This window comes from Nocardia sp. NPDC055029 (assembly GCF_053608525.1).
The window spans coordinates 111710-166551 of sequence record NZ_JBSGVQ010000008.1; the positions used below are offsets into that span (position 1 = coordinate 111710).

Consider the following 54842-nt stretch of genomic DNA (forward strand, 5'->3'; position numbering starts at 1 on the left):
CGAACGCCAGCATCAGCATTCCAGTGCCTGCGATCGCCCAGGCGATGATCGCGCCGAATCCGCCGGTGGCCTGCCCGAAGTTGCGCGGTAGCGAGAAGACGCCCGCACCGACCATGGAGCCGACCACCATCGCCGACAAGGTCAGCAACGGCATCTTCTTCGTCGCTGTCTGTTCCGAGGCTGTCATCGCGCTACTCCTCCGGATCGGTGCCGGCGAGGGAACGCGCGCGGACGATGACGGGCGTGGCAATCATCGCGCATACCGGCATCGGTGCGGCCTGGACCTGCCGCTGATTCCCGGCGTCCACGCGACCTCCCGCCACGATGTCGATGTCCGGCAAATTCTAGGCGACCGGCCACCGTCGGCAGCGGCTTCGAGCGCGTGTCGTGGCCGCGAGACCCGGACGACATCGGCCCGAAAAGAGCACCGGACCCGATGCGCACCTCGTGAGTGCGGCACCGGGTCCGGTGTTCGATCGCCCCATGGGACCGACGGTTGGCTCTGGGCCGTCGATCGGGGCGAGCTTGTGGAGGGAGCCGGGTGTGGCTCCGGTCAGTGGGCCTCGGAGGCGGGTTCGATGGTCAGCGCCGAGATCGCCTCGATCCGGGCGACGGCGTCGGTGACGATCCCGTCGATCAGCTCGGCCACGGTCGGCAGGCTGTCGATGATGCCGGTGACCTGGCCCGCGGGCAGCACGCCCGCGTCGGTGCGGCCCTCGACGAGACCGGCCTTGGTCAGCATCGCCGAGTTGGCCGCCATCACGACCTGGGACCAGCTGAGGTCCTTGGTCTTGCGCATCGCCAGGCCGTCACGCATCAGCGTCGACCACTTCATGCCGGTCATGGACTTGAACTTGGCCGCATTGCCGACCGCCGCGGACAGGCCGCGCCAGCCGCCGGAGTGCTCCAGCTTCTCGACCAGTTCGGTGTTCAGCATCCGGTGCGGCATGCCGTCGACCTTCACCGAGACCACCGTGTCCTGCAGACCGCGCGCCAGGTACTCCTGCTTCACGGCCTCCGGGACGGTGCTCTCCTGGGTGAGCAGGAATCGGGTGCCCATGGCGACGCCCGCCGCGCCGTAGGACAGCGCGGCGGCCAGGCCGCGACCGTCGAAGAAGCCGCCCGCCGCGATCACCGGGATGTCGACGGCGTCGAGCACCGACGGCAGCAGCAGGGTGGTGGCGACCGGGCCGGTGTGCCCACCGCCCTCGCCGCCCTGCACGATCACCGCGTCGGCGCCCCAGGAGGCCACCTTCACCGCGTGCTTGGCGGCGCCGATCGACGGAACCACCACCACGCCGGCGTCTTTGAGCTTGGCGATGAGGTCCTTCTTGGGCGCGAGCGCGAAGGACGCGACCTTGACCCGCTCACGGATGAGCAGGTCGATGCGCTCGGTGGCATCGGTGGCGTCGGCGCGGATGTTCACGCCGAACGGCTTGCCGGTCAGCGACTTGGTCTTGGCGATCGCCGCCTCGAGCTCCTCGAAGGTCATCGTGGCCGAGGCCAGGATGCCGAGGCCGCCCGCGTTGGCGGTGGCCGCGACCAGGCGCGGACCGGCGACCCAGCCCATCCCGGTCTGCACGACCGGATGCTCGATCCCGACCAGCTCGGTCAGCGGAGTCCGCAAGCGCGCGCTCACGCCGCCACTTCCTTCTCCCGGAAACCCTTGGGGTCGAGCACGGTTCGGATGATCCGCAGCTCTTCCTCGGTGGGCAGCCTGGTCTCGCCCGCGGTGCCGAGCTCGGCCACCTCGAAGGAGGTGTTCTCGGCGACCTCGTCGGCGCTCACACCCGGATGCAGCGACAGCGCGCGCAGGGTGTGGTCGGGACCGTTGAAATCGAAAACGCCCAGGTTGGTCACCACCCGGTGCAGGTGGTGGAAGCGGTAGGCCGGGTTCTCGGGATCGATACGGTCGTAACCGATTCCGGAGATGATGTCGACCTGATCGACGAACACCCGCTTGTTGTGCCGGGGCACAAAGTAGCTGGTGGCGTGGTTGATGGTGTTGCCCGGCGCGCCGCGCACACCGAACATCTGCCGGGTCGGCTGCTGCAGCGGACCGAAGGCCGACAGGTTCTGGTTGCCGAACCGGTCGATCTGGTTGGCGCCCATCACCACGTGCCGACGGCCGGAAGCGACCACATCGAACACCTTGGAGAACGGAATCCAGCCCTCCACAGGGGCTTTCGCGCCGATCGCCGGGACCTCGGCGAAGAACAGCGCCTCGCCGTCGGACAGCAGCAGATCGGGCTCGAAGGTGAGCCGGGCCAGCCGGGCGCCGATGGTGGTGACCGTCGACATCGGGCTCGCCATGATCTCACCGGCCCCACGGAAGATCTCCGCGGCGGCGACGACGCAGACCTCAGCACGAGTAATGCTCATAGCTTCTGCTCCTCGGCGAAAGCGTGGACAGCGGACTGGTATTCGTCCTCGGAGACATCCAGATAGCGGGCCTTGAACTCGGCCCACGACTCGGGCGTCGCCGCGGCGGCCACATAGTGCTTCTGGAACTTCTCGTCGCGGCCGTAACTGCCGGAGAAGGTGAAGTGCGCGCCACCGGGCGATTCGACGACCCCGTCGACCAGCATCCGGTTGAGGATGATCGACTGCTGCGGAACGGCTTTCACCAGCTCCTCGGTCTCGACCAGGCGATCCACCGAGACGTAGCGCCGCTCGGCGGCCAGGCAGTACAGGTCGTCGAAGTACGGGTCGACGCCGGTGTAGGCGGCATTGCCGTGCTTGTCGGCCAGGTCCAGGTGCACGAAGGAGGCGTCGAGGTTCAGCGCAGGCATGGCGACCAGCGTCTCGGTCCTGCCGTCGGCGGCCGGGTAGGGCGACTGGACCGTCTTCAGCTCGCCTTCCCAGAAGTCGATCACCGACGAACCGAGGCCCGCCCGGATCGGCAGGAACGGCAGCCGGGCCGCGGCGGCCTGCAGACCGCACTTGACCATGCCCTCGTCCATCTCGCGCACGGTGATCGCGCCCTCGGTGCGCGCCTTGGCGAACCACGGATCGTAGAAGGGCGCCGAATCCAGCGAGACGAACCCGTAGTACGCCTTGCGCACCTTGCCCGCCGAGCACAGCAGGCCCAGATCGGGACCGCCGTAGGTGACCACGGTCAGGTCGGTGACATCCGAGCGCAGCAGCGCGCGTACCAGCGCCATCGGCTTGCGCCGGGAACCCCAGCCGCCGATGCCGATGGTCATGCCGCTGCGCAGCTCGCCGACGACCTCGTCGAGCGTCATTCTCTTGTCGCGCATGGCGCCTACTTCTCCTTCTTCTGCGCGGCGAGATCGTCGTCGAAACGCGCCCTGATCTCGTCGGCGACACCGGCGAGGTTGAGCTCCATGGTGAAGCCCTGCTCGTAGCGGTAGGAGCGGTGCACGTCCTGCACGTCGATGCCGTTGAGCGCGCGCTTGGCGGCCCGGATCACGCGGCCGTCCTTGTTCGCGATGTTCTTGGCGACCTCCATGGCCGCGGCGTCGAGTTCGGCGCGCGGCACCACCTGGTACACCGAGCCGTAGTGGTGCAGCTGCTGGGCGGTGAGCTTGCCCGCGGTGTAGAACATGGTCCGCATCAGATGCTGGGGGACCAGCCGGGCCAGGTGCGTGGCCGCGCCGAGCGCGCCACGGTCCACCTCGGGCAGGCCGAAGGTGGCGTCGTCGGAGGCGATGATGACATCGGAGTTGCCGACCAGCCCGATGCCGCCGCCCAGGCAGAACCCGTTGACGGCGGTGACCACGGGCACCTGGCAGTCGTAGACGGCCGCGAAGGCCTCGAAGCAACCATGGTTCGCGCGGATCAGCGCGGTGTGCCCGGTATCGGCGTTCATCTCCTTGATGTCGACGCCGGCGTTGAACCCACGGCCCTCGGACCGCAGCACGACCACCCGGGTCTCCGGATTACGGCCCGCCTCCCGGATGGCGTCGGCCAGGGCGAACCAACCGTCGGACGGTAGTGCGTTGACCGGCGGGTAGTCGACTGTGACGACTTCGACGCCCTCGGTTTCGGTGTGACGGTTTATCCCCATCGCAAGTCCCATCGTGCGCGACTCGGGCGAACCCCGAGACAAAGCAAGCAATTGCTTGGTAGGTTAGCACGGTGGCTGTAGAAATCGACCTTTCCGAGCAGATCGTTCTGGTGACGGGCGGCGTGCGCGGCGTCGGCGCCGGCATCAGCCGGGCCTTCCTCGCCGCTGGCGCGACCGTGCTGACCTGCGCGCGCAGGCCCGCCGACGAACCGATCACGGTGGGTGAGCGCAGCACCGAACACCTCACCTGCGATGTCCGCGACGTCGACGCGGTGGCGGCGATGTTCGCCGAGATCCTGGCCAGATACGGCCGGATCGACCACGTGGTGAACAACGCGGGCGGCGCGCCGTTCGCGATGGCCGATGCGGCGAGCCCGAAGTTCCACGCCAAGATCGTGGAGCTGAATCTGCTCGCACCCCTGCTGATCTCGCAGCAGGCCAACGCGGTGATGCAGAAGCAGGACGCGGGCGGCTCGATCGTGATGATCACCAGCGTCAGCGGGCACCGGCCCTCGCCGGGCACCGCCGCCTACGGCGCGGCCAAGGCGGGCCTGGACAACCTGGCCTCTTCGCTGGCCGTCGAATGGGCGCCCAAGGTCCGCCTGAACTCCGTCGTCGTCGGCCCGGTCGAGACCGAGCTCAGCCACCTGCACTACGGCGACGCCGACGGTGTGGCCGCGGTCGCCAAGACCGTGCCGATGGGCAGGCTGGCCAGCCCCGCCGACGTCGGCAGCGCCGCGCTCTTCCTCGCCTCAGCCCTGGCCGCGCACGTCAGCGGCGCCACCCTGCTCGTCCACGGCGGCGGCGAACGCCCGGCCTTCCTGGACGCCGCCACCGCCAACCACTAGACCCCGATAAGACACAGGAGCTCATATGGACGACCAGCAGTTGATCTGCGCGGGCCGCACCGTCATCGTCACCGGCGCGGGCCGGGGGATCGGCCGCGCGCACGCGCTCGCCTTCGCCGCCGCGGGCGCGCGCGTGGTGGTCAACGACGTCGGCACCGCGCTCGACGGCGCCGAGACCACCGAGACCCCGGCCCAGCAGGTCGTCGACGAGATCGTCGCCGCCGGTGGCGAGGCCGTCGCCAACTACGACGACATCGCCGACTGGGAGGGCGCCCGTCGCCTGATCCGCCAGGCCGTCGACACCTTCGGTGGCCTCGACGTGCTGGTGAACAACGCCGGCTTCGTGCGCGACCGGATGCTGGTCAACCTGGGCGAGGACGAGTGGGACGCGGTGGTTCGCGTGCACCTCAAGGGTCACTTCGCCACCATGCGGCACGCGGCCGAGTACTGGCGGGGCGAGTCCAAGGCGGGTCGTCCGGTCGACGCCCGCGTCATCAACACCAGCTCCGGCGCCGGTCTGCAGGGCAGCGTCGGCCAGGGCAACTACGGCGCGGCCAAGGCAGGCATCGCCGGTCTCACCCTCACCGCGTCGGCCGAGTTCGGCCGCTACGGCGTCACGGTGAACGCGATCGCGCCCGCCGCCCGCACCCGGATGACCGAGACGGTCTTCGCCGACACCATGGCCGCCCCCGATTCCGGCTTCGACGCGATGGCGCCGGAGAACATCTCCCCGCTCGTCGTGTGGCTCGGCAGCGCCGAGTCGGCCGGGGTGACCGGCCGGATGTTCGAGGTGGAGGGCGGAAAGGTGGCGGTCGCGCAGGGCTGGCGCCACGGTGCTCCGGTCGACCGCGGCGCCCGCTGGAATCCGGCGGAGCTGGGCCCGGTCGTGGCCGAACTGATCGAGAAGAGCGTCGCACCGGAACCGGTGTACGGCGCATAGCAAACATGTGGAGCGCAGGCCGGGGAAACCTCCCCGGCCTGCGCTTTTGGCATGTCACGCCCGTTTAGGGGACTGGACGGCTCTTGCTCTCTCCTGCGTGGAAGCAACGGTGGGTTTACCATGGGCTACTGTTCGTCGATCCCGGAATGTGTCGCGACCGGGGGTAATGCTGCGCTGAACGGATGAGGGGATGACAAGCGCATGGCCGTTGGTCGCATCGTGCGCGTGCTTGCCGCTGCGAGCGTGCTGGCCGGATCTGCTCTGCTCTGGCCTGCTCTCGCCGCCGCCGCACCGGAAAAACCACCGACTCCCGCCGCCCAGGCGCCCGGGAGTGGAAGCAGTGGACAGGGGAATGACAACGGTCAGGGGAACGGCGGTCAGAACGGCAAGCTCGGCGAGCTGAGGCTGCCCAGCGGCTCCGGTGACGGCGGCCAGGGCAACCAGGGGCAGGCCCCCACTGATCCCGCCGGTGCGCCCGTCGCCGGTGACAGCGAGTGGCAGCCGCTGAACATCCCCGGCCAGTCCACGTATGACATTCCGAAGAAGGAAGTCAACGGCTCCGGTTCCGCCGCGGGCTCCGCAGCCGCCGGTTCGGCCGCAGCCGGCGCTGTCCTCGGTACCGGCTCCGCGGGTCTCGGCCTGCTGCTCGGCACCGGTTCGGCCGGCGTCGGCGCCATCCTCGGTACCGGTTCAGCCGGTATCGCGGCAGTCCTCGGCACGGGTTCGGCAGGCGCCGCCGGCGTCCTCGCGACCGGTTCGGCTGGTGCGGCCGCGGTGCTCGGCACCGGTTCGGCTGGTGCGGCGGCAGTACTCGGTACCGGCTCGGCAGCGGTCGGTTCGGCCGCCGCAGGCACCGGTTCCGCTGCCCTCGGCCTTGGCTCCGCTGTCCTCGGCACCGGTTCCGCCGCAGTGGGTTCAGCGGGTATCGGCTCCGCTGCCGTCGGTTCCGCAGGCGCGGGTTCGGCCGCGGTCGGCTCGGCTGCCGTCGGTTCCGCCGCGGTGGGCTCGGCCTCGCCGCTGCTCTTGCTGCTGATCCCGATCCCCTCCGCCCCGGCAGCGCCCGCATTGCCCTCGATCGCGATTCCGCCCGCGCCCGCCGCGCCGTCCGTGCCGAATATCGCTGTGGCAGCGCCGGTTCCGGCCGCGGCACCGCCCGCCGTCGAGGCGCCCGCAGCACCGCCCGCGGCGGCCGCGCCTGCCCCGGCGGCAGCACCGAATCACGCGTTCAAGCCGACCAGCGACAACAGTGGCCTGCCCGAACCGAAACTGCTGTCGGTGATCGGCGGCCTGATCGCGTTGGCCCTGGCCGGTACCGGCTCGGGCGCAGTGAGTTTCCAAGGTGCCGCGGCAGCCCAAGCACGGGTGAACGCGGCGCGTGCCGAGTTCTTCGGACCGAGGTCGTGAGGGGATCTTCGATGAGCAAGAGCAAGACCCAGAGCACCTCCAGGTCCTACCGCCGCGTCGCCGCCGCGGTGGACGCGGTCTGCGCGGTCGCCGCCGACTCCGACGCGACCACCCTCGATGAGGTCGTCGCGGCGATCTCGCGCGAGCGGAAGCGCGAAATCGAGATCACCAGTGCGCAATTGGGCCCCGGCGTCTGTGGTCAGCGCCGGTTCTATCCGGAACGCGACATCATCGTCCTGGCCGACGCGCTACCCAGTCGCGACCACACCCTCGCGCACGAACTGGGCCACATCGTCTTCGACCACGAGGGCGCGCACGCGGTGGAGACCACGCTCGAGGTCAGTGACGACCTGATCGCCTACATGCTCAGCCAGCGCGCCCACGCGCAGATCGTCGACGACGGCGCCGACGACCTCGCCGAGTGGGAGGCCGAGACCTTCGCGGCCATGCTCATGACCCGGCTGCGCGTGTTCAACAACCGGGGCGCAGGCGTCTCGGTCCTTCGATTCGATGAGGCACTCGGATGACACTCTGGTTGACAGCCCTGCTGGTCTGGGTTGCCGCGGGTGCGCGAGTGGGTCGCGTGCTGGTCAAGCCGGCGACGACCGCCCGCGTGGCCATCGTCGTCGCGGTCGCCGCCGTCGCACTCGCGGCGACCGTCGCCATTCCCGATATCGCGGTGGCCGTGGACAATCTGCTACCCGGCGGCCTCCGCAGCGGCTGGTTGTCCACCGGCATCGTCGATTCGGCGTGGATCCTGTTCACCACGGCCACCTCGGTGGTCGCCTCGGCCGCGTGGCCGGTGGTCTCGCGCCGCAATCTGCGCCAGATCGCGCTGATGGTCTACGGCCTCGGTGCCCTCGCGATCGCGATCACCCTGGCGTGGTCGTTCACCTTCGGCTGGCTCGTGGTCGCGCTCGGCGCGGTCTTCATCGTGACCACCGGTCTGCGCAACCTGGACTGGACGACACTGGGTCGCGGCATCGCGATCTACACCGCTGGAACGGCTTTGGTCGCGGTGCTCGCGGTCGCCAACGCGGGCCGCGGTTTCCAGAACGCCGAACCGGCCCCGCCCGGCGAGCCCACCTGGGGTTGGCAGGCCTGGGAGATCGCGAGTCTGCTGATCGCGTTCGGCGCGGTGTCGATCGTGGTCGAGTTGTGGGGGCGTGCGCGGATGACACTGCGCCGCATCCGTCCGCTGCACAAGCTGATGATCGGGCGCTTCCCCGATGTGGTCGCTCCCGAACAGAACGCCACCTCGACCCAGCTGAAGGCCTCCGACCACGTGGCCCAGGTGATGGACGCGCTGTATCTGCTCTCCGGCAGCGGCATCGTCATCCCGGCGGCGGGCGAACCGCCTGCCTCGGTGCCGGAGCGGGCCACGGTCGTCGCCGAATGGGCGCGAGATCCGTTGGGGGACTTGTTCGTCGACGCGCGCTGGATCGCGCCGCCGCCGGGTGTGAGCCCGCGCGGCTGGGTACTGGCGATCGCGACCAAGTACGACGCGGCCGTCGCCGCGGCGGGCGCGACGCCGAAGAGCGCGGCCGCCGCCAGCTGAGTATCAACACAGAGAACGGGCCTGAGCTGGTGGATTTCACCGTCTCAGGCCCGTTCGCTGTGCACGTATCCAATGTTTCTCGGCCGTACCCAGGACACCAGCAGGTGCGTCAGGCCGACCGTCGCGTGGATCCTATTCCGTTCCGTCCGGAGGAATTTCGGGCAAGCCCTCGCTGGCCCTCAACTTCTCCGCCATGGAGGTGAGCAAATTCTGTGATTCTTCCGAGAGGTCGAATGCCCTGCTGGACAGTCGACGCAGCCCGTAGCCCTGCAGCTGCGCGAGCAGTTCCAGGTCGTGATCGATCTTGGCCGCGTAGATGTCGTTGAAGAAGTAGTCAGGCTTGACCTTGAAGAACTTCGCCAGGGCGGCCACCGTCTCGTCGGACGGGTTGGTTCGTTGTCCCGACCGCAGCTGCGAGAGATACGGCTTCGAGATCGGATGCCCGGAGGCAGTCAGCGCAGCCGCAACCTCTGCGTTGGTGTGCGGCTTGCGCCCCGGGGGATGCACGGTTTCGAACAGCTTGTTCAGCCGCGCCGCGAAATCAGCCATTGTGAGCCGCCCAATTCCCTTCACTGTACTAACAGTCGTTATCTCGGATACGTATCATTGATATTAGCGGCTCAGTAACTGAAAACCTACGCCTGATTCCGGATTTCTCTACGGTTTCCGACGCTCACCTGCGTGCAGGGGCGGCGGCGGTCGCGTTTGCGGGTCACGCCAACGACTCTTGTCGAGCCCGAGGGTGCCGGGGTTCGTGCCCGTCGCGGGGTTCTTCGACCATAGGCCGATGGTAGCGTGAAGTTAGCTGATGTCTCATGTTCCCCCGGGCCCCCTGGATTGTGTGGCGTACGACACGTTCCGGGCGCCCTGGGATGAATGTTCAACCTGGGCGCCCGGTTTCGGTGAGGTCCAGTCTACAGGCGTTCGATGATCGTTCCGGTCGCGAGCGCGCCGCCTGCGCACATCAGCACCATGGCCGTGCCCTTGCCCGTTCGTTCGAGCTCGTGCAAAGCGGTGGTGATGAGCCGGGAACCGGTGGAGCCGACCGGATGCCCGATTGCGATCGCACCGCCGTTGACATTTACCCGGTCCATGTCCGGCTGATGTACAGAAGCCCATGAAAGTGCGACCGACGCGAATGCTTCATTGATCTCGAAAAGGTCGATATCCGCAATCGTCATTCCGGAGCGCTCGAGCAGCCGGGTGCACGCCTGTACCGGACCGTCGAGGTGGAACTCCGGCTCGGCGCCGACGAGCACCTGGGTGTGGATGCGCGCCCGCGGCCGCAAACCCTTGTTGCGCGCGACGGTTTCGTCCATCAGCAGCACCGCGGCCGCGCCGTCGGAGATCTGCGACGAGGTGCCCGCGGTGTGGATGCCGTCGGCGACGACGGGCTTCAGTGCCGCGAGACCCTCGAGCGTGGTGGCGCGCAGACCCTGGTCGCGGGTCACCTCCAGCTTCTCGCCGGTGGCATTGCCCTCGCCGTCGAGCACCGGCGCCGACACCGGGAGCACCTCGCGATCGAAGCGGCCCTCGGCCCAGGCCTGAGCCGCCAATTGCTGTGAGCGCAGGCCGAATTCGTCGATATCGGAGCGGGTGATGCCGCGCCTGCGGGCAATTCGCTCGGCCGCGCCGAACTGATCGGGCAGATCGATCGACCACGACGCGGGCCGCCGCGGGCCCGCCTCGGTGCCGACGTTCGCGCCGAGCGGGACGCGGCTCATGGCCTCGACGCCGCAGGCGATGCCGGTGTCGATCGCGCCGGTGGCGATCAGGCCGGCGACGAGGTGGTTGGCCTGCTGCGCCGAGCCGCACTGGGCGTCGATGGTGGTGGCGCCGGTCTGCCAGGGCAGGCCCGCGTGCAGCCAGGCGACCCGGGTGACGTTGTTGGACTGCTCGCCCGCCTGGGTGACGCAGCCGCCGATCACCTGCTCGACCTCGGCCGGGTCGATGCCTGCCCGATCGAGCAGGCCGCGCTGGGCCAGGCCGAGCAGCTCGGCGGCGTGCAGTCCCGAAAGCTGTCCGCGGCGCTTGCCGATCGGGGTACGCACGGCCTCGACGATCACGGGTGTGCCCATGTGATTCTCCCTCGTAACTGCAACAAGTTCTGTTTCTACATCCAGGGTAAAACCGCGTGGTTCTTCCGTCACGGCAACCCCTATGCTTGAATGATTGTAGAACGTGTTTCAGTTTGTCGAAGGAGACATCTGGTGGTAGATCCGCGCACCGAACACGCCGGCCCCGGTCAAGCGACGGGCACCCGGCCGAACCTGCCGGACGGGTTCGACGTCACCGACCCTGCTATCTACGCCGAGCGTGTCCCGACAGAGGAATTCGCGGAGCTGCGGCGCGCGGCTCCCATCTGGTGGAATCCGAAGTCGCCCGACGTCGGCGGGTTCCACGACGACGGCTTCTGGGTGGTGAGCAAGCACGCCGACGTGAAGGAGGTGTCGCGTCGCAGCGACGTGTTCTCCACCTACGAGAACACCGCGATCCCGCGCTTCAACGACGACATCACGCGCGAGCAGATCGAACTGCAGCGTTTCGTCATCCTCAACAAGGACGCGCCGGAGCACACCAAGCTCCGCAAGCTGATCGCCAAGGGCTTCACCCCGCGCGCGGTCAACGGCCTGCGGGCCGAGTTGTCGGCGCGCGCGGAGAAGATCGTGAAGGCCGCGGCCGAGTCGGGCGGCGGCGACTTCGTCACGCAGGTGGCCTGTGAGTTGCCGCTGCAGGCGATCGCCGAGCTCATCGGCGTGCCGCAGGAAGACCGGATGAAGGTCTTCGAGTGGTCCAACGACATGACCGGCTACGACGATCCCGACAATGTCGACGTCGACCCGGTCGCCGCGTCGATGGAGCTGCTCGGCTACTCGTACCAGATGGCCGAGGCCAGGAAGGCCTGCCCGGCCGACGACCTGGTCACCACGCTGATCGAGGCCGACGTCGACGGTGAGGCGCTCACGCCGGAGGAGTTCGGCTTCTTCGTCATCGTGCTGGCCGTCGCAGGCAACGAGACCACCCGCAACGCCATCAGCCACGGCATGATCGCCTTCATGGAGAACCCCGACCAGTGGGAGTTGTTCAAGAAGGAGCGCCCGTCCAGCGCGGTCGACGAGATCATCCGCTGGGCCACGCCGGTGACCTCCTTCCAGCGCACCGCGCTCGAGGACACCGAACTGGGTGGCGTGCAGATCAAGAAGGGGCAGCGTCTGGTCATGCTGTACCGCTCGGCCAACTTCGACGAGGACGTCTTCGAGAACCCGGAGAAGTTCGACATCATGCGCCAGGACAACCAGCACCTGTCCTTCGGCGGCACCGGCGCGCACTTCTGTGTCGGCGCGAACCTGGCCCGCCTGGAGATCGACCTGATCTTCAACGCGATCGCCGATCACCTGCCCGATATCACCAAGGTGGGTAACCCGCGACGCCTGCACTCGGGCTGGCTCAACGGCATCAAGGAACTGCCGGTCGACTACAAGACCTCGGGTTGCCCGGTAGCGCACTGAGATCCGAGTAGGACATAAGAAATCAGCCCCGGTACCGAGAGGTACCGGGGCTGATTCGTTCTTCGTCGTCAGGACACGCGACGAGAGGTGGCCATGGCGCGGTCGACCTCCCAGAAGGCGCGCAGCGCGGCGATCTTGCCCTCGGCGTCGACCTTGTAGGTGAACACGCCCTCGGCATCGATCACGTGGCCAGCCATGGTGGTGCGGATCTTTCCGGTGAAGGCGATCTCGTTGCCGCAGGCGAAGGAGTCCTCGAAGAGGAATTCGATCGACTCGGTCAGCGCGATCGCCTTGTCCCAGAAGCCGCCGATCGCCTCGTGGCCGCGGTGGCCGACGCCCTCGGGGTCGAAACCCGAAGGGCCGACGGGATCTTCGACGATCCCGTCCTCGGCGAACAGGGCGACCCAGGCCGCCCGGTCCTTGGCGCGTACCGCGGCCTGGGAGGCCAGGCCCGCCGCGCGCGCCGAACGGTCTACCGCTGTCTCCGTCATGGCTTTTCCTTCGCGACGATCGGGTCGGCGATGTATTTCTCGGCGAACTTGCGCAGCGAATCCTGCTTGGCGGCCAGCTCGCCGTCGAAGCCGATGCCGTCGGACAGCCACGGCACCACGATGGTGTCGGTGACGCCGGCGTCGGCCAGATCCTGGTAGCCGCCGCGACCGAACTTGTCGATGCACACGGCCTGGATCTCGAAGGGCACCTCGGACCGGTCGTACTCGGCCCGCAGCTCGCGCAGGGTGTCGATGGTGGTGACCAGGTCGTCGAACTTCATCATCGCCGAGGTCCAGCCGTCACCGATGCGGGCGGCCCGGCGCAGGGCCGGACCGGTGTGCCCACCGATGTAGAACGGCACCCGCTCGCTCGGCGCCGGGCTGATCTGCAGCTCGCCGAAATCGAAGAACTCGCCGTGGTACTCGACCATGCCGCCGTCGAGCACGAGCCGGATGATCTCGATCATCTCGTCGACCCGCGCGCCGCGGCGGGCGTAGGGCACCCCGCACCACTCGAATTCCTCAGGGGCCCAGCCGATGCCGATGCCGAAGCCGAAGCGGTTGCCCGACATGTTCGCGATCGAGCCGACCTGCCGGGCCAGCAGCAGCGGATTGCGCGAGCCGAGCTTGAGGACGTTGGTGTAGAACCGCAGGTTCGTGGTCACCGCGGCCATGGAGGCCGCGGCGATCAGCGGGTCGACCCACGGTGTCTCCGGCCCCCAGAACCGGCTGCCGTCCGGGGTGTACGGGTAGTCGGCGGCCTGCGACTTCATGTAGAACAGCGAGTCGGGCAGGCCGATCGAGGTGAACCCGCATTCTTCGGCCGTCTTGGCCAGCTCGGTCAGCTGGTCGAGCGGGCTCAGCGCGATTCCGAGGGTGAATTTCATTCCGGGCGCTCGCTTCCCACGACCCACATCGAGAAGTACTGGGAGCCACCGCCGTACGCGTGACCCATGGCCTTGCGGGCATTCTCGACCTGGTACGCACCGGCCCGGCCCATGACCTGCTTGGCCGCCTCGGCGAAGCGGATCAGGCCGGAGGCGCCGATCGGGTTGGAGGAGAGCACGCCGCCGGACGGGTTGACCGGGATGCGGCCGCCGATCTCGGTCTCGCCCTTGTCGGTGAGTTTCCAGCCCTCGCCTTCGGCGGCGAAGCCCAGGTTCTCCAGCCACATCGGCTCGAACCAGGAGAACGGCACATAGATCTCGGCGACGTCGATCTCCTCGAGCGGGTCGGTGATCCCGGCCGAGGCCCACAGCGCGGCGGCCGCGTCGCGACCCGCCTGCGGGTTGACCTGGTCACGACCGGAGAAGGTGGTCGGCTCGGTGCGCATCGCGGTCCCGTGCACCCAGGCGACCTTCTTGCCCTCGGCCTCGACCGCCGCCGCGGCCTCGGCATTGCCGATCACGATGGCGCAGGCGCCGTCGGAGGACGGGCAGGTCTCGTCGAAACGGATGGGGTCCCACAGCATCTGGGAGGCCAGCACCGAGTCGAGGGTGATGTCGGGCTGGTGCAGATGCGCGAGCGGATTCTTCGCGCCGTTGCGCCGGTCCTTCACCGCCACCATGGCGCCGATGTGCATCGGGGCATTGGAGCGGCGGATGTAGGAGCGCACGTGCGGGGCGAAGTAGCCGCCTGCGCCCGCGCCGACCGGCATGGTGAACGGCACCGGAATCGACAACGCCCACATGGCATTCGATTCCGACTGCTTCTCCCACGCGATCGCGAGAACCTTGCCGTGCACGCCGGCCTGCACCAGATTGGCGGCGACGACGCCGGTCGAACCGCCGACCGAGCCCGCGGTGTGCACGCGCAGCAGCGGCTTGCCGATGGCGCCGAGCGCTTCGGCGAGATACAGCTCGGGCATCATGACGCCCTCGAAGAAGTCGGGCGCCTTGCCGACGACGACGGCGTCGATGTCGTCGATGGTCAGGCCCGCGTCATCGAGCGCTCGATCGATCGCTTCACGGCACATGCCCGCCATGGACACGTCCGCGCGCTTCGTCACGTGATGAGTTTGGCCGGTGCCGAGCACCGCCGCGGGGAAGCTCATCGTGCCTCCGATTCCAGAACGGCGACCAGGTTCTGCTGCAGCGCGGGGCCGCTGGTCGCATGAGCGAGGGTCCGGTCGGCGGTGCCGGAGATGATGGCCGTCGCGGCGTTGCCGATCCGCTCCAGGCCTGCCGCGAACATCGGGTTGGCCGCGAGCGCACCGCCGGACCGGTTGACCGGGGTCTCGGGAGACAGGCCGATCGCCTCGGCCAGGATCAGCTGCTGATGGCTGAACGGCGCGTGCAGTTCGGCCAGGTCGAAGGAGGTGTTGCCGCGGGTAGCCGCCGCGGCCGCCCTGGTGGTGGAGGGCGAGCGGGTCAGGTCGCGGCCACCGAGCGCCTGGGCGTCGATATTGTGCGCGATGCCGGTGATCCACGCCGGACGCTCGCACAGCTCCCTGGCCCGATCGCCGACAGCGAGCACGATCGCGGCCGCGCCGTCGGTGATCGGGGCGATGTCGTGCGCGCGCAGCGGATCGGCGACATACGGTGCGGCGAGCAGGGATTCGATGTCACCACCGGCGACGGCGGCCATCTCGCGCTCGGTCCAGCGGCCCGCGTCCAGCCCGGCACGTGCCTGCAGGCCCGCGACCGAGACGGAATCGGGCCACAGCGGGCCGACCAGATACGGGTCGAGCTGCCTGGTCAGCACCTGACGCAGCGTGCCCGCCGACGACTTGCCGAAGCCGTACACGAGCGCGGTCTGCGCCTGCCCGGAGAGCAGCTTCACCCACGCCTCGTAGAGCGCCCACGCGGCGTCCATCTCCACGTGCGACTCGTTGATCGGCGGCACCGCGCCGATCGCGTCGACCGCGGAGATGAACGAGAACGCCCGCCCCGCCAGGTAATCCGAGGACCCGGAGCACCAGAAGTCGATATCGGTCTTGCTGATGCCGAGGTCGGCGTAGAGCTGCTGGAAGCACGGCACGAGCATCTCGACGCCGTTGGTGGTGCCGAAGGTCTCCGGCACGTGCGGTGCGTGGGCGAACCCGACCACCGCGATTTCTGGTGTACTCACGTCGCCTCTCAGAGGTGGTGCTGGTAGGACTCGTACGCGGCATCGGGCTCGCCGGTCGGCCGGAAGTGGTCGATATTGGCCAGCGCGTGGCCCCATTCCTCCCGCGGCTTCCACACGGCTTCGACCCGCATGCCCATGCGGACCTCGGATGCCTCGCAGCCGAGAACCAGGTGCAGGAACGGGATGTCGGCGCCGTCGAGCAGCACGTAGGCGGCCACATACGGTGGCTTGATCCGCTGGCCGAGGAACGGCACGTTCACGATGCAGAAGGTGGTCACCGTGCCCTTGTCGGGCAGCTCGACCAGATCGTCGGTCGGTGTGCCGTCGGTCGGGTTGGCGCCGCGCGGCGGGAAGTACACCCGCCCGCCCGCTTCGGAACGGCCGCCGATCAGCTTGCCCTCGGCGAGGCCGCGCAGGTAGACGCTCTCCTGCGGGGAGGCCGTGTGTTTGTAGCTCATGTCGACGGGCGTGGTCAGCATGGTCACCGGCTCGGCGGTGTCCTCGGACGGTGCCGCGACCTCGGCGCCTTCGCCCGGCTCGAAGCAGGCGATGTCCTGAATCGTGCCGGTGCGCTCGTCGGCCCAGCGCACCCGCACGCGCATTCCCGTGCTCACCTGGCTCGGGTCGGTCACGTCCAGCGCGTGCAGCATCGCCGTGTCGGCCCCGTCCAGCTGGACGAGAGCCCACGCGAACGGGCGGTCGAACGGCTGCCCGGGCAGCGGCTCGGCCACCCATGTCCACGACTGCACCGTGCCGGTCGTCTCGACCTGGACCAGCTCGGCCAACGGGGCCGAGGTGATCGGGTCGTATTCCTGCGCGGGCACCAATACCCGGCCGTCACTGCCGCGCACGCCGAGTATCCGGCGGTCGCGCAGTCCGGTCAGAAAGGCGCCGATGACAGGTCCGACGGACCTGGTGTAGTCGAACTGCACCCGGAGGGGTGCACTCAATACTTCCACTGCGGTATTCCCCTGGGTCACGATATCGAGTAGAACAGGTTCTTATTCTGCTTGCAAGGATTCGCCGGAAAGGGCGTCGGTCATGAAATTCGGACTGCAACTCGGTTACTGGGGTGCGCAGCCGCCCGCCAACGCCGGCGAGCTGGTCGTCGCGGCCGAGGAAACGGGGTTCGACGCGGTGTTCGCCGCCGAATCGTGGGGCTCGGACGCGTTCACTCCGCTGGCCTGGTGGGGGTCGTCGACCGAGCGGGTGCGCCTCGGTACTTCCGTCGCGCAGATGTCGGCCCGTACGCCCGCGGCGGCCGCGATGCACGCGCTCACCCTCGATCACCTCAGCGGCGGCCGGGCCATCCTCGGCCTCGGCGTCTCCGGTCCGCAGGTGGTGGAGGGCTGGTACGGGCAGCCGTTCGCCCAGCCGCTGCGGCGCACCCGCGAGTACGTCGACATCGTGCGCAAGGTGCTGGCCCGCGAGGCTCCGGTGACCTCCGACGGTAAGCACTATGGCCTGCCCTACGCCGGGCCCGGGGCGACCGGCCTCGGCAAGCCGCTCAAGCCGATCGTGCATCCACTGCGCGCTGAGCTGCCGATCTGGCTGGGTGCGGAGGGTCCCAAGAACGTCGCCCAGACCGCCGAGATCGCCGACGGCTGGCTGGCGATCTACTACGCGCCGCGCCTGGCCGGCATGTACAACGAATGGCTCGACGAGGGGTTCGCCCGGCCGGGCGCCCGGCGCAGCAGGGCCGATTTCGAGATCGCCGCGAGCGCCCAGGTGGTCGTCACCGACGATCCGGCGGGCGAGATCGAGCGGATGCGCTGGGTGACCTCGCTCTACATCGGCGGCATGGGCGCGCCCGAGCTGAACTTCCACGCCCAGGTGTACAAGCGGATGGGTTACGGCCCCGAGGTCGACGAGATCTCCGCTCTCTTCCAGGCGGGTCGCAAGGCCGAGGCCGCCGCGGCGGTGCCCGACGAGCTGATCACCGACACCGCCATCTTCGGCGACGAGGCCCATGTGCGCTCGCGGTTGAAGGAATGGGAGGACGCCGGGGTGACGATGATGCTGATCTCGGTTTCGGATGCCGATCAGATGCGTCGTCTCCAAACCCTTGTATCGAGTTAGAACACGTTCTAAATTCGATGGGGTGAGCAGCCAGCAGACAACGGAAGTCCTCGGACTGTGGAATATCGCCGCGGCCGATCCCGAGCGGATCGCCGTCGTCGACCCGGACGGCAGGGAGATCACCTATCGAGAATTGGCCACCCTCGCCAACCGCTACGCCAACGGACTACGCGGCATCGGATTGCGCACCGGCGACGTGGTCGTCAGCATGCTGCACAACGGTGTGGAGGCGATCGCCGCGTACTTCGCCGCGTATCAGGCGGGCCTGTACATCGTCGCGGTGAACTGGCACCTCACCGCGCCCGAGATCGCCTACATCCTCGGCGACAGCGACGCCTCGGCCTTCCTGGCCAGTGAGCGGTTCGCCGCCACCGCCGCCGAGGCCGCCGAGCTCGCCGAACTGCCCGCCGAAGCCCGCTTCTCGGCAGGCGTCATCGACGGCTTCCGGCCGGTCTCCTGGCTCGGCGCCGCCGACCCCGGCCGCCCGGACGAGCGTTCGGTCGGCGCGCCGATGCTCTACACCTCGGGAACCACGGGGCGCCCCAAGGGCGTTCGCCGCCCGCTGACCGGCGCCGATCCCGATCAGGTCCCCGCGCCGAACAAAGCCTTCTTCGCCCTGTTCGAGCTCGCGCCCTACGACGACCACGTGCACATCTGCGGCTCGCCGCTCTATCACACGGCCGTGCTGAACTTCTCGACGATCTCGATCCAGATGGGCCACAAGCTGGTGCTCATGGACAAGTGGGATCCCGAGGACATGCTCGCGCTGATCGAGCGCCACCAGGTGACCCACAGTCACATGGTGCCCACCCAGTTCCATCGCCTGCTCGCCCTGCCCGAGGACGTGCGCGCCCGCTACGACGTGTCCTCGCTGCGCAGCATGGTGCACGGCGCGGCGCCGTGCCCGCAGCAGACCAAGCGGCAGATGCTCGACTGGTGGGGTCCGGTCGTCACCGAGTACTACGCGGCCACCGAGGGCGGCGGCACGGTGATCAACGGGACCGAGTGGCTGAACAAGCCCGGTTCGGTCGGCAAGGCCTGGCCGTGGTCGGTCATCAAGATCCTCGACGAGACCGACGGCACCGAATTGCCCGCGGGCAAAGAGGGCATGGTCTACATGAGGATGGGCGCGTCCAGCTTCGAGTACCACCACGCCAAGGAGAAGACCGAGGAGTCGCGCGTCGGTGACCTGTTCACCGTCGGCGACATCGGCTACCTCGACGAGGACGGCTACCTGTTCCTCTGCGACCGCCGTTCCGACCTGATCCTGTCCGGCGGCGTGAACATCTACCCGGCCGAGATCGAGGGCGTGCTGATGAGCCACCCGAAGGTGGCCGACGTGGCGGTTCTCGGTGTGCCCGACCCGGATTGGGGCCAGCAGGTCAAGGCGTTCGTGCAGCCGGTCGACGGTACCGCCGGCGACGACGCGCTCACCGCCGAGATTCTCGAGTTCGCGGCCGGTCAGCTCGCCAAGTACAAGCTGCCCCGCACGGTGGAATACCGTGCGGAGCTGCCCCGCGACCCCAACGGCAAGCTGTACAAGCGCCGCCTGCTCTGAAAGATGTTCCCGCTCAGACGGCTTCGCGCCACTCCGGCGCGAGCCCGAAGAGCGGGAACAACTTCTCGGTGTCGAGGAAGAAGTTCAGGCCCGAGATGGTGTCGCCCTCGAGCTCGAGCACGGTGATCGACCACGGCACCCATACGCCGGGCTCGCCACTGGGCTTGTAGTGACCGAAGGCAGGCAGCCCGTTCGCGCCTTCCAGCGGCACCATGCGCGAATCGCGGCACGCGCTGCCGGTGCTGAGCATGAACGCGGCCACATTCTCCGGCCCGGAGATCCAGAGATCGAAGGGCGGCATCGACAGCGCCACATCGGCTTTGAGCAGAGTGGTGAGCGCGTCCATGTCGTAGGCCTCGAACGCCTTCACGAAATCGTCGACCAGCTTGCGCTGCTCGGGATCACCCTCGTCGAAACCGTCGGTGACGGTCGGCTGCACCTTGGACATGGTGGCGCGCGCCCGTTGCAGCGCGCTGTTCACCGACGCGGGCGACATCATCAGCGCCTCGGCGGTCTCCCCCGCGGAGAAGCGCAGCACCTCGCGCATGATCAGGATCGCGCGCTGGGTGGCGGGCAGGTGCTGGCAGGCGGCGACGAAGGCGAGGCGCAGCGTGTCCTTGGTCGAGGCGTGCTCGGCCGGGTCTGCGCCGAAGGCGAGCGCGTTCGGGATCGGCTCGATCCACACGTAGTCGGGCTGCGGGGCGGGCAGCGGCGAATCCGGGCGGCCCGGTCCGTTGAGGTCCATCGGCCTTGCCCGGCTCTGCGGACGATCGAGCATGTCCAGACAGATATTGGTGGCGATCTTGTACAGCCACGAGCGCAGACTGGCGCGGCCCTCGAACGAATCGTAGGAGCGCCAGGCGCGGGTGAAGGTCTCCTGCACCGCGTCCTCGGCCTCGAACGAGGAGCCGAGCATGCGGTAGGCGTACGCGCACAATTCGCGCCGGTGGGTTTCGAATTCGGCCAGCACTGCGGGATCGGGGCCGGTGGTAGCGGTTGTGGCGTCGCTCATAGTTTCCCACGATGCCACAGGGGTCCGACAGCCGACAGAGGTGAAAACAGACCGGCGAGATTTGCGAACTTTGCCCGGCGCGATGAATTCCAGTGAGCCGTCACGTCTACATGTTCGAGACCGCAACGACGCCACGAAAGGCTGATACCCATGAGCAGCAAGATGATCTTCATCAACCTCCCCGTCGCCGACCTCGACCGCTCGAAGAGCTTCTACGAGGCGCTCGGCTGGAAGGTCAACGAGGATTTCACCGATCAGAACGCGTCGTGCATCGTCATCGACGACAACATCTGCCTGATGCTGCTGACCAAGCCCTTCTTCTCGACATTCAGCACTCGGCCGATCGCCGACACGATCAACACCGCCGCCGCGGGCTACGCGCTCTCGCTGGCCAGCGTCGAGGAGGTCGACGCGCTGACCGACGCGGCCGTCGCCGCGGGCGCGACCGAGCAGACCAACGAGGACAAGCGCGCCCAGGAGGCCCAGGTTGGCATGCACGGCCGCACGTTCCTCGACCCCGACGGTCACCAGTGGGAGCCGTTCTACATGAACTACCCGGGCGCGTAGGCACCCGGCCGAACAGGGCGCGAGGCGGATGGCTCGCGCCCTGTTCGCGGTGACTACTGCCCGGTGAAGTTCGGCTTGCGCTTCTCCGCGAAGGCGCGCGGCCCTTCCTTGGCATCGGCTGACCGGAAAACCTCCATGCCGATCTTCGCCTCGATGGGGAACGCCTCGTTCTCCGGCATCGCCTCGGTTTCGCGCAGCGTGCGCAGCATCGCCTGGACGGCGAGAGGGCCGTTGTCGGCGATCTGGCCGGCCAGCGCCAAGGCCTTGTCGAGGGCGGTTCCGTCGGGGACCACGTGGCCGATCAGGCCGATCTCCTTGGCCTCGGCGGCAGTGATGTGCCGACCGGTCAGCAGCAGATCAGCGGCCACCGTGTACGGGATCTGCCGGGCCAGCCGCACCGCGGAACCGCCGAGCGGGAACAGGCCCCAGCGGGCCTCGGAGACGCCGAACTTGGCGCTTTCCCCGGCCACGCGCAGGTCGGTGCCCTGCAGGATCTCGGTGCCGCCGGCGATGGCCGGGCCCTCGACTGCCGCGATCAGCGGCTTGGCCAGTCGCCGCCCCTTCAGCAGCGCGGGGAGGTAGGCCGGGTCCCAGCTGCCCGCGGAGGCGGTGTCCCCCGGATGCTGCGAGCTCATCGCCTTCAGGTCCATCCCCGCGCAGAAGGCCCCGCCCGCGCCGGTGAGGATCGCGACGCGGATATCGGGATCGCTGTCCACCTGGTCCCAGGCATCGCGCATGATCGCCATCATCTCGCCCGACAGGGCGTTGCGCGCCTCCGGCCGGTTCATCGTGACGATGAGGACGTGATCGCGCTTCTCGACCAGACAATGCGACATTTTGGATATCTCCTGACGTTCGACCTTGTCAGAAACAGTAACACGTTCTATTTTTGTTCCTGTGAGCTACAACATAGCCGATCTCGTCGAACACGCCGTCGACCTGATGCCCGACCGGATCGTGCTGGTCGGCGAACATCGCGAGTCGACCTACGCCGAACTGGAGGAGCGGGCCAACAAACTGGCCCACTACCTGCTGGAACAGGGTGTGAAACCCGGCGACAAAGTCGGAATCTACTCCCGCAACACCGTCGAAGCCGTCGAAGCGATGGTGGCGATCTTCAAGGCGCGGGCGGTGATGATCAACGTCAACTACCGCTACGTCGAGAACGAGTTACTGCACATCTTCGACAACTCGGACATGGTCGCGCTGATCCATGAGCGTCGCTACTCCGACAAGGTCGAGGCGGTCCGCTCGAAGGTGCCCGGTCTGAAGACGGTGCTCGTCGTCGAGGACGGCACGGACGCCCCGACCTCGCCCGGCACGGTGGAGTACGAAGCGGCGCTGGCCGCGTCCTCCGGCGAGCGCGACTTCGGCGAGCGCTCGCCCGACGACATCTACATGCTCTACACCGGCGGCACCACCGGCCTGCCCAAGGGCGTGATGTGGCGGCACGAGGACGTGTGGCGGGTGCTCGGCGCCGGCATCAACTTCATCACCGGCGAGTACACCAAGGACGAGTGGGAGCTGGCCAAGATCGGCGCGGCCAACCCGCAGATGGTGCGCTTCCCGATCCCGCCGATGATCCACGGCGGCGCGCAGTGGGCCACCTTCCACAGCCTGTTCGGCGGCGGCAAGGCCGTGATGATCCCCGAGTTCAGCGGGCACGGCGTCTGGCAGGCCGTCGACAAGCACAAGATCAACCTGATCTTCATCACCGGTGACGCGATGGCGCGGCCGATGCTCGACGCGCTGGAGGAGGGGAACCCGGAAACCGGTGAGCCCTATGACCTCTCGTCGCTGTACGTGCTCGCCAGCAGCGCGGCGCTCTTCTCGCCGCCGCTCAAGGACAAGTTCCTCGAGCTGCTGCCCAACCGCCTGCTCACCGACTCCATCGGTTCCTCCGAGACCGGCTTCGGTGGCCTGGCGACGATCGCCAAGGGCCAGACCCACACCGGTGGCCCGCGGGTGAAGATCGACGCGGCCACCCAGGTGCTCGACGAGGAGGGCAATCCGGTCGAGCCGGGTTCCGGCGTCGTCGGGCTGCTGGCGCGCAGCGGGCACATTCCGCTCGGCTACTACAAGGACGAGGTCAAGTCGGCCGCGACGTTCAAGGAGTTCAACGGGGTTCGCTACGCCATCCCCGGCGACTTCGCGCGCGTCGAGGAGGACGGCACCGTCACCATGCTCGGCCGTGGTTCGGTGAGCATCAACAGTGGTGGCGAGAAGATCTACCCCGAAGAGGTCGAGGGCGCGCTCAAGGCGCATCCGGACATCTTCGACGCGCTGGTCGTCGGCGTCGAGGACGCGCGCTGGGGCCAGCGGGTGGTCGCGGTGGTGCAGTGTCGCGAGGGCAAGCGGCCGAGTCTGGCCGACCTGAAGCCGGTGCTGGCCCAGGAGATCGCGTCGTACAAGCAGCCGCGCAGCCTGTGGTTCGTCGACGAGATCAAGCGCTCGCCCGCGGGCAAGCCGGATTACCGGTGGGCCAAGTCGCAGACCGAGGAGCGGCCTGCCGACGAGCACGCCGAGGCGGGCTCCGCGTAGCGGGTTCGAACAGCAATGGGCCCTTCCGGCAATGTCGCCGGAAGGGCCCATTTCTTTCAGCGGTTGCCGAGTTCGGCGAGCTGGTAGGCCAGTTTGCCGCGGACCGCGGGGATGCCGGTGAGCAGGCGCATCGCGGTATTGCGCAGGGTGCGGGCCGGGGCCGACTGGAGGGTGGCCATGCGGGTCATCCGGTCGGTGAAGGCGACGACGTCGAGAGCGACCGGCCTGCGTACGGTCTCGTACTCGTCCAGCAGCGAATCCGGCGCGCCGGCAGCCACTTTCGCCAGCAGCCCGGCGAGCATCGCGGCGTCCTGGATGCCGGTGTTCATGCCCTGCCCGCCGGCCGGGCTGTGGACATGCGCGGCGTCGCCAGCGAGCAGGATGCGGCCCGCGCGGTAGTGGTCGGCGACGCGGTGGTGTACGCGGAAGCGCGAGCTCCACAGCACCTCGTCGACGTGGACCTCGCCCGCCGGTCCGCGGGCGTCGAGGAGGGTCTGGATGTCGTCGCGGGTGGGGTGCTCCGGTGCCTCGTCGACGGTGGCGACGACGCGATACCGCTCCTGCTCCGGATCGGGCAGCGGCGCGACGACGGTGACGCCCTCCGGTGAAAGATGCAGCGAGACTTCGGTTCGCGGCGTCGGCCAGCTCATCCGCACATCGGCCAGGATGAACGACGCGGGGTAGGTGTCGCCGGTGAAGCCGATGCCCGCCTGTTCGCGCACCACGCTGTGCATGCCGTCGGCGCCGATCACGTAGTCGGCGGTGATGGCGCCCGCGGTGTTGTCGGCGGTGGTGTATTCGACGGTGACACAGCCGTTCTCGTCGCCGACCCGCTCGACGGTGATCGGCCGGTGGACGGTGCCGCCCAGCTCGTGCAGCCGGTCGAGCAGGACCTGCTCGGTGACATCCTGGGGGATCATCAGCGTGTAGGGGTAGGCGGTCGGCAGGTCACCGAATTCGACGGTGGCCAACGTTTTCGGGCCGTCGTGCACCTTGAAGGTGGGAACCTGGATACCGCGCGGGAGGAGTTCCTTCGCGATGCCGAGTTCGTCGAGGACCTCCAGGGTCCTGGCGTGCACGACCGCGGCGCGAGAAGTGTTGGCGCCCTCGCTCAGCCGATCGATGAGGACATGGTCGACGCCCGCTTCGGCGAGCACGATCGCGGCGGTGAGACCGGCGGGGCCCGCGCCGACGATGACGACGGAAGTGGCTTCGGGCAGGGAGGTGGCGGTCATTGCGACTCCTGGTCAACGCGTGTGTGCCAACGCTTGTAGGCATAACGGTAAACCCGGCCGTAGATGAAAGTCAACAGTTGTTGGCCTACACTTGTTGGCATGACTTCCGCCGACCAGGAGACCCCGGCCCGCCGCTCGGACGCCACCCGCGCCGCCATCCTCGCCGCCGCGCGCGCCCGCTTCGCCACCGACGGCTACGCCAAGGCCACCATCCGCGCCATCGCCGCCGACGCCGCGATAGACCCGTCGATGGTCATGCGCTACTTCGGCTCCAAGGACGGCCTCTTCGCCGCCGCCGCCCAGATCGACCTGGACCTTCCCGACCTCGGCGCCGCAGACCCGGACACCATGGGTGAGTTGGTGATTCGCCGCTTCCTCACCATCTGGGAGGAGAACGACAACACCGTCCTGCTGATCCTGCTCCGCTCCTCGATCACCGACGACGCGGTGGCCGCCCGCTTCCGCGAGGTCTTCGCCCAGCAGGTCCTCCCCGCCGTCCTCCGCTTCGGCACCCCCGCCGACGCCCCCCGCCGCGCAGCCCTGATCGTCACCCAACTCCTCGGCCTGGCCCTATGTCGCTACGTCCTGCGCATTCCCCCGGTAGTCGACCTGACGCCGTCGCAAATAGTCACCGACATCGCCCCCACCCTCCAGCGCTACCTGACTTCGACTCCGGTTGACAGGCCGTGCGTACTGTGAGGATGTGGACCAGCCGAGGGAAGCTGCGGATAGTGAGCGCCGGTTCGACGAGGCGTCAGCGCACGTGCTCCATGCGAGTGGCGAGCAGAATCGTCGGCTAGCGGAAGGTGCACGTTCGGCTGAGCCCGTGCTGGAAGAGACTGACGCCGTGCGGGCGGACGGTCAGGTGGGCGCGCTGTCGGAAGACTTCGCAACGCGCCATCGAGATCTGTTGAATCGGCTCGCCGAGTAGGTGTGGCTGCAGACCGATTGGGTTATGAGGCGAGGAGCGGGCCGTACTTCTGGCGAGCGGCTTCGCCCGAAGTGCCGACTTCGGCGCCGATGGTCGACCATGGCACGCCACGCTCTCGTGCGGCGGCGACGCCGTCGATGACCTGACGTTCCGCTTCGGCCCTTGCGACCACAGCCGCTCGCAGGGCAGCGAGCGCGGCGGGGTCGCGCTCGTCTTCTGCCCGCGGCTCGTAGTTTTCGAATCGCCTCGCCAGGTCGTCGGCGTGGGCGAGGATGTCTTTGGTTGTACGCGGCATGTTCATCACCTCAGAAACTTCGGCCGGGCTTCCATAGCGTGGATGATGACGTGGGAGTCGGTACTGGTCACGTAGCCGACTTCCAGCATCGTCGCGTCCATTGCCGGTCCGATGAGCATGATGAAACCGTCATCGAGATCGAACGCGGCGACCGCATTGTTGAAAGCGTGCACCATGTCGCCGGAGTCGATGCCGTGCTTGTAGGCACTTGACGCGATCACCGGCTCCGGCTGCTTGGCTACAAGTTACCTTGCCGTACTTGGCTCTCGCAAGGTTACTCCTTCGACGCCAGTTCGGCGCCGAGGGAGAGGAGGTGGGGTGTCGCGCCGCCGAGGGCGAACTCGTGGTGTTTGGCGGCGGTGAAGTAGTTGTGGACGATGTGGTCGCGGTCGATGCCGAGGCCGCCGTGGACGTGGACGACGGTGTGGGCGACCTTGTGGCCCGCGTCGGCAGCCCAGAACTTGGCGATGTGGATGGACTCCGCAGCGGGGAGGTTCTCGGACAGGCGCCAGGCGGCCTGGGTGACCGTCAGGCGCAGGCCCCCGATGTCGATGTAGGCGTCGGACAGGCGTTGCGCGACGGACTGGAAGGAGCCGATCGGCTTGCCGAACTGTTCGCGGGTGCGGGTGTGCTCGGCGGTCAGCTCGAGTGCGCGTTCCAGGGTGCCGAGCTGGAGCGCGGAGAGGCCGAGCCAGGCGTGTTCGCGCAGCCAGGTGAGGATGTCGGCGCCGGATTCGCCGGTGCCGAGCAGTGCGGCGGGGGTGCCGGCGAGTTCGACGACGAACTCGGGGCTCAGGTCGACGACCTGCTGGGCGGTGCGGGTGACCGAAGCGTGGTCCGGGTCGACCACGAAGACGCCGACACCATGGGAGGTGATGGCGGGCACCAGGATTCGCTCGGCGCGATCGGCGTAGGCGACGGTGGTCGCGGTGCCGGTCAGCGTCCAGGCCGCACCGGCTGGCTCGGCGACGATGCCCGGCGCGGCGGTGGTGGCGCGCAGTTCCTCGGCGAGCGCGGCGGTCAGCACGATCTCGCCCGCGCCCGCCCGCGCGGCCAGCTGCTGCTGGTCGGCATCGCCGAATTTCGCCAGCGCACCGGCGCCGACGACGATCGACCACAGATAGGGCACCGCGGCGACAACGCGACCGAGTTCACGCAGGATCGCGGTCTGCTCGAGTATGCCGAAATCGCTGCCGCCCAGGGCTTCCGGTAGCGCGGCGGCGAGCACGCCGGTCTCGGCGAGCGACTTCCACAGCTGCTCGTCGTAGCGGCCCGCGGTGTCGAGTTCGCGCAGGCGGTCGGCCGTGACGAGCTTGGCGCAGATCTCGCCGGTCAGCCGGGCGAGATCGGTCTGGGCTTCGGTGGGTGTGAAATCCATGAGGGAATACCGGCTTTCGGGATCAGCGGGCGGAAGCGGGCTGGCGCAGGGCGGTCATGGCGATGATGTCGCGCTGCACCTCGTTGGTGCCGCCGCCGAAGGTGAGGATCAGCGCGGCGCGGTGCATCCGCTCGAGCCTGCCGAGCATGACCGCGCCGGGGGAGTCCTGGCGCAGGTAACCGTGTGAGCCGACGACCTCCATCAGCAGGCGGTAGGCCTCGGTGGCCAGCTCGGTGCCGTAGACCTTGCACGCGGAGGCGTCCCACGGCTTGGGCGCCGCCTCGCCACCCTGGTCGGCACGGCTGGCGATCTCCCAGTTCAGCAGCTTGAGGTATTCGACCTTCGCGTAGACGCGAGCCAGGTTCAGGCGCACCCACTCCTGGTCGATCACCCGCTTGCCGTCGGGACCGGTGGTCTCGCGCGCCCACTGCACCGTCTGGTTGACCGCGAGCGAGAGCGGCCCGGCCGAGGTCAGCGCGACGCGCTCGTGGTTGAGCTGGTTGGTGATCAGCGACCAGCCGCCGTTCTCCGGCCCGACCATCGACGACGCGGGAACCCGCACGTCCTGGTAGTAGGTGGCGCTGGTGTCGGGCCCGGCCATCGTGTGCACCGGCGTCCAGGAGAATCCCTCGACGTCGGTGGGCACGATGAACATCGTGATGCCCTTGTGCTTCTTGGCCGTCGGATCGGTGCGCACCGCCAGCCAGATGTAGTCGGCGTAGGCGATGAGGCTGGTCCACATCTTCTGGCCGTTGATGACGAAGTCGTCGCCGTCGCGCACCGCGGCGGTGCGCAGCGATGCCAGGTCGGTGCCGGCGCCCGGCTCGGAGTAGCCGATGGCGAAGTGCAGCTCACCGGAGGCGATCTTGGGCAGGAAGAACTTCTTCTGCTCCTCGGTGCCGTACTGCATGATCGTCGGCGCGACCGAGTTGAGCGTGAGGAACGGGACGGGCGCGCCCGCGATCGCGGCCTCCTCGACGAAGATCAGCTGATCCATCGTCGTGCGGTCCTGGCCGCCGTACTCCTTCGGCCAGCTCAGCGTCAGCCAGCCGTCGCGGCCCATCTGGCGCACGACCTCGCGGTAGACATTGCCCTCGCCGTACTCGCCGGTCTGCAGGCTCAGCGCGGCACGTCGTTCCGGCGTCATCAACCGGGCGAAATATTCGCGCAGCTCGGCGCGCAATTCTTCCTGCTGCGGCGTATACGCGACGCGCATGGGTCCCTACCTCGGTCTCTGCTGCGAAAACGGACGCGGCGGGGCGCAGGGGATGGGCCCCGCCGAAACCGATCATTGCATACCAACTGGAACATGTTCCAGTATTGACAGTGAATCGACAGCTGTTCCCGCTTCGCGGGCGTACTGTCTGGGTTAGTGTCGCGGAGACCGCGTGGAAGGAAGTTCTCATGAAGATCATCGTCGATTTCGACCGGTGTGAAGCGAACGGCGTGTGCGTAGGAATCGCCCCTGACATGTTTGAACTCGATGACGACGATCAGCTGCACGTCCTCGAGGGCGATGTGGCCGACGATCGCGTCGCCGACGTCGAGGAAGCGGTGGCGCAGTGCCCCAAGGCCGCGCTGCGGCTGGCGTGATCGCCTCTTGTCGGATAGTGAAACACGTTCTAAAGTCGGCCCGATGAGTGTGATGCAGACTTCACTGGACGGCCGGGTCGCTATCGTCACCGGCGCCGGGGCCGGGCTCGGCCGGGCCGAAGCCCTCGCGCTGGCAGGCGCGGGCGCCGCGGTCGTGGTCAACGACCTCACCGAGGATGCCGCCGCCGAGACCATCGCCGCGATTCGCGAGCTCGGCGGTAAGGCCGAGTTCGTCGGCGGCAGCATCGCCGAGCGCGCGACGGCCGACGCGCTCATCGCGACCGCCCAGGAATCCCTCGGCGGCCTCGACATCGTCGTCAACAACGCGGGCATCACCCGCGACCGCATGCTGTTCAACATGTCCGACGAGGACTTCGATGCGGTGATCGCCGTGCACCTGCGCGGGCACTTCCTGCTCTCGCGCAATGCCGGCGCCTACTGGCGCGCGGCATCCAAGGCCGCGGGCGAGCCGGTCTACGGCAGGCTGGTCAACACCTCCTCGGAGGCCGGACTGCTCGGACCGGAAGGTCAGGCGAACTATGGCGCCGCGAAGGCGGGTATCACCGCGCTGACGCTGTCGGCCGCGCGTGGGCTGTCCCGGTTCGGCGTTCGCTCCAACGCGATCTGCCCGCGGGCCAGGACCGCGATGACCGAGGCCGTGTTCTCCGAGGCGCCTGAGGGTTCGGTCGACCCGCTCGCGCCCGAGCATGTGGCCAAGCTCGTCGCCTACCTCGCCTCGCCCGCCGCCGACGCGGTGAACGGGCAGGTGTTCGTCGTCTACGGCCCGATGGTCGCCCTCATGGCGGCTCCCGAGGTGGAAGCTCGCTTCGACGCCGCGGGCCCCGAATGGTCCGAGGCCGACCTCGCCTCGACGCTGCACGGCTACTTTGCCGAGCGGCCCGCCGACCACATGTTCTCGGCCCGTTCGCTACGCGATCTGGGCTGACTCTTCCTGCCGCCGATTTGCCGGAGGTTGGCTCGCCGCGCGCCACGACGCGCATGTCTGCCGAGTTGTGTTGATCACAGGTCCAGGTGTTGGTAGACATGAGCGTCGGGGTGTGTGGCGCCTCACAGGAGGTAAAAGGCATCCGGTCAGTTTTCGTTTCAGTTTCGACGGCACATTTCGTGAAAAAGTCCTGGTAATAGTCTCCCCAAACGGCAGACATCAACAGGAACATGTTCTAGTCTTTGGGCAGTCTTCAGATCGGGGTGGCGGTGAAGTACGGGTACGCGGGTCGATCGGTCCGCCCGTCCAAGAAGGAGGAATTCGCGTGAACGACCTCCTTGCTGTCCCGTTGCGGGCAGTCGGCGGATTCTTCGAACTCGGCGCGGACGTGGCGAAAGCTACCGTCCGTCGACCGTTCCAATGGCGTGAGTTCATCGACCAGTCATGGTTCGTCGCTCGCGTCTCGATCGTGCCGACGCTGTTGGTCGCGATTCCGTTCACGGTGCTGGTGGTCTTCACCCTCAACATCCTGTTGCGCGAGATCGGTGCCGCCGACCTCAGCGGGGCGGCCGCCGCGTTCGGTGCCGTCACGCAGGTCGGCCCGATCGTCACGGTGCTGATCGTGGCTGGCGCGGGCGCCACCGCGATCTGCGCGGACCTGGGCGCCCGCACGATTCGCGAAGAGATCGACGCGATGATGGTGCTGGGCATCGACCCGATCAGCCGGCTGGTCGTGCCGCGCGTGTTCGCCTCGATGTTCGTGGCGCTGATGCTCAACAGCCTGGTGTGCACGGTCGGTATCGTCGGTGGTTTCGCTTTCTCGGTGTTCTTGCAGGGCGTGAATCCGGGCGCGTTCGTCAACGGCATTCCGCTGCTGACGAATCTGCCCGAGCTGATCATCTCCGAGGTCAAGGCCGGTCTGTTCGGGTTGATCGCCGGAATGGTCGCCTGCTATCTCGGTCTGCAGGTGAAAGGCGGACCCAAGAGTGTCGGCGACGCGGTGAACCAAACAGTGGTATTCGCCTTCATGGCGCTTTTCGTGGTGAATGTGGTTGTCACCGCGATCGGCCTGAAATTCACGGTGCGGTGACCGAAATGGCATTCGTAGTTCGCAGTAAGTTCCCGCGCACGGTCCGCCGTTTCGACCGGGTGTCGAAATCGCTGGATTCCCTCGGCGACAAGGCGATCTTCTTCGTCCAGGCGCTCGCCTCGGTGCCACGCGCGCTGGTGCATTACCGCACCGAGACCATCCGGCTCATCGCCGAGATCAGCATGGGCAGTGGCGCACTGGCGGTGATCGGCGGCACCGTCGTGATCGTCGGCTTCCTGACCCTGATGGCGGGCGGCACCATCGCGGTCCAGGGCTACAGCTCGCTCGGCAATATCGGTGTCGAGGCGCTGACCGGCTTCTTCGCCGCCTTCATCAATGTCCGCATCGCCGCGCCGGTGATCTCCGGCATCGGTCTGGCCGCCACCATCGGCGCAGGCGCGACCGCCCAGCTGGGCGCGATGCGGGTGGCCGAGGAGATCGACGCGCTGGAATCGATGGCGATCAGGCCGGTGCCGTTCCTCGTCGGTACCCGGGTGCTGGCGGGCTTGATCGCGATCATCCCGCTCTACGCGCTCGCGGTGATCGCCTCCTTCCTCGCCAGCCGCTTCGCGACGGTGGTGATCTACGGCCAGTCGGCCGGCGTCTACGACCACTACTTCTCGACGTTCCTCATTCCGAGCGACATCCTGTGGTCGTTCGCGCAGGCGATCGTCATGGCACTGGCCGTCATGCTGATCCACACCTACTTCGGTTTCACCGCCGCCGGCGGTCCGGTGGGTGTCGGTGTCGCGGTAGGCAATGCGGTGCGGGCCTCGCTGGTCGCGGTCGTCACTGTGACGCTGCTGATCTCGCTGGCCATCTACGGCACCTCCGGCAACTTCCACCTCTCGGGATAGCGCGATGGATACCTCACGGTTCGTTGCCGCACTGCAGGGCGGGCTCGGGCGTAAGCTCGCCGCGCTCGCGCTGGTCGGCCTGCTCGTCGCGGGTGCGTCTCTCGCGCTCGCGCTGTTCCAAGGCGCGTTCACCAACACCGCTGTGGTGCTGGTCGATACGCCGCGTACGGGCCTGGTGCTCGACCCCGACGCCAAGGTGAAGGTGCGCGGCGTCGAGATCGGCCGGGTCGCCGACATCGACCTGCGGAACGACGGCGCCCAGTTGCGGTTGGAAGTCGACCCCGACCAGCTGAAGCTGGTGCCCGCCAACGCGGGTGTCGACATCCGCTCGACCACGGTGTTCGGCGCCAAGTACGTCAACTTCATCGTCCCCGACCAACCGGCCTCGGCCTCGCTGTCCCCGGGCAGCACCGTGGCGGCGAGCTCGGTGACCGTCGAGTTCAACACCCTGTTCCAGCACCTGTCCGACGTGCTCGCCCAGGTGGAGCCGGAGAAACTCAACGCGACACTGACCGCGTTGGGCACCGCCCTGGAGGGTCGCGGCGACAAGCTGGGAGATCTGCTGGTGCGCTCGGATCGCTATCTGCGCGAACTCAATCCGTACCTGCCGACCCTGCAGTCGGATCTGGACAAGACCGCCGCGGTGACCGGCCTCTACGCCGAGGTCACCGACCCGCTGTTGCGCACCGTCGACAACGCGACGGTCACCTCGCAGACCATCGCCGAGATGCAGGGCCAGCTCGACAACGTGCTGGTCAATGTGATCGGGCTGTCCGACACGGTCGGTTCGGTACTGCGCGAGAACGAACACGATCTGGTGACAGCGCTCGATCTGCTACGGCCGACGACCGCCCTGCTGTTCGAGTACGCGCCCGCGCTGGGCTGCATCATCGACGGCATCGGCCCGCTGATGCCGATCGCCGAGGAGATGATGGGCGGACGGCTGCCGGGTGTCGGCATGAACGCCAGCTTCATGCTCGGCGCGCAGCCCTACACCTACCCGAACGACCTGCCCAAGGTGAACGCCACCGGCGGCCCGCGCTGCGAGGGTGTGGTGAACCGGGTCCCGAACAGCCATTCGGACTATCTGGTGACCGATACCAGCGAGGGCACGGTGTACACGCCGAACACCCAGCACGAATTCCACGGTGTGCCAAAGGTATTCCAGCTGCTGCTGGACGGATTGCCGGGAGTGACGCGGTGAGGAACACGGGGACGACGATCAAACTGGCGATCTTCACCGTGGTGATGACGCTGGTGTTCGCCGGCCTGGCGATCGTCTTGAGTCAGGCGCGGTTCTCCAGCGAGAACGGCTATCGCGCGGTGTTCACCAGCTCCTCGGGCATGCTGCCCGGCGCCAAGGTGCGCATCGCCGGTGTGCCGGTGGGTTCGGTGACCTCGGTGAAGGTCGGCGACGACGACCTCGCCCACGTCGAGTTCGATGTCGACAGCAAGTACGCGGTGCTGGCGAGTACCCGGGCGGCGATCAAGTACGAGAACCTGGTCGGCGACCGCTACATGGAACTGCTGGAGGGGCCGGGTTCGGCTCGGCGGCTCTCCGATGGTGACACCATCAGCCGTGAGCAGACCTCGCCCGCCCTGGATCTGGATCTGCTGCTCGGTGGATTCAAGCCGCTGCTGCGTGGGCTCGACCCGGAACAGGTCAACGACCTCACCGCGGCGCTGCTGCAGATCTTCCAGGGACAGGGCGGCACCCTGGTCTCGCTGCTGAACAGCGGCGGGAGCTTCGCCAAGACCCTGGCGGACCGGGACGCGCTGATCGGCAGCGTGATCGACAACCTGAACACCGTGCTCGCCACCATCGACGATCGCGGCGATCAGTTCGCCACCACCATCGAAGAACTGCAGCGCCTGGTCAGCGACCTGTCCGCCCAGCGCGACCCGATCGGCAACGCGTTGCCGCGGATCGCGGGCGCGACGCAGGAACTCAACGACCTGCTGGTGCAGGCCCGTCCCGATCTGCGCAACACCATCGAACAGACCGGCAGGCTCGCCACGAACCTGGACGAGGGTTCCGACCACATCGACTGGGTGCTCGGAAAGCTGCCGGATACCTACAAGAAGCTCATCCGGATCGGTGCCTACGGTTCCTTCCTGCAGCTGTATATCTGCGGTACCAACTTCCTGGTCAGCGGCCCCAACGGCCAGCCGATGGAAGTTCACGCGCCGGGTCTGCAGGCGACCGGAAGGTGCACGCCCAATGAATGAGAACAAATCGTCGGCGGCGACGATCGGTATCGTCGGTGTGGTTCTGGCGGTGACGATCTCGCTCGCGACGCTGCAATTCACCGAGCTGCCCTTCATCCGCTCGGGAGCGACGTTCACCGCGAACTTCCTCGATGCCGGCGGTCTGGTGCCGGGCGACCCGGTTCATGTGGCCGGTGTGCGTTCCGGCGAGGTGCGGCAGGTCAGCCTCGACGGCGACAAGGTGCTGGTGAAGTTCGACCTCGACGAGTCGATCGTGCTGGGGGAGAAGACCACCGCCGCGATCAAGACCAATACGGTGCTCGGCCGCAAATCGCTGGACGTGGTGCCGACCGGCCCCGGCGCGATCGGCACCGGCGACACCATCCCGGTCGAGCGCACCACCTCGCCCTACTCGCTCAACGAGGCGCTGAGCGATCTCGGTGGGACCGTGCGCGATCTCGATCTGGATCAGGTCGACCAGACTCTCGACACCCTGTCGGCGGCCTTCGCCGACACGCCGGGCCCGCTGCGCAACGCGCTCGACGGCGTCACCGCCCTGTCGCGCAGCATCAATGTGCGCGACCAGGCGCTGACCGACCTGCTGGCCCGGGCGCAGAATGTCACCAAGATCCTGGCCGATCGCAGCACCCAGCTCAATACCCTGCTCATCGACGGCAACGAGCTGCTCGGCGAGCTCGACCGGCGCCGGGCGGCGATCAATCAGCTCGTCGTCTACATCGATGACGTGGCCAGGCAGCTCTCGGGCCTGGTCGCCGACAACGAGCCGCAGATGCGGCCGACGCTGGACCGCCTGAATTCGATACTCGCGCTGCTCCAGCGCAACGAACAGAACCTCAACGAAGCCCTCGACGGCCTCGGTCCCTACGCCGCCGCGCTCGGTGAGCAGGTCGGCAACGGGCCCTGGTTCAACGCCTACGTGGTGAACGCTTCCAGTACCGAACTGCGCCCGCTCGTCGACGCGCTGGTCTGGCCGGAGCAAGTGCCACAGGACCTGATCGACATCTTCACCAACCCGAGGACGCCGTACATCGCTCCTGCTGAGGAGGATCCCCCGCGATGAGCTTGACCCAGCAGGTGCGCGGGTTGCCGCGCTGGACGATCGCGGTGGCGGTGGTAGTGATCGCGGCGCTGGTCGCGGTCGGCGTCTACCTCGTCACCGGCGGCGGAAAGAACACGGTGACCGCCGCGTTCACCTCCACCACCGGCCTGTACAAAGGCGATGAGGTGCGGGTGCTCGGCGTCACCGTCGGCAGCATCGACTCGATCGAACCGGGCAAGGGCCAGGTGCGCGTGCAGATGAGCATCGACAGCAGCGTCGATCTGCCCGCGGACGCGCGCGCCGTGATCATCGCGCCGTCGCTGGTGTCGGCCCGCTTCGTGCAGATCGCGCCCGCCTACAGTGGCGGCCCGAAACTGGCCGACGGTGCGCAGATTCCGCTCGAGCGCACCGCGGTTCCGGTGGAGTGGGACGAGATCAAGGCCGAATTGACCAAACTGTCGACGGCGCTCGGTCCCGTCGGTGACGACAAGCAGGGCTCCTTCGGCCGCTTCGTCGACACCGCGGCCGAGAACCTCGACGGCAACGGACAGAAGTTCCGTGACACCCTGCGCGAACTGTCCGCGACGCTGACCACCCTGTCCGACGGGCGAACCGACCTGTTCGGCACCATCCGCAACTTGCAGAAGTTCGTCGAGGTGCTCTCGGCGAGCAATGAGCAGATCGTGCAGTTCAGCGGTCGGCTGGCCTCGGTGTCCTCGGTCCTGGCCGGTGCGTCGGAAGAACTCGGCGCCGGATTGGACAGTCTCGATGTGGCGCTGGCCGATGTGAAGCGGTTCCTCGACGGCACCGGGGGTGAGCTCACCGAGGGCGTCGAGCGGCTCGCCGATGTGACCCAGACGCTGGTCGACAAGCGGCCCCAGCTCGAACAGGTGCTGCACTCCGGCCCGACCGCGATGGTGAACTTCTACCAGCTCTACAAGCCGGCTCAGGGTTCGCTCACCGGCGCGGTGGCGCTGAACAACTCGGCCAGTCCACTCAGCTTCATGTGTGGTTCGATCCGGGCGCTCGAGCTCAACAACTCGGACAGGTCCGCGGATCTGTGCGCGGAGTTCCTCGCACCGGTGATCAGTTCGCTGGCAATGAATTACGTGCCGATCATGACCAACCCGGCCAGCGGCGTGACAGCCTTCCCCGAGCAGCTGGTGTACAGCGACCCGAGTCTGGCCGGCGCGGGCCAGCCGAACCAGGCCCCGGCCGCTGCTCCGATCACCGTGCCCGAAGGTCTTGCCGGGCTTGCCGTTCCAGGAGGACAGCGATGAGGCGGCAACGCACACTCGCCGGGCTGGCCGTCGGCGTCGCCGTCGCGCTCGGCACCACCGGCTGTCAATGGGACGGGCTCAACTCCCTGCCCATGCCCGGCTCCGAGGGGCGCGGGCCCGGCTCGTACACCGTGCGGATCCAGATGCCCAATGTCACCACCCTGACCCGCAATTCACCGGTGCGGGTGGACGATGTCGAGGTCGGCAACGTCACCGGGATCGAGGTCGAGGGCTGGCACGCGCTGGTGACGGTGTCGCTCAACCCCGAAGTCCATCTGCCCGCCAACGCGGTCGCCAAGATCGGTCAGACCAGTCTGCTCGGCAGCAACCACGTCGAGTTGTCCCCGCCGACCACGGTCGCGCCGGAAGGGCAGTTGCGCGGCGGCGATGTCATCCCGCTCGAACGCGCGGGCGCCTACCCGACCACCGAGCAGGTGCTGTCCTCGCTGTCGGTGGTGCTCAACGGCGGCGGGATCGCGCAGCTCGAGACCATCACCACCGAACTGAACGCGATGGTGAACGGCCGCGAGGACGAGATCGCCGACCTGCTGCCGCAGCTCAACGAGCTGACCACCGGCCTGGAGCGACAGACCGGCAGCATCATCGCCGCGATGGAGGGCCTGGATCAGCTCGCGGTGAAACTGGCCGGTCAGCGTGACGTGATCGCCGAGGCGATCGAACAGATCCATCCCGCGCTCACCGCGCTGGCCGACCGGTCGGCGAACATCACCACGGCGATCACCGCGCTCGGTGAGCTCGGTGACGTCAGCGAACGTCTCATCAAGACCAGCGGCGACGATCTGGTCGCCAATCTGCGCAGTCTCGGTCCCGTGCTGAAGACACTGGCCGACACCGGAAACAACCTGATCCAGGCGCTGGGCATCCTGCCGACCTTCCCGTTCCCGATCAAGAACATCGACAACGCGATCATGGGCGACTACATGAACTTGTTCATCACGTTGGACCTGACCGCCAGCCGTCTCGACAGCAACTGGCTCACCGGTACCCCGCTCGGCGGTCGCTTCGGTGGTGTCGAGGGTGTCGTCGGCTCGTTCGCGCCGTCGACCGCCACCGACGCCGCTGACCCGGCCACCGCGCCGTTCGCGGCCCCACCCGCCCCCGGAGCCATGCCAACCATTCCAGGGCTACCGTCCATCCCCGGCCTGCCCGCCATCCCCGGTATCACCGCGCCGCTGCCCGGCCAGGAAGGGGCGGGTCGATGAAACTCACCCGGTTCGTCCGAATCCAGCTCGCGATCTTCGCGGTGCTCACGGTGGTCGGTCTCGTCGTGATGAGCGGCAGCTACCTGCAGGTGCCCGCGATGTTCGGGATCGGCCGGTACGCGGTGACCGTGCAGCTGGCCGCCACCGGTGGGCTCTATCCCACCGCCAATGTCTCCTATCGCGGGCAGAACATCGGCAAGGTCGAGGCGGTGCGCCTGACGACGGGCGGGGTCGAAGCGGATCTGTCGATCGACAGCGACTACAAGGTGCCCGCCGATTCGAGCGCGTGGGTGCGCAGTGTCTCGGCCATCGGCGAGCAGTACGTCGACCTGGTGCCCACCGCGCAACCGTCCGACAAGCATCTGCGCGACGGCTCGGTGATCCCGGAGCAGCGCACCCACCTGCCCCAGGATGTCGGCACGATGCTCGACCAGGCCGACAAGCTGCTCGCCACCGTCGCCGACACCCGCCTGAAGCAGGTGATCGACGAGGCGTTCCACGCGTTCAACGGCGCCGGGCCCGATCTCCAGCGGTTCATCGACTCGGCGGCACTGCTGGTACAGCAAGCCGAAACCGATATCGAGCCGACCAAGAAGCTGCTCGATCAGATCGGCCCGCTGCTGGACACCCAGACTCGTTCCGCCGACGACATCCGTTCCTGGACAGCGGATCTGGCTACGGTCACCGATCAGCTGCGCGAGCACGATCCGGCGCTGCGGAGCCTGTTGAACAACAGTCCCTCCGCGATGGAGACGGTGACCGAGCAGTTCCAGTCGCTGCGCCCCACCCTGCCGCTGCTCGCCAGCAATCTGGTGAGCCTCGGGCAGGTCGGCGTGACGTACAACGCGAGCCTGGAACAGCTCATGGTCGTCTTCCCGCCGCTGATCGCGGCGCTGCGGACCGCCATCCGCGGGCCGATCCAGTACGGCGTGATGGTCGACTTCATGACCGTCCTCAACGACCCGCCCGCCTGCACCACCGGCTTCCTGCCCGCGGACCAGTGGCGACAGCCGAGCGAACTGGACCAGGTGGACACTCCACCCGGGCTGTACTGCAAGGTGCCGCAGGACTCGAATATCGCGGTGCGCGGCATCCGCAACACGCCGTGCATGGAGTTCCCCGGCCGCCGGGCGCCGACGCCCGAGCTGTGCCGGACCGGGTTCGTGCCGGAAGGCAACAACCCGCCGTTCGGCCCGGTGCAGCCGGTCGCTCCGGCCTCCGCACCCGCAGGCGCATCGACGGGCGGTGTGACCCCCGCCGCAGCGCGCCCTTATGATCCGTCCACCGGCAGCTATCTGGGCACTGACGGACGCATGTACCGCCAAGGCGACATCGCCGCGGATGGCTCGGGCACTGTTCCGGCCAGCTGGCAGGCGATGTTGGAGGAGCAGCAACGATGAACGACAACGACAACCGCCGCCCGCGCAGGCGGGCCGCACGCTCGGCCGGACCACCGGCCGACGAGACGGCGGCCGAAACGGTCACCATCAGTAAGAGCGACACCGCATCAAACGTCGATGCGACGGTGAAGCTCGCCGACGCCACGGTGAAGTCCGAGGACGCGACGGTGAAGCTCACCGCCGCCGCGAAGTCCGACGCAACGGTGAAGTCCGCCGTCACCACCGTGAAGTCCACGGACGACACCGTGCGGCTCGCGGACGCCGCACCGTCGACCACGGACAAGTCCCCGGTCGATCCGGCGAAGTCCGCCGACGACACCGACGCGGCCCCCCGCTCGGGCGGCCGCGTCCTGGCCCTCGCCGCGGCGATCGTGCTCGTGCTCGCCCTGGTCGTCGGCGCCGGTTTCGCCGCCTTCACGGCCTACTCCGTGAACCGGGGCGAAGACCTGCGCGCGCAGTACACCGAGACCGCCCGCCAGGCGGTGCTGAACCTGACCACCATCCGCGCCGAGACCGCCAAGGATGACATCGACCGGATTCTCTCTGTGGCTTCCGGCGACTTCAAGACCGAGTTCGACGGTCGCGTCGATCCGTTCATGGACATCGTCAAGCAGGCGAACGTGGTCTCCACCGGCGAGGTGGTCGAGTCGGGCATCGTCTCGGCCGACAACGAGTCCGCCCAGGTGCTGGTCGCCGCGAAGCAGACGGTGAGCAACAACGGCTCGCCCGAACCGCAGTCGCGGCAGTACCGGTTCCGGATCACCGTGTCGAACAGCGATACCGGAATGACCGTGTCGAAAGTGGAGTTCGTCGGATGAGCCAGCGTATGAAGATCGTCTTCGGCAGCCTCGCCGCCCTCGGCCTGATCGCCGCGATCGTCCTCGGTGTGAGCGGCTATCAGCTCTGGCAGCACGACCGGACCGAGCAGGCCCGCGCCGACGCGATGAGCACGGCCAGTCGCACGGTCAGCGCCATGTTCACCTATGAGCCGGCCACCGTCGACACCGAGCTGCCCAAAGCGGCCGATGGCCTGACCGAGTCCTTCCGCAGCGACTACCTGAAGCTGATCAAGGAAGCGATCGCGCCGGGCGCCAAGGAGAAGCAGCTCACGGTCAAGGCCACCACCCAGGCCGAAGGCGTCGTGTCCGCCGATCCCGAGCACGCTGTCGTGCTGCTGTACCTGAACCAGCTGACCACCAGCAAGGACACCCCCGACGGCACCGCTTCCGGTAGCCGGGTGCGGGTATCGCTGGACAAGTCCGACGACCGCTGGCTGGTAGCCCAGGTCACTCCGGTCTGAGCTGTGCACCGCGCGGCAGGCGCACCACGAAGGTCGCGCCGCCGCCCGGTGTCTGTTCCACCCGGACGGTGCCGCCGTGCGCGGCGACCAGGGCGGCCACGATGGACAGGCCGAGACCGGTGCCGCCGCTGCTGCGGGTGCGTGAGGTGTCGGTCCGGTAGAAGCGTTCGAAGATCCGGGCAGATTCCTCTGTGGACAATCCGGGGCCGGTGTCGGCGACCTCGAGCCGTACCTCGTCCTCGGCGGGGGTCAGCCGGACCGTGATCGAGGTGCCGTCCGGGGTGTGGGTGCGGGCGTTGTTCAGCAGGTTGGACAGGATCTGGCGCAGGCGGTGTTCGTCGCCCGAGATCTCCAATGTGCCGGTGCCCTCGGCGATGTCGAGGGTGATCGGCCGGTGCTCGCCCGCCGCCTCCTCGACCGCGCGTGCGCTGTGCACGGCGTCGCCCGCGATGGCGAGCAGGTCGACCGGTCGCAGGTCGACGGGTCGTTGCGCGTCGAGCCTGGCCAGCATCAGCAGGTCCTCCACCAGCAGGCCCATGCGCTGCGCCTCGTGTTCGATGCGGTTCATGAACGTCGCCGGATCGCCGGTCGCGCCCTGCCGGTACAGCTCTGCGAAGCCGCGGATGGTGGTGAGCGGGGTGCGCAGTTCGTGACTGGCGTCGGCGACGAAACGCCGCATCCGCGCCTCGGATTCGCGCGCGGCCGCCTCGGAGGCCTCGGTGGCGGCGAAGGCCTGCTGGATCTGGGTGAGCATGCTGTTGAGCGAACGGGACAGGCGGTCGACCTCGGTGTCGGTGCCGCGCACCGGGACTCGGTGGTGCAGCTCGCCCTCCGCGATGGCCGCGGCGGTCGCCTCGACCCGGCCCAACGGCCGCAGGCTGCCACGGACCACGAAGTAGGCGGCGATCGCCAACGCCGTCAGGATGATCGCGCCGACCACCAGCTCCAGCACGACGAGATTGCGTACGGTCTCGATGTTCTCGGTGAGCGGCCAGGCGACCGTCGCCGACGCGTGCTTGCCGTGTACCGTCAGCACCCGCCACTGCTCGTCCGAGTCGCCTTTCGAGCCGACCGTGACCGGTTGCAGCGCAGGCGGATCGGGCAGCGCGGGGGTGGCATCGGTGCCGAAGACGTTGTCCAGGGTGATGTCCCGGGTTCCGTCGGAGCTCTCGGCGTGCAGGTAGTACCGACCGGGCGGCTGGCGGTCCGGCGCCGGAGCAGGCAGCGCGGGGGCAGGCAGGCCGACGCGGCGCTCCCATTCGATCGCCGCGTCCGTCAATTGCTGATCGGTGCGATTCTGCAGCGAGCTCTCCATCGCCTTGGTGACGACGAAACCCGAAGCGACCAAGCCGAATCCGGCCATCGCCACCAGGATCAGCACCAGTGTCACCCGCAGCGGGACGGCCGAGAACCTGGGAACGCGCGGCCTCATCGCGCGGCAGGCTCCCGCATCACGTATCCGACGCCGCGCAGGGTGTGGATCAGCCGCTGCTCGCCGGTGTCGACCTTCTTACGCAGATACGACACATACGTCTCCACCACCCCGACCTCGCCGCCGAAGTCGTAGCGCCACACGTGATCCAGGATGCGCGGTTTGCTGAGCACGCTGCCCGCGTTCACCATGAAGTAGCGCAGCAGCGTGAATTCGGTGGGGGACAGGGCAACCGGTTCGCCTGCCTTCCACACCTCGTGGGTGTCGTCGTCGAGTTCGATGTCGGCGAAGCGCAGCCGGGTGCTCGCCTGTTCCGGCGCGGTCTGGCCGGCGCGGCGCAGGATCACCCGCAGCCGGGCCACCACTTCCTCGAGGCTGAACGGCTTGGTGACATAGTCGTCGGCGCCGAGGGTGAGGCCGGTGATCTTGTCCTCGACCTCGTCACGGGCGGTCAGGAACAGGACAGGGGCGTCGATGCCGTCGGCGCGCAACCTGCGCAGCAGGCCGAAGCCGTCCATCCCTGGCATCATCACGTCGACGATCAGCGCCTGCGGGCGGAACACGCGCGCCTTGTCCAGCGCTTCGGCGCCGTCGGCGGCCGTCGCCACCTCGAAACCCTGGTAGCGCAGGCTCACCGCCAGCAGTTCGACGATCATCGGTTCGTCGTCGACGACGAGCACCCTGGCTTCGGGTGCATCAGGCACACCGCTCATGGGTCCCATCGTCGCGCACCTCGCTGGGAAGTGGCTGGACCCATGCTGTGAGGTCGCTGTGTGCCGCTCAGCGCGACGTTTCGCCGAACACGTCCTCGTCTTCGCTGAGCAGGGCCGAACCGGCGACATTGCTGTGGGAGAGCGCGTCGAGGAAGGCGCGGGCCCAACGCTCGACGTCGTGGGTGAGCACCTGGCGGCGCAGCGATCGCATCCGGCGGCGCTTGGTGTCGCGGTCGTCGTCGAGCGCGCCGGCGATGGCGTCCTTGACGCTGTCCAGGTCGTGCGGATTGCACAGGTAGGACTGGCGCAGCTCGGCGGCCGCGCCGGTGAACTCGCTGAGCACCAGGGCGCCGTTGAGGTCGCTGTGGCAGGCCACGTACTCCTTGGCGACCAGGTTCATGCCGTCGCGCAGCGGGGTCACCAGCATGGCGTCGGCGGCGACGAAGAAGGCGATCAGCTCGTCGCGGGGGATCGGGCGGTGCAGATAGTGCACGACCGGGTAGCCGACGCGGGCGAACTCGCCGTTGATCCGGCCGACCTGGCGTTCGATGTCGCCGCGCATCTTGATGTAGCTCTGCACGCGTTCGCGGCTCGGGGTGGCCAGCTGCACCATCACCGTCTCGGACGGGTCGATCCGGCCCTCTTCCAGCAGTTCCTGCAGCGCGTTGAGCCGGATGTCGATGCCCTTGGTGTAGTCGAGGCGGTCGACGCCGAGCAAGATGTTCTTCGGATTGCCCAGCTCGGCGCGGATCTTGGCGGCCCGCTCGCGCACCGAACGGCGCCGGGAATGCTCGTCGAGCTCGGCGGAGTCGATGGAGATCGGGAACGCGCCGACGCGCACCGTGCGGAAGCCGACCTGCACCACACCCAGCTTGGATCGCACGCCGATGGTGCCGCGCGAGGTGGGCTGACCGGCCAGTCTGCGGGCCAGGTAGAGGAAGTTCTGCGCACCGCCGGGTAGGTGGAAGCCGATCAGGTCGGCGCCGAGCAGGCCCTCGACGATCTCGGTGCGCCACGGCATCTGCATGAACAGCTCGACCGGGGGGAACGGGATGTGCAGGAAGAAACCGATGGTGAGGTCGGGCCGCAGCATCCGCAGCATCTTCGGCACCAGTTGCAGCTGGTAGTCCTGTACCCAGACCGTCGCGCCCTCGGCGGCCACCTTCGCCGTCTCCTCCGCGAACCGGCGGTTGACCTCGACATAGGCGGCCCACCAGGCCCGGTCGTACACGGGGCGCACGATCACGTCGTGATACAGCGGCCACAGCGTGCCGTTGGAGAACCCCTCGTAGTAGTCCTCGACCTCCTGCGCCGTCAGCGGCACCGGATGCAGTTCCAGACCGTCCTCGATGATCGGCTCGACCTCGACGTCGGGCACACCGGCCCAGCCGACCCAGGCCCCCTTGTTGCTGCGCAGGACCGGCTCCAGCGCGGTCACCAGACCACCGGGGCTGCGCTTCCATCGGGTCGTGCCGTCGGGCAGGCGCTCGAGGTCTACCGGCAGCCGGTTGGCGACCACCACGAACCCCGAGCCCGCACCGCTGGCGACGGATTCGCTGTCATCGGACGGACGGTCGTTGGACTGTTTATCGATCATTGGTCCACTCACGCATCCTTTGCGCGTCGCAGGGTCCCGCTTTGAGGTTGTGGTCGTAGGGGAGGGTCAGCTGGGTCCGATGCCGAGCATCGACAGCAGCATCCGGCACTCGTCAGCGTCTTCGGCGTATGCCGCGACGACGCGCTGTGCCTGGCGAGCGGTCTCGTCGGCCAGTGGCTCGAGCTCGTCGTCGGCGATGTCGTTGGCGCTGCTCTTGGCGGCCATAGTGGTTCGTCCTCCCGGTTTCCAAACGCTCTGCGTGCGAGTAGTCAATACTATCGGTCGCTTGTGCACGGCCGATGAACTCCCGACCCGATCACCCCACCCCGGTGCAGTGTCGTGGCGGTCCCGTTACCGTGGTCGTCGGACAGGTCCACTCCGCAGAGAGGTTTCTTTCATGCCACTGGCCACGGTGAACGGCATCGCACTGAACTATCAGGTCAAGGGCGACCGTACCAAGGGCACCGACGTCAAGGGCGGCGGTCCGCTGGTGGTGTTGATCATGGGCACCGGGTCGCCGGGCCGGGTGTGGGATCTGCATCAGGTTCCCGCGCTGGTCGCGGCCGGATACCGCGTGTGCGTCTTCGACAACCGGGGTATCGCGCCGTCGTTCGAGGCGGCCGATGGCATGCGGATCGAGGAGCTGGTGGCCGACACCGCGGCGCTGATCGAGTTCCTCGACGAGGGGCCCGCCCTGATCGCGGGCACCTCGATGGGCGCCCGGGTCGCCCAGGAGCTGGCACTGGCCCGTCCCGACCTGGTCCGCAAGGCTGTCTTCATGGCGGGCCACGGCAGGCTCGACCAGTTCCAGAAGACGCTGTCGGCCGGTGAGCAGGACCTCGACGCCGCCGGTGTGCAGCTGCCCGCGAAATTCGAGGCGGCCCTGACCGCGGTGATGAATCTGTCACCCGCGACCATGGCCGACGCCAACGCCGCCCGCGATTGGCTGGATCTGTTCGAGTTCACCGGCGGGACCACGCCCCCCGGAATCCGGGCCCAGCGGGCGATGGACCACGAGTTCGACCGGATCGCCGCCTATCGCGCAATCACGGTGCCCTGCCTGGCAATTGGCTTCGCCGATGATAGGATGATTCCGCCTTATCTGTCACGGGAGGTTGCCGAGGCCATCCCGGGCGCCAGGTACCAGGAGATTCCGGACACCGGGCACTATGGCTACCTGGAACGCCCCGAGGCGGTCAACAAGATCCTCCTCGATTTCTTCGCGGCCTGACCGCCGAGGCTGAGGTAACCACCTACACGTAACGTCTGCCTTGCTAGGGTCGACACAACGCCCGGGGGTGCGCACCCCTGAGCGATCCCGTACACAGCGCCAGTATCCAGTGAGGTGAAATGAGCACCAACCCCTTCGACGACGAGGACGGCCGCTTCTTCGTTCTGGTCAACGACGAAGAGCAGCACTCCCTGTGGCCCGCGTTCGCGGAGGTCCCGGCGGGTTGGCGTGTCGTGTTCGGTGAGGAAAGCCGGGCCGCGTGCGTCGAATACGTCGAGAAGAACTGGACCGATATGCGTCCCAAGAGCCTGCGTGACGCGATGGCCGCCGACGATGCGGCCCGCGCCCAGTCCTGAGCAGTAACACAGATACTGCGCCGGGACCTCGCTGAGCGTGACGGCCGTGTGGCACTCCTACCGATGCCACGCGGCCGCCGCGTGCCGCTATGATGGTCGCTGCCCTCCGGGGCCGATGAAGTACCCGCCTCCTTAGCTCAGTGGTAGAGCACCGCTCTTGTAAAGCGAAGGTCGTCAGTTCAATCCTGACAGGGGGCTCAATGCGAAAGAAAGGCTCTGGCCCTGGTCAGAGCCTTTCTACGCGCTGCCCGCCGCCTTGAATCCGGCGTTCGGCCTCACTGTGGACGCACTCACGAACTGCGGCGTTCGTGACGGATCTGCCGAAACCGATCTAGTCGCCCTCGGTCTTTGCCGTGACCCCAAGACTTTTGGGGCGACCTCGCGTCCATGCGCTGCGGTATCTTCCATGCGATCGCCGCACCCTGGTCGGCGCGCAGAGGAAGCACACGCCACATGTTCAACAAGTCCTTTGCGGCCGCCGCGCTCTCGGTGAGCGCCGCTGCCGTCCTCGCGGCACCGCCCGCCGACGCCGACCCGGTCAACTGGGGCGCTGTTTCCCTCAGCGTGTGGGGCAACGTCTACGCGTTTTCGGTCAACCACCCGACCGAAGCCGACGCCATTCGAGCCGCCGACCGAGCGTGCAAGGGGCAAGGCATCATCGACTGCCGGATGGTGGTGACGTTCGCGGACGGCTGCGGTGCAGTCGTGACGAGTCCGCTCGCGATCGTCGCGGGTTTCCCGATCGTGGGCTTCGGTAAAGGGGCGAACCCAGGGGAGGCATACGCAGACGCCACCCGCAACCTCCCCACCGGCACCGGAAGCGCCGGCTCGTTCAATCGCGACCACGCCTGCACCCTGCCTTGATCTAGTTCCCGCACGGTCTCGATAGATGTCGGGCTGACACGCCTCCTTTCGGCATAGGGTGAGACGCATCGGCGAGTAATCAGGAAGATCCGATGAACCTCTCACGTCCGCTGAGCCGGACAATCGGCGTGCTGACCGTCACCGCGACGGCCGCGCTTCTGCCCGCGGCGACCCCGGCTGCCGCCGCGCCGGAATCGTGTCCGCAGTGGACACAGCGCACGGTCGCGTCCGGCTACGGGTTGCTCGAGAACCTCGCTTTCGACGGCCGCGGGAACCTGCTGCTGTCGGAGCAATCCGCCACCGGAGTCGGCGGCTCGCTACAGCGCCTGGCGGCCGACGGCGCGAAGTCTGTCGCAGTGGGCGGTATCGACGGTCCCGGCGGAGTCATCGTCGTCGGCGACACGGCCTATTTCACGACCGGCAACAGCGCCGTGGCAGCGCTGACGGGCCGCGCGGACGGCACCATTCGCGCGCTTGACCTCGACACCGGTGCGGTCACCACGATCGCCACCGGCTTGACGATGCCGAACGGCCTCGCGCAACTGCCGAACGGCGATTTCGTCGTCAGCAAGGACGTCGGCGCGGGATCCATGACGCGAGTAGCGGCGAATGGCAGCGCGTCGCCCTATGCACCGTCACTCACCTCCACCAACGGCCTCGCGTTCGACCGAGCGCGCAATCGGCTCGTAGTTTCGACAACATTCGACCCCACAACAGTGGTCACCTTCGTCGACTACGCCGACCCATCCAGGCCTGCCCCGCACACCGTGATCCCCGGATACGGCCCACTGAACGCGGCCGACGATCTGACCGTCGGCCCGGACGGCAAGGCATACGTGGCGCTCAATGTCGCAGGCCGAATCCAGCAGGTCGACCTGGACACCCGCCAAACCTGCACCATCGCCGACGGACTCCCGCTGTCCTCCTCGGTCCGTTTCGGCGCAGGCCCGGGCTGGGACGCGCACGCCCTCTATGTGACGAGCTTCCTCGGTACCGTCACCCAGCTGACCCCACCCAACTCCTGACGGTGCTCGGAAAGGTGGGGCGTGCGCTCGGCCTCGGCGGTAGGGGTCAGTCGGGGACGTTGGCGCCGTGGCCGAGTTCGCGGAGGGCGGCCTTGATCTTGTCGCGGGCTTCGTCGAGGGATTCGGGCTTGGGGGCGGTGTCGGCGCCGGAGATGTCGAAGTCGCCCATGGTGTAGGCGGGGAAGACGTGGGTGTGCAGGTGGGGGACTTCCAGGCCCGCGATGAGCAGGCCGGCGCGGGGGGCGTCGAAGGCGATGCGGACGGCCTGGCCGATCTTCTGGGCGACGGCGGTGAGGCGGGCCATGACGGCGGGGTCGACGTCCTGCCACTGGTCGATCTCGGCGCGCGGCACGACGAGGGTGTGGCCCTGGGTGACGGGGGCGATGGTGAGGAAGGCGACGAACTCGTCGTCCTCCCAGACGAAGCGGCCGGGAAGCTGTCCGGCGATGATCGCGCTGAAGACGGATGCCATGCGGCGAGCCTAATCAGATCCCGACGAAGTGCGACAGGATGCCCTGCACCTCGTAGATGTCGACCTGACGGTTGAACCGCTGCTTGACCGGCTCGTTCCCGCTGCCGATCCAGATGTAGAGCTCGGCGTCGAGGTCGAAGGTGCCCGCGGTCTCCACGGCGAAGTGGGTGATCGAACGGTAGGGGATGGAGTGGTAGCTGACCTTGCGGCCGGTGACGCCCTGCTTGTCGACCAGGATCAGCCTGCGGTTGGTGAACAGCATCGCGTCGCGCACCAGGATGAAGGCCGAGTAGACCTGCTCACCCTGGCCGAACAGCCGCGCGTACTCCTGCTGGGCGGCGGCGGGGTCGATGCGGCCCGCATTGCCCATCATTCCGTCGAGCAGACCCATGATGTGCTCCCCTCGCCCGTGCTCCGGCATGCGGCGGACCAAGTCGTCACGCCGGCATCATTGTCCCCCAAGCGAACCCGATGTGGGTGGCGTGTGCGGGTGAATTCCCGGTGCCGGGTGCGGGATCGGATCCGCGGCCGCGGCCGCGCGGCCGCTACCGGATACCGCGACCAGAGAGCGGGCTGGGGCGTGCGAAGCAGGTGCGAAGCGCGCGACTAATCTGTGACCGTGCGCGTACTCGTCATCGGTTCCGGAGCCCGTGAACATGCCCTCGTCCTGGCGCTACGCCGGGACCCGTCCGTGACGGCGGTCATCGCCGCCCCGGGCAACCCGGGCATCGGACAGCATGCCGAGCTACGCCCGGTCGATCCGTGCGCGGCCGAGGACGTCGTCGCGCTGGCCACCGAGGTCGCCGCCGATCTCGTGGTCATCGGACCCGAGGTGCCGCTGGTGCTCGGCATCGCCGACGCCGTGCGCGCTGCCGGATTCCCGGTGTTCGGTCCGTCCAAGGACGCGGCCCGGATCGAGGGATCGAAGGCGTTCGCCAAGGACGTGATGGCGGCCGCCGGTGTGCGGACCGCGCACAGCGAGATCGTCGACAACCCCGCCGACCTGGACGCGGCGCTGGACCGCTTCGGCCCGACCTGGGTCGTCAAGGACGACGGCCTGGCCGCGGGCAAGGGCGTCGTGGTGACCGCCGACCGCCGCGCGGCCCGCGATCACGGTGCCGAGCTGCTCGAGCAGGGCCACCCGGTGCTGCTGGAGTCGTTCCTCGACGGGCCGGAGGTGTCGCTGTTCTGCCTGGTCGACGGCGAGACCGTGGTCCCGCTGCTGCCCGCCCAGGACCACAAGCGTGTCGGTGACGGCGATTCCGGCCCCAACACCGGCGGCATGGGCGCCTACACCCCGCTGCCGTGGCTGCCCGAAGAGACGCTGAACGAGATCGTCGAGGACGTGGTCAAGCCCGTCGCGGCCGAGCTCGTCGCGCGCGGCAGCTCCTTCTCCGGCCTGCTGTACGCGGGCCTCGCGATCGGCACCAACGGTCCCGCTGTCGTCGAATTCAACTGCCGCTTCGGCGATCCCGAGACCCAGGCCGTGCTGGCCCTGCTCGACAGCCCGTTCGCCGAACTGCTGCACGCCACCGCCACCGGCCGCCTGGCCGAGGTCGAGCCGCCGCGCTGGAAGGACGGTTCGGCCATCACGGTCGTGCTGGCCGCCGAGAACTACCCGGCCCGCCCCCGCACCGGTGACGTGATCACCGGCGCCGACGACGGCGCGCTGGACGGCGACACGCTGGTGCTGCACGCGGGCACCGGACAGCGCGAGGACAAGGCGCTGGTCTCGGCGGGTGGGCGTGTGCTGAACGTCGTCGGCGTCGGCGCGGATCTCGCCCAGGCCAGGGAACGCGCCTACGCCCGGCTCGCCCAGATCAAGCTCCCCGGCAGTCACTTCCGCACCGACATCGGCGCGACCGAGGTGGTCGTCCCGGAGCGGACGAAGGTTTCCGAATAACCCGCGCGGGGTGATCAGGTCAGCCGCAGGCCGTGCAGGGCCAGCCAGGCCTGCGGGTCGACATGCTGGCCGTTCTGCACGATCTCGAAGTGCAGGTGGGGGCCCGTGGAATCGCCGCGGTTGCCGATGCGGGCGATCTGCATGCCCGCGGGGACGCGTTCGCCCTGGGAGACGAAGAAGTCGTACATGTGGCCGTAGATGCTGATGGTGCCGTCGTCGTGGCGGATGCGGACCCACAGGCCGAAGCCCTGCGCCGGTCCGGCTTCGACGACGGTGCCGTCGGCGACGGCGTAGATGGGGCTGCCGATGGGGGCGGCGATGTCGATGCCGCGGTGCATGGTGCCCCAGCGTGAGCCGAAACCGGAGGTGAACGCGCCCTTGGCGGGCAGGCTGAAGCCGCCGCCGGACGGTGTCGACCCCGGCACCATGACCCCGGGGACCACCGGGGCCCGCTGGCCCATCCAGTCCTGCCACTCGCCCGACGCCGCGGCCGCCGCTTCCGCCTTCGCCCGCTCCAGGGTGGCGCGCGCGGCGGCGGCGACCACGGCTGCCTCACGGCGCTTCTCGCCCCTGGCGATGGCGGCGAGCAGGCGGCTCGACGACTGCGGATTCGGCGCGAGCTGCGGTGGATAGGCGATCGCCACCCGCTGCGCCTCACCCGGCGCCAGTGGACGATCGCTCGCGATGTCCCTGATCTGCGAGTCGGCGGCGGCGAACACCGCGACGATGACGACGCCGGCGATCAGCACCCGACGCTCGAGCAGCACCTGACGCACTCGATCCCGGCTCGGCCGCTGCGCCCACAGCGCTTCGGCAACTGCCCTGGGCCGCAACCAGAACACCGTGCGCACCTCGCCACGGCGCAGTTCACCCGCGACCTCGCCGACTGCCGGGTGTTTGTCCACCCAGGCCGTCACCCGCTCGCGAACGCTGGTCTTCGACGTCAGCTGCTCGCGCCAATTCGCCTGCAGGACATGGCCGTTGATGCTGACCATGCGCCGGGCTGCACTATCTGCGGCGGATTGTGCCGACGCGTTGTCGTCCGCCGGGACATTGTGGCCGGCCGAAGTGTCGTCCGCTGCAACACCGTTGGCTGTGGCCTGCCAGCCGGTGTCCGTGTCTGCGGCGTGTACCTCGTCGGCTGCGGTCTGCTTGTCGCTGTCGGTGTCCGCGGGGCGCGTGCCGTCGGCTGTGGCCTGGTTGCCGACGCCTGCGTCTGCCGTGCCCATCCTGTCGGCTACCGCTTGCTCGTGACTGTATGCCGCTGTATCCGCCGGGCGCACACTGTCACCCGTCGTTGGCACGATTACCTCGGCCGACGAACCGCCGACTGCCGACGACGTGTCAGCGCGATCGGTCGTTCGCGTATCCGCCCGCCGCACTCTCCCCGCCCTCATCCACTCCATCGTGCCCCCGCGCCCCGGCACCGACGCAGCTGCGCCTGCTGCGTCGGTGGCTGCGTCTTCGCTGTCGGAGCCATTGTGCCGACCATATCTGTGAACGCGCGCAATCGGGTGCTCTACCGTCTCTCGGGTGTCCAGAGAATCGCGCCGGTCGACAATTCCCCCCTTCTACGTGATGGATGTGTGGAAGGCGGCGGCCGAACGGGCCAGGTCGCATGGCGATGTGCTGATCCTCGCGGCGGGGCAGCCCTCGACGCAGGCGCCTGCGCCGGTGTTGCGGGCCACCAGGGCCGCCATCGACCACGAACTGCTCGGCTACACCGAGACGTTCGGGATCCTGCCGTTGCGCGAAGCCATCGCGGGGCATCACAGCGAGACCTACGGCTATGACGTGCACCCGGACGAGGTGGTGGTGACCACGGGATCGTCGGGCGCGTTCACGCTGATCTTCCTGGCCGCCTTCGACGCGGGCGACACCGTGGTGGTGGCCAGGCCCGGCTACCCCGCCTACCGGAACACGCTGACCGCGCTCGGCTGCACCGTGGTCGAACTGGACTGCGGCCCGCAGACGCGTTTCCAGCCGACCGTGGCCATGCTCGAGGCGCTGCCGGAGCCGCCCGCGGGCCTGGTGGTGGCCAGTCCGGCCAACCCGACCGGCACCATGATCGACCCGGCCGAACTGGCCGCGCTGGCCCGCTGGTGCGAGGAGCACGGCACCCTGCTGATCTCCGACGAGATCTACCACGGCATCACCTACGCGGGGGCGAGCACGCCGACCTCGTCGGCATGGGAGTTCTCCCGGTCCGCCGTGGTCATCGGCTCGGTGTCGAAGTACTTCTCGATGACCGGCTGGCGGCTCGGCTGGATGCTCGCCCCCGAGGACCTGCGTCCCGCCCTGCAGCGGCTGGCGTCCAACATGACCGTGTGCCCGCCCGCCATCTCCCAATACGCGGCGGTGCACGCGTTCGGACCGGAAGCCAAGGATGAACTGGACGGTCACGTGCGCCGGTACGCGCGTAACCGGGCGCTGTTGCTGGAGGGTCTGCCGAGCATCGGTATCACCGATCTCGCGCCCGCCGACGGCGCCTTTTACGCCTATGCCGATATTGGACATTTGACCAACGATTCCCGTGCCTGGTGCGCCGAGATACTCGCGCACACCGGCGTCGCGCTGGCACCCGGTCTCGACTTCGACACCGTGCACGGACTTCGCACGGTTCGCTTCTCCTTCGCGGGCTCGGGCGACGACATCTCCGCAGCACTGGACCGGTTGGGAAGGTTCCTGAAGGACTGACCGGTCCCGCTGTCAACAGTGATGTGCGACAACAACTTTGCCTAGTACGAACACTTCCGTGCCGGGATACGGTAAAACTCAGTTATCCCGATTTCCCGCGTTTCCCCGATGACGATTGCGCACGGTTGAACTGATGATGACTGGCACGATGGCACGGTGACCACCGCGACGACCCCGAAAGGCGAACGACGTCGCCAGGCCCTGGTGGCGGCGGCGGCTGAACTGTTGCTCGAAGGCGGCTTCGACGCGGTGCGACATCGCTCGGTGGCGTCGCGGGCCGATCTTCCGCTCGCCTCGACCACCTACTACTTCGAGTCTCTGGAAGATCTGATCGCCCGGGCCGTCGAGTTCAGCGGCGCGATCGAGCTCGACGCGATGCGTCGCCGGGTCGGTGAGGTCAGCCATCGCAGGCGCGGCGCCGAGGCGACCGTCGACCTGGTCCTCGACCTGCTCGTCGGGCCCGACGACGGCGACCTGGACGCCCGCGGTCAGCTGATCGCCCGCTACGAGCGCTCGGTCGCCTCCGCCAGGCACCCCGAGTTACGCGAGGTCCAGCTCCGACTACGCACCCAGCTCGAAGAGCTGCTCGCCGACGTGCTGCGCCGCTCCGACCGAGTGGTGCGCCCCGAGCAGTTGCGCAGGCTGGTCGCCGTCGTCGACGGCGCCGTAGTGGCCGCGCTGATCGAGGGCCATCCGGAACCGCGGCGCCCCGCACGGGCCGGTCTGCTGGACATGATCGACATCGTCGCCCCGCCCGTAGTGCCCAACATGATGCCCCAGCAGCTGGAACGGGCACGCCAACTAGACTGAACGTTCGTGAGCCTCGTCCCGAATGTCCTCGCCACCCGATACGCCAGCCCGGAGCTCGTCGCGCTCTGGTCGCCCGAGAACAAGATCGTGCTCGAGCGCAGGCTGTGGCTCGAGGTGCTGCGGGCCCAGTCGGAGCTCGGCATCGATGTCCCCGCCGGCGTGATCGACGACTACGCGCGCGTGATCGACCACGTGGATCTGGCCTCGATCGCCGAGCGGGAGCGGGTCACCCGCCACGACGTGAAGGCGCGCATCGAGGAGTTCAACGCGCTGGCCGGGCACGAGCACGTGCACAAGGGCATGACCAGCCGCGATCTCACCGAGAACGTGGAGCAGCTGCAGATCCGGCTCTCGCTCGAGCACGTCTACAACCACGGTGTCGCCGTCGCGGCCAGGCTGGCCGAGCGGGCCGCCGAGTACCAGACGCTGGTGATGGCCGGTCGCTCGCACAATGTCGCCGCGCAGGCCACCACGCTGGGCAAGCGTTTCGCCTCCGCCGCCGACGAGGTGCTCGTCGGGCTGGCCCGGCTGCGCGACCTGATCGACCGCTACCCGCTGCGCGGGATCAAGGGCCCGATGGGCACCGCCCAGGACATGCTCGACCTGCTCGACGGCGACGCGGGCAAACTGGCCGCGCTCGAGCAGCAGGTGGCCACCCACCTCGGCTTCGCGACCGTGTTCACCAGCGTGGGCCAGGTGTACCCGCGCTCGCTGGACCACGACGTGCTCTCGGCGCTGGTGCAGCTGGGTGCGGGCCCGTCGTCGTTCGCGCACACCATCCGGCTGATGGCGGGCCATGAGCTGGTCACCGAGGGCTTCCAGCCCGGCCAGGTCGGGTCGTCGGCGATGCCGCACAAGATGAACACCCGCTCCTGCGAGCGCGTCAACGGCCTGCAGGTCGTGCTGCGCGGCTACGGCTCGATGGCGGCCGAGCTCGCGGGCGCGCAGTGGAACGAGGGCGACGTGTTCTGCTCGGTGGTGCGCCGCGTCGCGCTGCCGGACGCGTTCTTCGCCATCGACGGCCAGACCGAGACCTTCCTGACCGTGCTCGCCGAGTTCGGCGCGTACCCGGCGGTGGTCGCGCGTGAGCTCGACCGGTACCTGCCGTTCCTGGCCACCACCCGCATCCTGATGGCGGCGGTGCGCGCCGGCGTCGGTCGCGAGACCGCGCACGAGGTCATCAAGGAGCACGCGGTCGCGGTGGCGCTGGCCATGCGCGAGCAGGGTCGCGAACCCGATCTGCTGGACCGCCTCGCCGCCGACGACCGGATGCCGCTGGACCGCGCCGCCCTCGATGCCGCGCTGGCCGACAAGTCGGCGTTCATCGGCGCCGCGTCCGA

The 54842-nt window shown here is 68.2% G+C and carries 57 protein-coding genes and 1 tRNA gene (2 of these 58 running past the window's edge); 32 read left to right on the plus strand and 26 right to left on the minus strand.

Translation table 11 applies throughout. From position 1 onward, the window contains the following. The 5 genes from ACWF9G_RS10330 to ACWF9G_RS10350 all read right to left on the minus strand — a co-directional run. Positions 1-187, minus strand: partial view of a basic amino acid/polyamine antiporter gene (locus ACWF9G_RS10330; protein ID WP_452514811.1) — the start only. The gene continues 1253 nt to the left of window position 1, outside the view; the window shows 187 of its 1440 coding nt (coding positions 1-187); it begins with the start codon at positions 185-187; its stop codon lies beyond the left edge, outside the window. A 366-nt stretch (positions 188-553) separates the two neighbouring features. Further along, complete coding sequence (locus ACWF9G_RS10335; protein ID WP_452514812.1) at positions 554-1639, minus strand: NAD(P)H-dependent flavin oxidoreductase; 1086 nt, start codon at positions 1637-1639, stop codon at positions 554-556. Next, entirely contained in the window at positions 1636-2382 is a 747-nt protein-coding gene (locus tag ACWF9G_RS10340; protein ID WP_379309792.1) for a CoA-transferase subunit beta, read from the minus strand. Before ACWF9G_RS10340 ends, ACWF9G_RS10335 begins: the two co-directional genes overlap by 4 nt. Further along, positions 2379-3260: a CoA transferase subunit A gene (locus tag ACWF9G_RS10345; protein WP_379309791.1), complete on the minus strand. Its 882-nt coding sequence runs from the start codon at positions 3258-3260 to the stop codon at positions 2379-2381. The genes ACWF9G_RS10340 and ACWF9G_RS10345 overlap by 4 nt, the downstream gene beginning before the upstream one ends. Positions 3261-3265: 5 nt before the next feature. Then, positions 3266-4030: an enoyl-CoA hydratase family protein gene (locus tag ACWF9G_RS10350; protein WP_452514813.1), complete on the minus strand. Its 765-nt coding sequence runs from the start codon at positions 4028-4030 to the stop codon at positions 3266-3268. A 71-nt stretch (positions 4031-4101) separates the two neighbouring features. On the opposite strand from ACWF9G_RS10350, the gene ACWF9G_RS10355 reads away from it, so the two are divergent. The 5 genes from ACWF9G_RS10355 to ACWF9G_RS10375 all read left to right on the plus strand — a co-directional run bounded on the left by ACWF9G_RS10355 (position 4102) and on the right by ACWF9G_RS10375 (position 8780). Beyond that, positions 4102-4878 carry an SDR family oxidoreductase gene (locus ACWF9G_RS10355; RefSeq protein WP_452514814.1) on the plus strand — a complete coding sequence of 259 codons (777 nt, stop codon included), beginning with the start codon at positions 4102-4104 and terminating at the stop codon, positions 4876-4878. Between the two features lie 25 nt (positions 4879-4903). Beyond that, the gene (locus tag ACWF9G_RS10360) at positions 4904-5818 is read left to right on the plus strand and encodes an SDR family oxidoreductase (protein ID WP_452514815.1); all 915 of its coding nucleotides are present in this window, start codon (positions 4904-4906) and stop codon (positions 5816-5818) included. A 201-nt stretch (positions 5819-6019) separates the two neighbouring features. Beyond that, the gene (locus ACWF9G_RS10365) at positions 6020-7222 is read left to right on the plus strand and encodes a hypothetical protein (protein ID WP_452514816.1); all 1203 of its coding nucleotides are present in this window, start codon (positions 6020-6022) and stop codon (positions 7220-7222) included. A gap of 11 nt (positions 7223-7233) precedes the next feature. Beyond that, a complete protein-coding gene (locus ACWF9G_RS10370) occupies positions 7234-7749 on the plus strand; it encodes an ImmA/IrrE family metallo-endopeptidase (protein WP_452514817.1) in 516 nt (171 codons plus the stop codon). Beyond that, on the plus strand, positions 7746-8780 hold the full coding sequence (locus ACWF9G_RS10375) for a hypothetical protein (protein WP_452514818.1): 1035 nt from the start codon (positions 7746-7748) through the stop codon (positions 8778-8780). Before ACWF9G_RS10370 ends, ACWF9G_RS10375 begins: the two co-directional genes overlap by 4 nt. 132 nt (positions 8781-8912) lie before the next feature. On the opposite strand, the gene ACWF9G_RS10380 is transcribed toward ACWF9G_RS10375, so the two are convergent. Next, positions 8913-9329, minus strand: a complete 417-nt coding sequence (locus tag ACWF9G_RS10380; protein WP_019044759.1) for a helix-turn-helix domain-containing protein — start codon at positions 9327-9329, stop codon at positions 8913-8915. A 365-nt stretch (positions 9330-9694) separates the two neighbouring features. Further along, a complete protein-coding gene (locus tag ACWF9G_RS10385; protein ID WP_452514819.1) occupies positions 9695-10858 on the minus strand; it encodes a steroid 3-ketoacyl-CoA thiolase in 1164 nt (387 codons plus the stop codon). A 132-nt stretch (positions 10859-10990) separates the two neighbouring features. Between ACWF9G_RS10385 and ACWF9G_RS10390 the strand changes: the two genes are divergently transcribed. Further along, on the plus strand, positions 10991-12289 hold the full coding sequence (locus tag ACWF9G_RS10390) for a cytochrome P450 (RefSeq protein ID WP_379078489.1): 1299 nt from the start codon (positions 10991-10993) through the stop codon (positions 12287-12289). Between the two features lie 68 nt (positions 12290-12357). On the opposite strand, the gene ACWF9G_RS10395 is transcribed toward ACWF9G_RS10390, so the two are convergent. The 5 genes from ACWF9G_RS10395 to ACWF9G_RS10415 are packed head-to-tail and all read right to left on the minus strand — an operon-like array spanning position 12358 to position 16829. Beyond that, complete coding sequence (locus ACWF9G_RS10395) at positions 12358-12780, minus strand: nuclear transport factor 2 family protein (RefSeq protein WP_379306441.1); 423 nt, start codon at positions 12778-12780, stop codon at positions 12358-12360. Further along, complete coding sequence (locus ACWF9G_RS10400; protein ID WP_379306443.1) at positions 12777-13667, minus strand: TIGR03619 family F420-dependent LLM class oxidoreductase; 891 nt, start codon at positions 13665-13667, stop codon at positions 12777-12779. The genes ACWF9G_RS10395 and ACWF9G_RS10400 overlap by 4 nt, the downstream gene beginning before the upstream one ends. Then, a complete protein-coding gene (locus ACWF9G_RS10405) occupies positions 13664-14833 on the minus strand; it encodes a thiolase domain-containing protein (protein WP_452514820.1) in 1170 nt (389 codons plus the stop codon). Before ACWF9G_RS10405 ends, ACWF9G_RS10400 begins: the two co-directional genes overlap by 4 nt. Beyond that, the gene (locus ACWF9G_RS10410) at positions 14830-15849 is read right to left on the minus strand and encodes a thiolase domain-containing protein (RefSeq protein ID WP_452514821.1); all 1020 of its coding nucleotides are present in this window, start codon (positions 15847-15849) and stop codon (positions 14830-14832) included. The genes ACWF9G_RS10405 and ACWF9G_RS10410 overlap by 4 nt, the downstream gene beginning before the upstream one ends. Before the next feature lie 8 nt (positions 15850-15857). Continuing rightward, entirely contained in the window at positions 15858-16829 is a 972-nt protein-coding gene (locus ACWF9G_RS10415; RefSeq protein ID WP_452514822.1) for a Zn-ribbon domain-containing OB-fold protein, read from the minus strand. A 61-nt stretch (positions 16830-16890) separates the two neighbouring features. Between ACWF9G_RS10415 and ACWF9G_RS10420 the strand changes: the two genes are divergently transcribed. After that, positions 16891-17928: an LLM class F420-dependent oxidoreductase gene (locus tag ACWF9G_RS10420; protein ID WP_452514823.1), complete on the plus strand. Its 1038-nt coding sequence runs from the start codon at positions 16891-16893 to the stop codon at positions 17926-17928. Between the two features lie 22 nt (positions 17929-17950). Beyond that, complete coding sequence (locus tag ACWF9G_RS10425) at positions 17951-19486, plus strand: acyl-CoA synthetase (protein WP_452514824.1); 1536 nt, start codon at positions 17951-17953, stop codon at positions 19484-19486. A 13-nt stretch (positions 19487-19499) separates the two neighbouring features. On the opposite strand, the gene ACWF9G_RS10430 is transcribed toward ACWF9G_RS10425, so the two are convergent. Then, on the minus strand, positions 19500-20498 hold the full coding sequence (locus ACWF9G_RS10430) for a sigma-70 family RNA polymerase sigma factor (protein ID WP_379306455.1): 999 nt from the start codon (positions 20496-20498) through the stop codon (positions 19500-19502). Between the two features lie 150 nt (positions 20499-20648). On the opposite strand from ACWF9G_RS10430, the gene ACWF9G_RS10435 reads away from it, so the two are divergent. After that, the gene (locus tag ACWF9G_RS10435; RefSeq protein WP_379306457.1) at positions 20649-21065 is read left to right on the plus strand and encodes a VOC family protein; all 417 of its coding nucleotides are present in this window, start codon (positions 20649-20651) and stop codon (positions 21063-21065) included. A 53-nt stretch (positions 21066-21118) separates the two neighbouring features. On the opposite strand, the gene ACWF9G_RS10440 is transcribed toward ACWF9G_RS10435, so the two are convergent. Next, positions 21119-21901 carry a crotonase/enoyl-CoA hydratase family protein gene (locus tag ACWF9G_RS10440; protein ID WP_379306459.1) on the minus strand — a complete coding sequence of 261 codons (783 nt, stop codon included), beginning with the start codon at positions 21899-21901 and terminating at the stop codon, positions 21119-21121. Positions 21902-21962: 61 nt separating this feature from the next. On the opposite strand from ACWF9G_RS10440, the gene ACWF9G_RS10445 reads away from it, so the two are divergent. Next, a complete protein-coding gene (locus ACWF9G_RS10445; RefSeq protein WP_452514825.1) occupies positions 21963-23606 on the plus strand; it encodes an acyl-CoA synthetase in 1644 nt (547 codons plus the stop codon). Between the two features lie 56 nt (positions 23607-23662). Here the strand turns inward: ACWF9G_RS10445 and ACWF9G_RS10450 are convergent, their stop codons facing one another. Next, positions 23663-24841, minus strand: a complete 1179-nt coding sequence (locus ACWF9G_RS10450; protein WP_452514826.1) for an FAD-dependent oxidoreductase — start codon at positions 24839-24841, stop codon at positions 23663-23665. A gap of 99 nt (positions 24842-24940) precedes the next feature. On the opposite strand from ACWF9G_RS10450, the gene ACWF9G_RS10455 reads away from it, so the two are divergent. Then, positions 24941-25540, plus strand: coding sequence for a TetR/AcrR family transcriptional regulator (locus ACWF9G_RS10455; RefSeq protein WP_452514827.1), 600 nt, complete (start codon positions 24941-24943; stop codon positions 25538-25540). Between the two features lie 254 nt (positions 25541-25794). Here ACWF9G_RS10455 and ACWF9G_RS10460 read toward each other — a convergent pair whose 3' ends face one another. From ACWF9G_RS10460 to ACWF9G_RS10475, 4 genes are read right to left on the minus strand one after another with little or no spacing between them, the layout of a single operon-like run. Beyond that, positions 25795-26067 (minus strand): hypothetical protein, encoded by a 273-nt coding sequence (locus ACWF9G_RS10460; protein WP_379306467.1) that lies wholly within the window; start codon positions 26065-26067, stop codon positions 25795-25797. Between the two features lie 5 nt (positions 26068-26072). Further along, entirely contained in the window at positions 26073-26288 is a 216-nt protein-coding gene (locus ACWF9G_RS10465; protein ID WP_379306469.1) for a hypothetical protein, read from the minus strand. A 53-nt stretch (positions 26289-26341) separates the two neighbouring features. Then, positions 26342-27445, minus strand: coding sequence for an acyl-CoA dehydrogenase family protein (locus ACWF9G_RS10470; protein WP_452514828.1), 1104 nt, complete (start codon positions 27443-27445; stop codon positions 26342-26344). Positions 27446-27467: 22 nt separating this feature from the next. Then, positions 27468-28661 carry an acyl-CoA dehydrogenase family protein gene (locus tag ACWF9G_RS10475; RefSeq protein ID WP_379306473.1) on the minus strand — a complete coding sequence of 398 codons (1194 nt, stop codon included), beginning with the start codon at positions 28659-28661 and terminating at the stop codon, positions 27468-27470. A gap of 188 nt (positions 28662-28849) precedes the next feature. Between ACWF9G_RS10475 and ACWF9G_RS10480 the strand changes: the two genes are divergently transcribed. The 12 genes from ACWF9G_RS10480 (at position 28850) to ACWF9G_RS10535 (ending at position 40402) form a co-directional block, all read left to right on the plus strand. Continuing rightward, positions 28850-29038 carry a ferredoxin gene (locus ACWF9G_RS10480; RefSeq protein WP_379306475.1) on the plus strand — a complete coding sequence of 63 codons (189 nt, stop codon included), beginning with the start codon at positions 28850-28852 and terminating at the stop codon, positions 29036-29038. 43 nt (positions 29039-29081) lie between these two features. Further along, positions 29082-29984 (plus strand): 3-oxoacyl-ACP reductase, encoded by a 903-nt coding sequence (locus tag ACWF9G_RS10485; RefSeq protein WP_452514829.1) that lies wholly within the window; start codon positions 29082-29084, stop codon positions 29982-29984. 325 nt (positions 29985-30309) lie between these two features. Then, complete coding sequence (locus ACWF9G_RS10490) at positions 30310-31074, plus strand: MlaE family ABC transporter permease (protein WP_379078522.1); 765 nt, start codon at positions 30310-30312, stop codon at positions 31072-31074. A gap of 5 nt (positions 31075-31079) precedes the next feature. Beyond that, positions 31080-31931, plus strand: a complete 852-nt coding sequence (locus ACWF9G_RS10495) for an MlaE family ABC transporter permease (protein ID WP_379306479.1) — start codon at positions 31080-31082, stop codon at positions 31929-31931. A gap of 4 nt (positions 31932-31935) precedes the next feature. Beyond that, positions 31936-33135: an MCE family protein gene (locus ACWF9G_RS10500; protein ID WP_452514830.1), complete on the plus strand. Its 1200-nt coding sequence runs from the start codon at positions 31936-31938 to the stop codon at positions 33133-33135. Next, entirely contained in the window at positions 33132-34160 is a 1029-nt protein-coding gene (locus ACWF9G_RS10505) for an MCE family protein (protein WP_379306483.1), read from the plus strand. Before ACWF9G_RS10500 ends, ACWF9G_RS10505 begins: the two co-directional genes overlap by 4 nt. Continuing rightward, complete coding sequence (locus tag ACWF9G_RS10510) at positions 34153-35220, plus strand: MCE family protein (RefSeq protein WP_452514831.1); 1068 nt, start codon at positions 34153-34155, stop codon at positions 35218-35220. Before ACWF9G_RS10505 ends, ACWF9G_RS10510 begins: the two co-directional genes overlap by 8 nt. Continuing rightward, positions 35217-36479 carry an MCE family protein gene (locus ACWF9G_RS10515; protein ID WP_452514832.1) on the plus strand — a complete coding sequence of 421 codons (1263 nt, stop codon included), beginning with the start codon at positions 35217-35219 and terminating at the stop codon, positions 36477-36479. Before ACWF9G_RS10510 ends, ACWF9G_RS10515 begins: the two co-directional genes overlap by 4 nt. After that, the gene (locus ACWF9G_RS10520) at positions 36476-37702 is read left to right on the plus strand and encodes an MCE family protein (RefSeq protein WP_452514833.1); all 1227 of its coding nucleotides are present in this window, start codon (positions 36476-36478) and stop codon (positions 37700-37702) included. The genes ACWF9G_RS10515 and ACWF9G_RS10520 overlap by 4 nt, the downstream gene beginning before the upstream one ends. After that, positions 37699-39102, plus strand: coding sequence for an MCE family protein (locus ACWF9G_RS10525; RefSeq protein WP_452514834.1), 1404 nt, complete (start codon positions 37699-37701; stop codon positions 39100-39102). Before ACWF9G_RS10520 ends, ACWF9G_RS10525 begins: the two co-directional genes overlap by 4 nt. Then, the gene (locus ACWF9G_RS10530) at positions 39099-39920 is read left to right on the plus strand and encodes a hypothetical protein (RefSeq protein ID WP_452514835.1); all 822 of its coding nucleotides are present in this window, start codon (positions 39099-39101) and stop codon (positions 39918-39920) included. Before ACWF9G_RS10525 ends, ACWF9G_RS10530 begins: the two co-directional genes overlap by 4 nt. Next, positions 39917-40402: a h domain protein gene (locus ACWF9G_RS10535; RefSeq protein WP_379306495.1), complete on the plus strand. Its 486-nt coding sequence runs from the start codon at positions 39917-39919 to the stop codon at positions 40400-40402. The genes ACWF9G_RS10530 and ACWF9G_RS10535 overlap by 4 nt, the downstream gene beginning before the upstream one ends. On the opposite strand, the gene ACWF9G_RS10540 is transcribed toward ACWF9G_RS10535, so the two are convergent. The 4 genes from ACWF9G_RS10540 to ACWF9G_RS10555 all read right to left on the minus strand — a co-directional run bounded on the left by ACWF9G_RS10540 (position 40389) and on the right by ACWF9G_RS10555 (position 44369). Further along, positions 40389-41834 carry a HAMP domain-containing sensor histidine kinase gene (locus ACWF9G_RS10540; protein WP_452514836.1) on the minus strand — a complete coding sequence of 482 codons (1446 nt, stop codon included), beginning with the start codon at positions 41832-41834 and terminating at the stop codon, positions 40389-40391. The genes ACWF9G_RS10535 and ACWF9G_RS10540 overlap by 14 nt on opposite strands. Then, complete coding sequence (locus ACWF9G_RS10545) at positions 41831-42547, minus strand: response regulator transcription factor (RefSeq protein ID WP_189029975.1); 717 nt, start codon at positions 42545-42547, stop codon at positions 41831-41833. Before ACWF9G_RS10545 ends, ACWF9G_RS10540 begins: the two co-directional genes overlap by 4 nt. Positions 42548-42614: 67 nt before the next feature. Beyond that, a complete protein-coding gene (locus ACWF9G_RS10550; RefSeq protein WP_379306499.1) occupies positions 42615-44144 on the minus strand; it encodes an alpha,alpha-trehalose-phosphate synthase (UDP-forming) in 1530 nt (509 codons plus the stop codon). A gap of 66 nt (positions 44145-44210) precedes the next feature. Then, positions 44211-44369, minus strand: a complete 159-nt coding sequence (locus tag ACWF9G_RS10555) for a hypothetical protein (protein ID WP_019044795.1) — start codon at positions 44367-44369, stop codon at positions 44211-44213. Positions 44370-44541: 172 nt separating this feature from the next. On the opposite strand from ACWF9G_RS10555, the gene ACWF9G_RS10560 reads away from it, so the two are divergent. From ACWF9G_RS10560 to ACWF9G_RS10580, 5 genes are all read left to right on the plus strand, one after another. Then, on the plus strand, positions 44542-45375 hold the full coding sequence (locus tag ACWF9G_RS10560; protein WP_379306501.1) for an alpha/beta fold hydrolase: 834 nt from the start codon (positions 44542-44544) through the stop codon (positions 45373-45375). 119 nt (positions 45376-45494) lie between these two features. Beyond that, a complete protein-coding gene (locus tag ACWF9G_RS10565; protein WP_022565839.1) occupies positions 45495-45731 on the plus strand; it encodes an MbtH family protein in 237 nt (78 codons plus the stop codon). 126 nt (positions 45732-45857) lie between these two features. Next, a tRNA-Thr gene (locus ACWF9G_RS10570) sits at positions 45858-45929 on the plus strand. Positions 45930-46184: 255 nt separating this feature from the next. Further along, complete coding sequence (locus ACWF9G_RS10575) at positions 46185-46595, plus strand: DUF4189 domain-containing protein (protein WP_379306503.1); 411 nt, start codon at positions 46185-46187, stop codon at positions 46593-46595. Positions 46596-46687: 92 nt separating this feature from the next. Then, entirely contained in the window at positions 46688-47620 is a 933-nt protein-coding gene (locus tag ACWF9G_RS10580; RefSeq protein WP_452514837.1) for an SMP-30/gluconolactonase/LRE family protein, read from the plus strand. Positions 47621-47666: 46 nt separating this feature from the next. Here ACWF9G_RS10580 and ACWF9G_RS10585 read toward each other — a convergent pair whose 3' ends face one another. Both ACWF9G_RS10585 and ACWF9G_RS10590 read right to left on the minus strand, forming a co-directional pair. Then, on the minus strand, positions 47667-48092 hold the full coding sequence (locus tag ACWF9G_RS10585) for an HIT family protein (protein WP_379306507.1): 426 nt from the start codon (positions 48090-48092) through the stop codon (positions 47667-47669). A gap of 13 nt (positions 48093-48105) precedes the next feature. After that, the gene (locus ACWF9G_RS10590; RefSeq protein ID WP_189029989.1) at positions 48106-48483 is read right to left on the minus strand and encodes a PH domain-containing protein; all 378 of its coding nucleotides are present in this window, start codon (positions 48481-48483) and stop codon (positions 48106-48108) included. Between the two features lie 228 nt (positions 48484-48711). Between ACWF9G_RS10590 and purD the strand changes: the two genes are divergently transcribed. Beyond that, entirely contained in the window at positions 48712-49995 is a 1284-nt protein-coding gene (purD, locus tag ACWF9G_RS10595; RefSeq protein WP_452514838.1) for a phosphoribosylamine--glycine ligase, read from the plus strand. A gap of 14 nt (positions 49996-50009) precedes the next feature. Here the strand turns inward: purD and ACWF9G_RS10600 are convergent, their stop codons facing one another. Further along, a complete protein-coding gene (locus ACWF9G_RS10600) occupies positions 50010-50912 on the minus strand; it encodes a M23 family metallopeptidase (RefSeq protein ID WP_452514863.1) in 903 nt (300 codons plus the stop codon). 616 nt (positions 50913-51528) lie between these two features. Here ACWF9G_RS10600 and ACWF9G_RS10605 point away from each other — a divergent pair. The 3 genes from ACWF9G_RS10605 to purB all read left to right on the plus strand — a co-directional run. Beyond that, positions 51529-52692, plus strand: a complete 1164-nt coding sequence (locus ACWF9G_RS10605; RefSeq protein ID WP_452514839.1) for a pyridoxal phosphate-dependent aminotransferase — start codon at positions 51529-51531, stop codon at positions 52690-52692. A 156-nt stretch (positions 52693-52848) separates the two neighbouring features. Next, positions 52849-53502: a TetR/AcrR family transcriptional regulator gene (locus ACWF9G_RS10610; protein ID WP_378850107.1), complete on the plus strand. Its 654-nt coding sequence runs from the start codon at positions 52849-52851 to the stop codon at positions 53500-53502. 6 nt (positions 53503-53508) lie between these two features. Then, on the plus strand, positions 53509-54842 hold the 5' portion of the coding sequence (gene purB, locus ACWF9G_RS10615; protein WP_379037399.1) for an adenylosuccinate lyase. Its footprint extends 88 nt past the window's final position; the window shows 1334 of its 1422 coding nt (coding positions 1-1334); its start codon is at positions 53509-53511; its stop codon lies off the right edge, out of view.

Excerpts from the sequence above, each read along its gene's own strand:
- ACWF9G_RS10340 (WP_379309792.1), bottom strand. The coding sequence starts at position 2,382 with ATGAGCATTACTCGTGCTGAGGTCTGCGTCGTCGCCGCCGCGGAGATC.
- ACWF9G_RS10345 (WP_379309791.1), bottom strand. The coding sequence starts at position 3,260 with ATGCGCGACAAGAGAATGACGCTCGACGAGGTCGTCGGCGAGCTGCGC.
- ACWF9G_RS10350 (WP_452514813.1), bottom strand. The coding sequence starts at position 4,030 with ATGGGGATAAACCGTCACACCGAAACCGAGGGCGTCGAAGTCGTCACA.
- ACWF9G_RS10360 (WP_452514815.1), top strand. The coding sequence starts at position 4,904 with ATGGACGACCAGCAGTTGATCTGCGCGGGCCGCACCGTCATCGTCACC.
- ACWF9G_RS10365 (WP_452514816.1), top strand. The coding sequence starts at position 6,020 with ATGGCCGTTGGTCGCATCGTGCGCGTGCTTGCCGCTGCGAGCGTGCTG.
- ACWF9G_RS10370 (WP_452514817.1), top strand. The coding sequence starts at position 7,234 with ATGAGCAAGAGCAAGACCCAGAGCACCTCCAGGTCCTACCGCCGCGTC.
- ACWF9G_RS10375 (WP_452514818.1), top strand. The coding sequence starts at position 7,746 with ATGACACTCTGGTTGACAGCCCTGCTGGTCTGGGTTGCCGCGGGTGCG.
- ACWF9G_RS10380 (WP_019044759.1), bottom strand. The coding sequence starts at position 9,329 with ATGGCTGATTTCGCGGCGCGGCTGAACAAGCTGTTCGAAACCGTGCAT.
- ACWF9G_RS10385 (WP_452514819.1), bottom strand. The coding sequence starts at position 10,858 with ATGGGCACACCCGTGATCGTCGAGGCCGTGCGTACCCCGATCGGCAAG.
- ACWF9G_RS10395 (WP_379306441.1), bottom strand. The coding sequence starts at position 12,780 with ATGACGGAGACAGCGGTAGACCGTTCGGCGCGCGCGGCGGGCCTGGCC.
- ACWF9G_RS10400 (WP_379306443.1), bottom strand. The coding sequence starts at position 13,667 with ATGAAATTCACCCTCGGAATCGCGCTGAGCCCGCTCGACCAGCTGACC.
- ACWF9G_RS10405 (WP_452514820.1), bottom strand. The coding sequence starts at position 14,833 with ATGAGCTTCCCCGCGGCGGTGCTCGGCACCGGCCAAACTCATCACGTG.
- ACWF9G_RS10420 (WP_452514823.1), top strand. The coding sequence starts at position 16,891 with ATGAAATTCGGACTGCAACTCGGTTACTGGGGTGCGCAGCCGCCCGCC.
- ACWF9G_RS10430 (WP_379306455.1), bottom strand. The coding sequence starts at position 20,498 with ATGAGCGACGCCACAACCGCTACCACCGGCCCCGATCCCGCAGTGCTG.
- ACWF9G_RS10435 (WP_379306457.1), top strand. The coding sequence starts at position 20,649 with ATGAGCAGCAAGATGATCTTCATCAACCTCCCCGTCGCCGACCTCGAC.
- ACWF9G_RS10440 (WP_379306459.1), bottom strand. The coding sequence starts at position 21,901 with ATGTCGCATTGTCTGGTCGAGAAGCGCGATCACGTCCTCATCGTCACG.
- ACWF9G_RS10450 (WP_452514826.1), bottom strand. The coding sequence starts at position 24,841 with ATGACCGCCACCTCCCTGCCCGAAGCCACTTCCGTCGTCATCGTCGGC.
- ACWF9G_RS10455 (WP_452514827.1), top strand. The coding sequence starts at position 24,941 with ATGACTTCCGCCGACCAGGAGACCCCGGCCCGCCGCTCGGACGCCACC.
- ACWF9G_RS10460 (WP_379306467.1), bottom strand. The coding sequence starts at position 26,067 with ATGCCGCGTACAACCAAAGACATCCTCGCCCACGCCGACGACCTGGCG.
- ACWF9G_RS10470 (WP_452514828.1), bottom strand. The coding sequence starts at position 27,445 with ATGGATTTCACACCCACCGAAGCCCAGACCGATCTCGCCCGGCTGACC.
- ACWF9G_RS10475 (WP_379306473.1), bottom strand. The coding sequence starts at position 28,661 with ATGCGCGTCGCGTATACGCCGCAGCAGGAAGAATTGCGCGCCGAGCTG.
- ACWF9G_RS10480 (WP_379306475.1), top strand. The coding sequence starts at position 28,850 with ATGAAGATCATCGTCGATTTCGACCGGTGTGAAGCGAACGGCGTGTGC.
- ACWF9G_RS10485 (WP_452514829.1), top strand. The coding sequence starts at position 29,082 with ATGAGTGTGATGCAGACTTCACTGGACGGCCGGGTCGCTATCGTCACC.
- ACWF9G_RS10495 (WP_379306479.1), top strand. The coding sequence starts at position 31,080 with ATGGCATTCGTAGTTCGCAGTAAGTTCCCGCGCACGGTCCGCCGTTTC.
- ACWF9G_RS10500 (WP_452514830.1), top strand. The coding sequence starts at position 31,936 with ATGGATACCTCACGGTTCGTTGCCGCACTGCAGGGCGGGCTCGGGCGT.
- ACWF9G_RS10510 (WP_452514831.1), top strand. The coding sequence starts at position 34,153 with ATGAATGAGAACAAATCGTCGGCGGCGACGATCGGTATCGTCGGTGTG.
- ACWF9G_RS10515 (WP_452514832.1), top strand. The coding sequence starts at position 35,217 with ATGAGCTTGACCCAGCAGGTGCGCGGGTTGCCGCGCTGGACGATCGCG.
- ACWF9G_RS10520 (WP_452514833.1), top strand. The coding sequence starts at position 36,476 with ATGAGGCGGCAACGCACACTCGCCGGGCTGGCCGTCGGCGTCGCCGTC.
- ACWF9G_RS10525 (WP_452514834.1), top strand. The coding sequence starts at position 37,699 with ATGAAACTCACCCGGTTCGTCCGAATCCAGCTCGCGATCTTCGCGGTG.
- ACWF9G_RS10530 (WP_452514835.1), top strand. The coding sequence starts at position 39,099 with ATGAACGACAACGACAACCGCCGCCCGCGCAGGCGGGCCGCACGCTCG.
- ACWF9G_RS10535 (WP_379306495.1), top strand. The coding sequence starts at position 39,917 with ATGAGCCAGCGTATGAAGATCGTCTTCGGCAGCCTCGCCGCCCTCGGC.
- ACWF9G_RS10540 (WP_452514836.1), bottom strand. The coding sequence starts at position 41,834 with ATGAGGCCGCGCGTTCCCAGGTTCTCGGCCGTCCCGCTGCGGGTGACA.
- ACWF9G_RS10545 (WP_189029975.1), bottom strand. The coding sequence starts at position 42,547 with ATGAGCGGTGTGCCTGATGCACCCGAAGCCAGGGTGCTCGTCGTCGAC.
- ACWF9G_RS10550 (WP_379306499.1), bottom strand. The coding sequence starts at position 44,144 with ATGATCGATAAACAGTCCAACGACCGTCCGTCCGATGACAGCGAATCC.
- ACWF9G_RS10555 (WP_019044795.1), bottom strand. The coding sequence starts at position 44,369 with ATGGCCGCCAAGAGCAGCGCCAACGACATCGCCGACGACGAGCTCGAG.
- ACWF9G_RS10560 (WP_379306501.1), top strand. The coding sequence starts at position 44,542 with ATGCCACTGGCCACGGTGAACGGCATCGCACTGAACTATCAGGTCAAG.
- ACWF9G_RS10565 (WP_022565839.1), top strand. The coding sequence starts at position 45,495 with ATGAGCACCAACCCCTTCGACGACGAGGACGGCCGCTTCTTCGTTCTG.
- ACWF9G_RS10575 (WP_379306503.1), top strand. The coding sequence starts at position 46,185 with ATGTTCAACAAGTCCTTTGCGGCCGCCGCGCTCTCGGTGAGCGCCGCT.
- ACWF9G_RS10580 (WP_452514837.1), top strand. The coding sequence starts at position 46,688 with ATGAACCTCTCACGTCCGCTGAGCCGGACAATCGGCGTGCTGACCGTC.
- ACWF9G_RS10585 (WP_379306507.1), bottom strand. The coding sequence starts at position 48,092 with ATGGCATCCGTCTTCAGCGCGATCATCGCCGGACAGCTTCCCGGCCGC.
- ACWF9G_RS10590 (WP_189029989.1), bottom strand. The coding sequence starts at position 48,483 with ATGGGTCTGCTCGACGGAATGATGGGCAATGCGGGCCGCATCGACCCC.